The sequence below is a fragment of the Roseburia sp. AM23-20 genome (genome assembly GCF_003470905.1).
Taxonomy (GTDB): domain Bacteria; phylum Bacillota; class Clostridia; order Lachnospirales; family Lachnospiraceae; genus Roseburia; species Roseburia rectibacter.
The window spans coordinates 57,672-115,342 of record NZ_QRHS01000004.1 but is presented as its reverse complement, the minus strand read 5'-3'; the positions used below and the strand labels follow the sequence as shown (position 1 = coordinate 115,342).

The following is a 57,671-nucleotide window of genomic DNA, read 5'->3' as shown; positions in this document are numbered from 1 at the left end:
ATCCTTGGATTTATGGCGACGATCTATGTCTCAGGTGAGCGTGTTTATATTACCCTGTATTTTATATTGTTGTTTGTGACAATGTTTTGCATTTACCGTATGGAAGATGCTGTGGAAGAAAAATTAAAGCAGACAGGTGGAAAGCTGGCGGTGACACTGCTTGCATTGATCTGCCTTATAAATATTGGATTTGTAACCCTATCCTGTTAAGGATAGGGTTTTCTGTCATTGTTAAGGACAGGGTTTTCTGTCACCATATTTTTTTGTTGACAAAACATAGTATTCATATTAATATAGTAGGAAATAAGAAAACAAAAATATACAATACTTCAGATAAAAGACAGAACAGAAAAGGATAGTGTGAAAAATACATTTTTCACAAGCAAGGGAGATTACTATGAAAGAAATATTATGCTTTGGAGATTCCAATACTTATGGTTTGATTCCTGGAACGAAAAAACGTTACGATAGAGATACAAGATGGACGGGACTGATCGAGCAGGAGCTGTATGGGAAAGGCTACCGCATCATTGAGGAAGGATTGTGCGGCAGGACAACGGTTTTTGAGGATGAGCTGCGTGAGGGAAGAAAAGGAGCTGCATTGCTGCCAACTCTTTTAGAGAGTCATGCACCGGTGGATCGTGTCGTTTTGATGCTTGGAACGAATGACTGCAAGACATTTTACAATGCCTCAGCAGAGGTGATCGGTCTTGGTGTGGAACGTCTGGTGGAGCAGATACGTAAGGCAGATCAGAATATCCGGATCTTATTGATCTCCCCGATACAGCTTGGGGAAGGTGTCTGGGAGCCGGGGTATGATCCGGAGTTTAATGAAAAGTCCGTGGAGGTATCGAAGGGACTGAAAGCAGTTTATCAGAAAGTTGCAGAAAAATATGACTGCGATTTCCTTGCAGCATCCGATGTGGCAGAGCCGAGTAAAGAGGACAGAGAACATCTGAATAAGGAAGGTCACAAAAAGCTGGCGGAGGCAGTGCTTGGAGTGCTGGCGGCGTAGTAAGATCGTCGGACATTCCGCAGGAGACGAATATGGAATCTTTGGTATGGATTTAGGCATGGGAGCACGCACGGCGCAGGCATGTGAGGAAAAGTTAAACAGTATGGACGGAGCATCATAACAGATCGGATAAAATGACAGGTAAGAAGTTTGATTTGGATGATTTTTAGACAGAATGAAACGAAATGTTATATATTGATAAAAATATAACAAAGAGGCTCTGAATAAAGAAACGGAATTATGCATTATATATAAAACAAAACGAATAAAACTGTAAAACACAAACAAAAATGATAAAAAGCATCAAGAAAGTATTGCATTGCATTGTGCATTATGATATGATGCAGTCAGTTCAATAAGAGAGCTATGACAGGAGAGCGAATAGAACGGCCGATGAAGCCGTTGGTATTGTCGCTCTTTTTTATGTTATATTAAAACTGCAATGTAAAAACGTCATGAGGTGACCATTAGTTGTATACATATGAATTAGGAAAAAGGTGTCTGGGAAGGGGAAAGCATGAATCAGAATTTTTATGAAGCAGTAGTGGATAATCCCATCATTGCAGCGGTAAAAAATATGGAAGATGTGACAGAATGCTGTAAGCATGATGATATCAGAGTCATATTTATTTTATTTGGAGATGTCTGTTCTATTGGATCAATTGTAAAGACGATCAGGGATGCAGGTAAGATTGCAATGGTGCATATGGATCTCATCAGTGGTTTAAGTCCAAAGGAGATTGCAGTTGAATTTATTAAAGAACAGACCAAAGCGGATGGAATTATTTCCACGAAGCCGTCACTGATCAAAAAAGCAAAAGAAATGTCTATGTATACAGTACTTCGTGTATTTTTACTGGATTCGATGGCATTTGAAAATATCAGGCAGCAACAGCACATGATAAAACCAGATTTTATCGAGGTACTTCCGGGAGTAATGCCAAAGATCATTGCACAGATCAGTCATTCGGTAAAAGTACCCATTATTGCGGGAGGGCTGATCACAGATAAAGAAGACGTGATGGGAGCATTGTCAGCGGGTGCGATGGCGGTATCATCCACAAACCATAAAGTCTGGAATATGTAGGGTAAAAAATAATATATTTCAATAGAAAAAAGAACAATCAATTTTACGAATATTTATAATGCTCTGGGGGGAGCAGTTTAAATATTAAATAAAGCCAAAAGAAAGAGGAGGAAAAAGTATGGCAAAATATGTAATGGCACTGGATGCTGGAACCACAAGCAACAGATGTATCCTGTTCAACGAGAAAGGTGAGATGTGCAGCGTGGCACAGAGGGAATTTACACAGTACTTCCCACAGCCGGGCTGGGTGGAACATGATGCAGATGAAATCTGGGCAAGTATGCTCGGTGTTGCAGTTGAGGCGATGAACATGATCAATGCGACAGCAGAGGATATTGCAGCAATCGGTATTACCAACCAGAGAGAGACAACGATCGTCTGGGATAAGGAAACAGGAGAGCCGATCCATCATGCGATCGTATGGCAGTGCCGCAGAACTTCAGAATATTGCGATACCTTAAAAGAAAAAGGACTTACCGATAAATTCAGGGAAAAAACAGGTCTTGTCATTGATGCATATTTTTCAGGCACGAAGGTAAAATGGCTGCTTGACAATGTACCGGGTGCAAGAGAGAGAGCCGAAAAAGGTGAATTATTATTCGGAACGGTAGAAACCTGGCTGATCTGGAAACTGACAAAAGGCGCTGTTCATGTGACCGATTATTCCAATGCATCCAGAACAATGTTATTTAATATCAACACTCTTCAGTGGGATGATGAGATTTTAGCAGAGTTAAATATTCCAAAATGTATGCTGCCGGAGCCAAAACCGTCAAGCTGTATTTACGGGGAGGCAGATCCTTCTTACCTTGGTGGACCGATCCCGATCGCAGGTGCTGCCGGAGACCAGCAGTCAGCATTGTTTGGTCAGACCTGTTTTAACGCAGGAGAGGCAAAGAATACATATGGAACCGGATGTTTCCTTTTAATGAACACAGGCGAAAAACCGGTATTTTCCAAGAATGGTCTGGTAACTACGATTGCATGGGGACTGGATGGAAAAGTTAATTACGCACTGGAAGGCTCTATTTTCGTGGCGGGGGCTGCGATCCAGTGGTTAAGAGATGAATTAAGAGTCATTGATTCTGCACCTGATTCGGAATACATGGCAAAGAAAGTAAAAGATACGAACGGCTGTTATGTAGTTCCGGCATTTACCGGTCTTGGTGCACCTCACTGGGATCAGTATGCAAGAGGTACGATCGTAGGTATTACCCGTGGCGTCAATAAATATCACATTATCCGTGCAACATTGGAATCTCTGGCATATCAGGTGAATGATGTTCTGGTTGCCATGAAAGCAGATTCCGGAATTGATCTTACCGCTTTGAAAGTTGACGGTGGAGCAAGTGCTAATGATTTCCTGATGCAGACACAGGCGAACATTATTGATGCGCCGGTAAATCGTCCGCAATGTGTAGAGACAACAGCGATGGGCGCTGCATATCTTGCTGGTCTGGCAGTCGGTTACTGGTCAAGTAAAGAGGATGTTATTAAAAACTGGGCAATCGACAAGACATTTGAGCCGCAGATCGATGCCGCAAAGAGAGAAGAAATGATCAAAGGCTGGAACAAAGCAGTCAAATATGCATACGGCTGGGCAAAGGAAGATTAAAAAGAAGGTTTTGTATAGGGAAGGTAAAGATTGTAATGTATTGGTAAAGTTAATTGAATAAGGGGGGATAGTATGTTACCATATATAGCAGAGTTTTTGGGAACTATGATTCTGATCATCTTAGGTGATGGAGTTGTTGCAAACGTAAATCTCAACAAATCTGGCATGAAGGGTGGAGGAACTGTCCAGATCACATTTGCATGGGGACTTGCGGTTATGCTGCCGGCATTTATTTTCGGAGCAGCATCGGGAGCATCGTTTAATCCGGCGCTGACGTTAGCACTTGCAGTTGACGGAAGTTTTGACTGGGCAATGGTTCCGGGATATATCATTGCACAGTTTGCAGGAGCGTTTGTTGGAGCGGTGATCGTATATCTTTTGTTTAAAGGACAGTTTGATGCAACAGAGGATCAGGCGACAAAACTTGGGGTGTTCTGTACAGCGCCTTCTATTCCGAACATGGGACAGAATATTTTCAGTGAGGCAGTTGGAACGTTTATCCTTGTATTTGCGATCAAAGGTATGGCAAATGTGCCGGGACTTACCGATGGACTTGGAAAGTTTCTTGTATTTGGAATCATTGTATCGATCGGTATGTCACTTGGTGGACTGACCGGATATGCGATCAATCCGGCAAGAGATATCGGACCGCGTCTTGCACATGCCGTTCTTCCGATTAAGGGAAAAGGAACATCCAACTGGGGATATGCAGTTGTTCCGCTGGTGGGACCGGTGATCGGAGCAATTGTTGCAGTACTGCTATATGGAGCAATTCCATGGTAGACCGTATGTTTGTCATGCGATAAGTAACTTTATATGACAATTTTATATTTATGACAGTAGATGTGCATGTGGAACCTGCAATCTATTGTTGAGGGGCAAGAGAGAAGAGAGCCTGACAGGATAATCGCAACAGCATGGGTGCGCTTACTTGTCAGGCTTTTTTATTCATAGGAGATTACATCTTATGAATGAAAAAGCCCTCCGGGTTAGATACCAGAAGAACAAAGTAAAAAAAGGAGAGATGGAAAATGTATGACGTAATTATCATCGGAGCCGGTGTATCCGGCGCAGCAGCGGCGAGAGAATTGTCGCGTTATAATGCAAAAGTATGTGTGATAGAGAAAGAGGAAGATGTCTGCTGCGGCACATCCAAGGCAAACAGTGCAATCGTACATGCGGGATATGATGCAAAAGAAGGTTCCCTGATGGCAAAATTAAATGTACGGGGAAATGCCTTGATGGAGCAGCTTTCCAAAGATCTTGATTTTCCGTTTAAGCGGATAGGTTCTCTGGTTGTCTGCAAGGACGAGGAGGATATGCCAAATCTGAAGGCGCTTTATGACCGCGGTGTGGCAAACGGTGTGCCGGGACTGCGCATTTTATTGAAAGAGGAAGTACATGAAATGGAGCCAAATCTTTCGGATGATATCTATGCGGCTTTATATGCGCCGAGTGCCGGGATTGTCTGCCCATTTCATTTAAATATAGCACTGGCTGAGAATGCAAATGCAAACGGTGTGGAATTTAAGTTTGATACGGAAGTAACAGATCTGAAAAAAACAGGAGAGATCTGGGAGGTCCATACGAATCAGGGCGTGTTTGAAACAAAATATGTCGTCAATGCGGCAGGTGTTTATGCGGATAAATTTCACAATATGGTCAGTGAAAAGAAAATCCATATTACACCAAGACGCGGCGATTACTGCCTGCTTGACAAGAGTGCCGGAAACCATGTGAGCCACACGATCTTTGCACTTCCAGGTAAATATGGAAAAGGTATTCTGATCACGCCGACGGTACATGGAAACCTGTTATTAGGACCTACTGCGATTGATATTGAGGACAAAGAAGGAACGAACACGACAAGAGAAGGCTTAGATCAGGTTATCGCCGGGGCGAATCTGAATGTAAAAAATATTCCGATGCGTCAGGTTATCACTTCTTTTGCCGGACTTCGTGCACATGAAGATGGTCATGAGTTTATCATTGAAGAGGCAGAAGATGCAAAAGGCTTTATCGACTGTGCCGGAATCGAGTCACCTGGGCTTACGAGCAGTCCGGCGATCGGAGAAATGGTTGCAGGTCTGTTAAAAGAAAAAATGCATTTGGAAGAAAAGAAAGATTTTATCGCAACGCGCAAAGGCATCTTAAATCCAAATACTTTAAGCAAAGAAGAAAGAGTGGCCTTAATAAAGGAAAAACCGGAGTATGGCAATATTATCTGCCGCTGTGAGATGATCACCGAGGGAGAAATTATCGATGCCATCAGACGCCCGCTCGGTGCAAAATCACTAGATGGTGTCAAACGCCGCACAAGAGCCGGAATGGGACGCTGTCAGGCGGGATTCTGCTCGCCGAGAACAATGGAGATCTTAGCAAGAGAGCGCGGTGTGAGTCAGTCTGAGATCACAAAATCAGGCGGAAATTCAAAAATTATTGTCGGAACCAACAAGGACAGATTGTAAGAGGGAGGAGCCAGAGCATGAAAACATATGATATCGTAATCATCGGAGGTGGACCGGCAGGGCTTGCGGCTGCTGTTTCTGCAAAAAATAACGGAATTGATGACATATTGATTTTAGAGAGAGACAAAGAATTAGGCGGTATTTTAAACCAGTGTATCCACAATGGTTTTGGTCTGCATACATTTAAGGAAGAACTGACAGGTCCGGAATATGCGGGAAGATTTATCTCGCAGGTAAAGGAACTTGGAATTGAATATAAATTAAATACCATGGTCATGGATATCAGCCATGAAAAAGTAGTTACTGCAATGAACCGCGAAGACGGTCTGTTTGAAATTCAGGCAAAAGCAGTTATTCTTGCAATGGGATGCCGCGAGAGACCCCGTGGAGCGTTAAATATTCCGGGATACAGACCGGCAGGAATTTATTCTGCAGGAACGGCACAGCGTCTGGTAAACATCGAAGGGTTTATGCCTGGACGCGAAGTTGTCATTTTGGGTTCCGGCGATATCGGCCTGATCATGGCAAGAAGAATGACACTTGAGGGCGCAAAGGTTAAGGTTGTGGCAGAATTAATGCCATATTCCGGTGGGCTGAAACGTAATATCGTACAGTGCTTAGATGACTATGGAATCCCGTTAAAGTTAAGCCACACGGTTGTGGATATTAAGGGAAAAGAACGTGTAGAGGGAATCACGTTGGCTGAGGTTGACAGCAAGGGAAAACCGATCCCAGGAACTGAGGAGGAATATAGCTGCGATACACTTTTACTTTCTGTCGGACTGATCCCGGAAAATGAGATTTCCAAAGGTATGGGGGTTGACATGAACCCGGTTACATCAGGACCAAAAGTAAATGAGAGTCTTGAAACGAATATTCCGGGTGTGTTTGCCTGCGGAAATGTACTGCATGTACATGATCTTGTGGATTTTGTATCTGAAGAGGCAAAGACAGCCGGAAAAAATGCAGCAGTTTATGTGAAAGCAGATGGCGTGAAGGCAGCAAGAGATAACGACATTGTTTTAAATCCGATCGAGGGTGTCCGGTATACGGTGCCGGGAACCATCAATGTTGCTAATATGGATGAGCAGATCACAGTCCGTTTCCGTGTGGGCGGTGTATACAAGAACTGTTACGTCAGCGCTTATTTTGATGATGAGAGAGTCATCCACAGAAAACGTCCGGTCGTGGCACCGGGAGAAATGGAAGAGATCAAACTGACAAAAGAGCAGCTTTTGCAGTACCCGGATCTAAAGACGATCACAGTCAAGATCGAGCAGGAATAAAATGGAGGTATATCAATGGAAGAGAAAAATTTAATCTGTATCGGTTGTCCGATGGGCTGTCCGCTGACTGTAAAAATGGAGAACGGTGAAGTTGTCAGTGTTACAGGGAATACCTGTAAGCGCGGTGATATCTATGCGAGGAAGGAAGTGACAAATCCAACCAGAATCGTTACCTCTACAGTAAGGATCACCGGCGGAAGCGAAGCAATGGTTTCTGTAAAGACAAAAGAAGATATTCCGAAAGGAAAAATATTTGACTGTGTCAAAGCATTGAAAAATGTTGAGGTTGCTGCTCCGGTGCACATCGGGGATGTGCTTGTGAAAGATGTTGCAGGGACAGGTGTAGATGTGATCGCAACGAAAAATGTGGAGTAAGTGCCGAAAAAATAAAAAATACATGATAGGAATTGATTTTTAAACTGGAGGGGCAAAACAGATACCTGAAATGATCTGTTCTGCCCCAACATCATGTTATTATAAAATACAAAAAGTGAGACTTGACTCAGGATATGATGTGTCTAATTGCTTTCTACAGCATCAAAAAGGTTGCTGTCGTTCCAATCAGGGTGAAGCTGGCATAACTGGTAGATATGATTTACAAAATCAGCATCCTCATCCAGCATGTTGATGCAGCTTTCAGCAGGAATATTTTTTTGGTACATCGTGTGAATGACGTGTATACGATATTGGCATTTTCCATCTTCATAGCTGTCCCTGCGTTCCATTTTGATATACTCTTCCATATCAAATTCTTCCAGTAACATTCCAACTACCTCCGATCTGTGTTTTATGAGGAAATCACGGAGAATATTATCATGAATACAATCCTGTACCGTGAAATCAATTGCCTGTTCTAAAGAAATTCCTTCCAAAATCTTTGAATAGATTCTGCTGATCAAAATAGAGTATTCCTCTAACGTTCTGCACCGAAGCATCAGTTCTTTATTGTGTCCGTAATTAATATTATAGACTTTTGCGGTACATTCCAGGCAAGGGAGTTTTGCTGTATCATCTGAATTATTTGTCAGTTCAAATGCGTCTGAAAGATGCAGCTCTGTATAATCAGCATCATTTTCCAAAAGAGCTATTCCGTTGTAGAAAATAACAAATTGAGGAGAAGGTATTTTAAGCTGTTTTTTCCCGTATATATTTAAGTTGTGCTGTTTGATGTAACTTTCATATTGTTTACCAAAATAAATCAACCCGCGAAGCGGCATATTTGGATTTAAGGTACTCTGATGCTCATACAGATTTAGTGTTCCACGAACGATGAAAGATACATCATTTTTGTAGCCAAGATAAATTACATCATCAATGGTGTAAACAGTAAGTTCCTTTTCGTCTGAGTAACCAGTGTTGTTCAGCGCGTTATATAATTCAAGCAGGACAGAACGCTCACTGAAAATTTTACGGAATAACGCATCCCGGTATTTCTTTTGTACAAAAACCCGTTTTGTATGATGGATTTTTCGTGTGTTTTTCCCCATATCATATTCTCCTTTGATTATAAAAAAATAAAATGGTTTTCACAATACTTTTCTGAAATAGCTGGCGAATTGCCGGGACATAAAAGACTGATATTCAGAAAATGAATTTCACAGAAATGAAATTTGAATTGCGATAAATGTAGAGTAACATGGGAAAGTTGAAACGGCAAGTGTTAGAAAAAAGTTTGTGTATAATCACCATAAAACCGGATGCTTAAAAAATGTTATAAGAGATTTGCATTTTTTAAACATCCGGTTTTATTTTTAACAATCAATCATTTTATGGTCAGCTTTTTATTTGCTATAAAATACTGATGTAGGATTGGATACATAAACAGTTGTGGAACAATTTTTCTTTCCGACTTTGCAGACCGGCTTAACACTGATGTAATACATGGTATTTTTTTTCAACTTTTTCTTTTTAAATTTTTTCAGGGTGTAGCTGGTGTTTTTACTTTTAACGGCGCCTGCTTTTGTAAAAGTTTTCGTATCGTAGCTTGTGGAAACGTATATTTCATATGCGGAAGCACCGGAAACTTTTGACCAGTTGATCTTTATTCCTGAGCCGGACTGTTTTGCAGTAATCTTTTTAGGCGAGGTGCCAAAAGTAATGACGGTACTCCATGGACTGTAAACTTTTTGCTTAGTGCCTGCAAGTGTGACATAGGAACGGACTCTTGCTGAATAAAAAGTGCCTGCTTTGATTTTTTTTGAATTGGTATATGTTCCAAGGTAACTGTAAAATTTTGTTTCGTTTACAATCGGTTTTTTAAATTTTTTGGAATCAGAAACTTTTGTTATCTGCAACTGAAATGCTTTGGCACCATTAATGCCTTTCCATTCAAAGCTGGCATCTCCGGGATAAGCAGTTGTCACTTTAAAATCACGTATTTTCTTTGGAAGTGTTGTGGCATAGGTTTCTGTGTAAGTATTAGAAACAACTGTAAAGTCAGAATTGCTGTTTAAGGCATAAACGCAGATTGCATAAGAGCCATCTTCTTTTAAGTTTTTGATCGTACAGGAATTTGTACTTGTGGTAAGTTCCTTGGAAAGATCAGAAAGACCACTTGGATAATATACAACTTTATATCCGGATGCACCGGAAACGGCTGCCCATTTAAAGGACAGGGATGCAGCGGTTGCTTTGGTTCCTGTAATTTTTGCTGTTTTATCGCTGATCCGTGCAACAACTTTTAAGGTGTCAGACCAGTTTCCAATATCACAGAGATTTTTATCGTCCGTATAGAAATAGTCGGCAGGAGCAGTGTAGGCGCAGACACGCGCATAAAAAACAGATTTGCCGGACGGTCTCCATTTTTATAACCATATTTGGTGGCAGTGATATCTATTTCCGGAAAATCCTGAGTCAGGTTAAGCAGTTCATTGATGCAGGCAATGTTATCGTCGGTGAGTATATGTGTCAGGGCAGAATGCCGCAGTCTGTCCGGGAACGCTACCTGAAAATGAAGGAGGCTCCCGATCATCCGCAGAATCTGGATGTATTGATCCAGAATTTTGACTGTGCATTGTCTCACCCTGATGCCAATGACCTGGAAAAACTGAAAGAAGCCGTTATGAATTCATCTTTCTGATAAGGCCATAAAATAAGGCAGCCCCACATAACTGAGTCTGCCTTACCTTCTTTACTTAACGTTGATGCCTCTGGCATATTGTTGTAGAAACTGTTCTTTTCCACATGGTCTGCCCAAATAATATCCCTGCAGATAATCAACCTTCATTTCTTTCATTTTCAAGAGCCATTCCTTTTCCTCGATGCCTTCTGCGCATATCCTGACGTTAATGCTATGTACCATCGGGATGATATTTTTATATAATTCATAATCCCTGGCACTGTTCATCGCCTTGGCAGTAAAATCCCTATCCATTTTCACATAACTCGGATTCATATCACGTATACAATGAAGATTCGAATATCCTGTTCCAAAATCATCGATCACGAAGGGGATCCCGTTCGTGTCCAAGCTCTTACGGAATTTGCAGAATGCTGGTGTCATATCCATAAATCCGCTTTCTGTCATTTCAACGCATAAACATTCCGGCTTTAAAGTGTACTTTTGAATCACATCCAGAATATCCCGCTCTACATTGCCCTGCAGGATCTGAACATAGGATACATTTACATTCATCCGGAAGTCCGGAATATATTTCTGCATTTCACAGCACATTGCTGCGGCTTCGTTCAAAATATATCTTCCGGCGGGAATAATCAATCCGGTCTCTTCCAACAATGGGATAAATTCCATCGGTGAAACAAGCTTCTGTCCTTCTTCCGTTATCATGGAAAAACGCATCAGCGCCTCTGCTCCAATGATCTGTTCCGACTGGCAGTCCACAATCGGCTGATAATTGACCTCAAAGCCTTCGTAATTGTTTACAATAGCATTACGAAGTGCTGCTATGATTCTTCCTTTTCGTAAAAAGACCTCATAGTCATCCTGGGCGAAAATATAGAATCCGTTTTTACCCATGCTTTTTGCCTGTTTCAGAGCAAATTCAAATTTTTTACGGCATTCTTCAGTCCCCTCACAAAATGTTGCTGCATCTATAACACCAATAGAAACGGAAAATACAGCTTCATAATTTTCGGCTACTATAAAATTATAAAGTTTATCTGTGATCTTTTCTTTCAGTGCCACAGCGTCTTCCGCAGAAGAAGCATCCAGATCCACGATCACATACTGATCCGCTACCAGATGGTAAATTCTCTGCTTGTCCGAAAGGCAATCCTTCATGCAGCCGGCTACGCTTTTCAGGATATAATTACCATAATCCGCTCCCCTGGAGCTATTGATCGCTCCGAAATCATCAATTCCTACATGCATCAAAAAGCCCTTGGAAATAGGTGCCTTTTGTGAACACAGGTAAGTAAGGAATTCCGGACCACCAAGCAGTCCTGTGACATTATCAGCTCTTCTCTTGTTGCCGGTCTCGTTCAGACATCCGACCAGATACTCTGCCTTTCCCTGCGGATCATTGATCACAATACCACGGCAGTTGATCCAGACCGGCATACCTTCTTTATCAAGCCACCTGTAATGAAGATTATGTACCTTTTCTCTTCCTTCGCATATATTCGCAAGATGCTTTGTAAGCATCCTGCGGTCTTCCTCATACACTACCTTCATAACTTCATTTGCAGCATCTGTCAGAAGATTTTTCGACATATTAAACCGTTTCACAGCTGACTGTGAAATCTCAAAGGTATTATTCTGCAGATCAAATATATACAGATAATCATCCGTACATTCTGTAATAATCTCAAATAAGATTTCTGCTGTCTGCTCTCCAAACACATTAAATATATCATTAATCACAACAAGTACCTTCCTTTTGACAACTTCACCCTATCCCTGCCATTTTTCTAGAATAACTTAAAGATATTCACGCGGTCATGCATCTTGGCTGCTCCCTCTGCCAGATTAATACTGATCGCAGTATTCTCTTCTGATGATGCCGCATTGCCCTGTACCACACCGGACAGCTGTTCAATTCCCTGACCGATCTGTTCCAAGGACTCTGCCTGGGAGTTGGCTTTCTCCATGGTGTTCTGTGCAAGCTCTGCAAAGGACTCCATATCTGCAATGATCTGATTGAATGCGTCTGCTGTTGTTCTTGTGATCGTATTTCCCTTTTCAATTTCCACTAAGGTCTTATCGATCAGATCTCTCGTATTTACAGCAGACTTTGCACTGTCTGCTGCCAGCTTGCCGATCTGATCCGCAACCACTGCAAAGCCTCTTCCTGCTTCTCCTGCTCTGGCAGCTTCTATGGAAGCATTCAGGGATAACAGATTGGTCTGGGATGCAATAGTCTCGATATCGGTGATAATATTACCGATCTCTTTGGAGATTTCTGTAATGTGCTCCATTTCCGTGAGCAGCTCATTCATTTTTTCTTTTTCTTCGTTCGCTTTGTTTGCAGAAGCTTTTACACGTGCTGATGCGCTCTGCGTTTCTTTCGCTGTATCTGCAGCCAGATCCACGACAGTGTCAATGGTGGCATTCAATTCCTCGATGACTCCTGCCTGCTCTGTTGCACCGTTCGCCAAGGATTTTGATGCATTTTCCACCTCGGATGAATTCGATGATACCTGTTCTGCCAGATCGCTGATCTCGGTCAGGGTACTGTTAAAGCGCTTCAGAATATACAGCAGTGATGTCTTCAATTCTGAGAAATCTCCCAGGAAATCTGTAATCTCATCACCATTTCTGGTCAGGTCACCCTGCGCGATTGCCTTAACCTCCGCGGAGATCTCCCTGACATAATCTGCCAGAATACCCATGGCTTCTTTCAGATTCCTGATGGTATCGCCAAACTCATCCTCAGACTCATAGGTAAGCATTTCTACGTTAGACAGTTCACCCTTACGCAGACTGGCAACCGCTGCTTCTATCTGTTCTACCGGCTCTGTAATGGAATTGGTAATGATGCTTCCGATCAGTGTCGTCACTACAGCAATCGCAAGACCCGCTGCCACGATCACAACAAATATGATTATGGTGCATACCTTGGCCATGGTATTTGCCCGATCTAATTCTACCTGGAACTCATCACGCAATGAAGTTAATTTCTCAGTAAAAGACTTATATTCTTCATACACCTCTCCGGTCATCAGCTTCGCTGCCTCCTGCTGTTTCCCCTCACGGCTTAACTTCAAAATTTCATCGGAAGCAGCCCTATATTTTTCCCATGCAGCGCTTGCCACTTCATAATCATCCCGTCCTTTTTGAGCATCGCTGTCTGCAGACATTATTGCATCCAGCTTCGCATCGGTATCCTGAATCTGGCTCTCCAGCTTCTGGATTTCTTCTTCGCAGGAGTTCATGACTGCTGCATCTGATTCTACCAGATGCTGATACTGTTTGATTCTGTATTTCGCAGTCATTGTCTCTAAATCCTGCAGATATTCCAATGACGGAGACCAGACCTCCGTGATCTTCTCTATATTTGAACGGATCACTAATGTCGAGATCAGCGCCACCAACACTAAAAATAATGTCATAACAAGCACTGTCATTCGATATACTTTTAATTTTCCTGCAACCTTTAAGTTAACTATACGCTTTTTGATCTTTTCCATGATGGTTTGCCTTCCTTTGTAAATTATTGATCTTTTATAACATTTATTTGTCCATAGACGATTAAAAGATAGCATACTTTATTGGAATAATCCATAAAAAAAATAAATTATTTTCTGCTAAATATTAGTGACTCAAACTCCGCACTTGAATAAGTGCCTATGCACCTTGAAAATCCAATAATACCTGGCACAAATATAGCATGAAACCGTCTGGTTTTGATATCATTGAGTTGCTCAAAATCAATCAAGCTGCAAATGTAGACAAAAGGACCATTGGATACAAACGCAGGAAACTGTCCATGGAAAAAGGAACCTCCGCCATGCTTTCGCTTTTGGAAGCTGCTAAAGAGGCGGTAATCCCTACGGAATATGTTCTCTTTGACAGCTGGTTTTCCTCTCCAGGTACGCTTCGTGCTGTAAAAGAGATTGGATATGATGTAATCGGCATGGTTAAGAAAACTCCAAAGATGTTCTTATGGATCAATTAAAGGTACTTTGATATCGTAATATGGAAGTAAAATGCTTCCCGGCATACTTTCCAATGCCGGAATTTGAGCGGGTAAACTGGTATTGCGTGATCGCACAAAAAGGGTCAGGCGCTTGACTTTTTACACATTCCATGCTAGATTGAAAATAATCGTAAAAAAATAAAACACCATGAAAAAGAGAGTACATCTGTTGGAACTTTACAGAGAAGTTTCTATAATTCCGGGAAAGGTGATGTGAGTCAGGTACTTTAATAAGAAAACCTGTATCACAGAAAATGAAAGGTCGAACCGGAATGAGGCTGAGAGGAAACGGGCGGACATAGATGGAAGATGGCTTTGGAGTGGCAGGACTGAACTGTTTTAGAAAATGACAGATAAGTCCCGACAGGTCCGCCTGTTACAGCGGGAGATATTACAGCAGACAAGCACTCGTACAGAGTTTCGGTGCAGTCAGTGAGATATCAGAATGAGGCTGGCATTTTATGCCGGTAAATGGGAGTGGTACCACGGGATAACGTCTCGTCTTCTTTTTAGAGGACGGGACTTTTTTGTTATAATCCGCATCCATAAGCAAATTATTTAAGAAAGAAGGAAATACACATGAGCAGCAAAGGAAAATTTTATATGACAACAGCGATTGCCTACACATCAGGCAAGCCACACATTGGAAATACCTACGAGATCGTACTTGCAGATGCAATTGCAAGATTTCGCCGTCAGGAAGGCTATGATGTTTACTTCCAGACCGGAACAGACGAGCATGGTCAGAAGATCCAGGAGAAAGCCGAGAAAGCTGGTATCACTCCGAAGGAATATGTAGACAACGTTGCCGGAGAAGTAAAACGTATCTGGGATCTGATGAACACTTCTTATGATAATTTTGTCCGTACAACGGATGAAGATCATGAGAAACAGGTAAAAAAGATCTTCAAAAAATTATATGATAAAGGTGACATCTACAAAGGTTCCTACGAGGGACTTTACTGTACACCGTGTGAATCTTTCTGGACAGAGTCACAGCTTGTAGACGGCAAATGCCCGGACTGCGGACGTGAGGTCCAGCCGGCAAAAGAGGAAGCATATTTCTTTAAAATGAGCAAATATGCTGACAAGCTCATCGATTACATTAATGAGCATCCGGAATTTATCCAGCCGGTTTCCAGAAAAAATGAGATGATGAACAACTTCCTGCTTCCGGGATTACAGGATCTTTGTGTATCCAGAACCTCATTTTCCTGGGGTATTCCGGTTGATTTTGATCCGAAACATGTTGTGTATGTTTGGTTAGACGCGCTGACAAACTATATCACAAAGATCGGATATGACGCAGATGGCAATTCCAGTGAGCTGTTCAACAAAAACTGGCCTGCAGACTTACATCTGATCGGAAAAGATATCATCCGTTTCCATACGATCTACTGGCCGATCTTTTTGATGGCACTGGATCTGCCGCTGCCAAAACAGGTATTTGGACATCCGTGGCTTTTACAGGGTGGCGAGAAGATGAGTAAATCCAAAGGAAATGTGATCTACGCAGATGATATGGCTGATTTATTCGGTGTGGATGCGACACGTTACTTTGTACTGCACGAGATGCCGTTTGAAAATGACGGAATCATTACCTGGGATCTTGTCATTGAGCGTTACAACTCTGACCTTGCAAATATTCTTGGAAACCTTGTAAACCGTACGATCTCCATGAGCAACAAGTATTTTGACGGTGTAGTAAAGAGTACAGGTGTGGCTGAGGAAGTTGATGCAGATTTAAAGGCAGTTGTAACATCTACAAGGGATAAAGTTGCAGAGAAAATGAAAAACCTGCGTGTTGCAGATGCAATCACGGAGGTATTTAACTTATTCCGCCGCTGCAATAAATATATCGATGAGACAGCACCATGGGTACTTGCAAAGGACGAGGCAACAAAAGACCGTCTGGCAGAAGTTCTTTACAATCTGGTAGAATCCATCACCATCGGAGCATGTCTGTTAAAGAGCTTTTTACCGGAGACAGCAGACCGTATCTTAGCGCAGCTTAGCACAGGTATGCGTGAATATGATGATCTCGATAAATTCGGACTTTATGAGAATGGAAATAAAGTAACGGAAAAACCGGAAATCCTTTTTGCACGTCAGGATGCAAAAGAGATCATGCCAAAGATCGATGCGATCCGTGAAGCACAGAAAGCAGAGTTTGAGGCAGAGCAGAGAGCACTTGGTGAATTGCCAGAGACAACAGAGGAAGCAGGCGAAGCAATCGATATCGAGGCAAAACCGGAGATCGAGTATGATGACTTCATGAAAATGCAGTTCCAGGTCGGAGAGATCATTTCCTGTGAAGCAGTGCCGAAGTCAAAGAAATTATTATGCTCCCAGGTAAAGGTCGGAAGCCAGGTAAAACAGATTGTTTCCGGTATCCGTAAATATTACACACCGGAAGAGATGGTCGGCAAAAAAGTCATGGTACTTGTAAACTTAAAACCAGCAAAACTTGCCGGAGTTTTATCGGAAGGAATGTTATTATGCGCAGAGGATGCAGAGGGCAATCTTGCGCTGATGACACCGGAAAAAGCAATGCCGAGTGGAGCAGAGATCTGCTAACATATTGTAAAATAAAAATCTGTCATGACAGTTGTGATAAATCTGTGCTGTTGTGCCGGATTTGTGAGGGAAAAAGAGATAGTGTATGCGCTATCTCTTTTTCGGTATCACACAGGGAGGAACAAAAGAGTGAGAAAAAAAATACAGGAGATATTTCAAAGAAACCTGCCATTTGTGCTGGTGTTTATGGTGGCACTTATCTGGCATCTGGTCATTAAAATTTCTGCCGGTGATGATGTTGTCTATTTTCAGACGCTGATGGATGGAAGAAGTATCTGGGAAATTTTAGCGCACCGCTATGCGACATGGTCTTCAAGAATGGCAATCGAATTTGTTCTTATACCACTGGTACAGGTTTCGTGGCTGTGGAAAATTCTGGATATTATTATTTATACACTGATTCCTGTATTGTTATACCGCTTATTAAATAATTACACGGAATATATTGATGAAAATGTAAGCTGGTCAGATAAAGATTCAGACAGGGAAGAATCTAAGAGTATATTAAAATGGCTTGTCTGTGCGTTTATGCTGCTTTACCCATTTTCGGATATGGTATCAGCTGGCTGGATCGCAACGACGGTCAACTATCTGTGGCCGCTTTTTGGAATCTTATATATCGCCCTGATTTTACAGAAACTGGCACAAAATAAGTTTCTGCACTGGTATGAGGGCGCAGCAGGGATGATCTGTTGTATTTTTTGCAGCAGTCAGGAACAGGTGGCAGCAATTTTACTGGTTATGATTTTTCTTGCGTTACTTTATAACTGGCACAGAAAAAAAGCGGGGAGTCTGTGGATTTACGGATATTTTGCCATTGATCTGATTTCACTTTTTACGATTTTGTGCTGTCCGGGAAATAGTATCCGCAGCATGCAGGAAGTCGAAGGGCGTATGCCGGAATTTGCACATTTTTCCATTTGGGAAAAGATTTATATGGGAGTTGTAAATATAGAACGCATTTTTATTGCGCAGGTTAACAGTATTTTTCTGATCGTCTCGGTTATACTGGCAGTACTGGTCGGACTGAAAACGAAAAATATGATAAAAACATTGCTGTCATCTGTTCCTGTATTTTGTATTCTTGGATATGCACTGATCCGCACCGGGCATCCGTGGTATGAAAAAATATTTATTATACCGGAACAGACAGCAGGGTGGAATTTTAAAGATCCGGTGAACTGGCTTCCGGTGTTATTTTTGATTGTGACGATGGCGGGGATGTCCTATGCACTGTTTTGTCTGATGAGAGAGAAGCTGGAAATATATCTTTATACACTTGTGATGCTTGGTGTGGGACTGGCATCCGGCATCGTCATGGGATTTTCTCCGACAATCTATGCATCGGCAGACAGACCATATATTTATCTGTATTTTATTCTGATGGTAACGTGTCTTTTTTGTATCCGGCAGATGTATGGGCAGATCAGAAAAGAAATTCCTGTACTGGTTCAGAAGATTTCAATGGTTGTGCTTGGAATATTTTGCATGGTCAATATCGCAGAAACACTTTGGATGTGTCATATTATGTAAAAGAAACAGATGGATAAGGTAATCATTTTATACAGTTTTGCCGATGTTAAAAATATATGAACGGTTTCATTTTCATGACGGGCATGTTTAAATTGATCCATATAATGTTTGTTTACAGAATGCACGATTTATCTGCAAAGAGGTATTCTGGGATTCCTGTCATGATTTCAGGGAGGAATATGAGCTATGGGATTTTCGGTAAATAGTGCTGGGAGCACCAGTGGAGCTATGGCAATGGCTGGAACATTGACCATTAAAAATGCGAATAAAGATGCACGTGCGCGTATTGATTATGTCTGTGGAAAGAGTAAAAGCAGCACAAAGAAAAAAGTAAATTATAATTACAGGGAAGTTTCGAATCAGCTTTTGCGTGCGAAGAAGCCGCAGGGCGCAGCAAATGCGCTGACAAAGGCAAAGAGCAGACTTGCCACTTTGCAGCGGTGTGCAGCAACCGGGGAATATGACAGCAAGGAGATATCTGCAGCAGTTGCGCATGCGAAAAGAATGGTAGAGTGCGCACAGTTAAAAGTCCGCCACTTAAAGCAGGAAGAAATCGAAAACAATAAATATAAACGCGAGAACCGGGCGGATAATATGCAGAAAAAAGGTGAGATCAGGCGCCGGGCTGCAAATAAAGAGCGTGAGTTGAAAGAAAAGATTGCGATTGAAGAAATACAGAATGTACAAAAGGAAAAGGCAAAGCGTGTTGAAATACGGCAGAAGCGCAATAATCACAGACGTCAGGAGCAGAGTAAGATCAGCGAAGCGGATATGAAATATATAAAAGCACAGATGGAAAACCACAACACATCTGATATATCTCCTGATTCCGGCGTGATCGTGAGCCTGTCTGCCGAATCTGCAAATCTGCAGATGACAGAGGCACAGATCAAGATGCAGGCACAGCAGGATGCGGAGTTAGAGACAGATCTGACATTGACGGATGCTGCCGGTGCATTGCCGCAGGGGATGTCTGCTTCTTATACCGGTGATCCATCGGGAAGCGCATCTGCCACAAGGCAGGGAATGACAGAGAATATTAATATTATAAAGTGTATCCTGTAGGAAAAAATGATTGACATATAAGAAAAAAGGAGAAACACAATTATGATATTTGAGACACATGCACATTATGATGATGAACGGTTTGAAGAGGACAGAGAGGAATTGATCACATCCATGCCAGAACGTGGCGTTGGAACGATCATCAATGTCGGTGCATCGATCGAATCCACCAAAACAACACTTGCGCTGTCAGAGCGGTATGAATTTGTTTATGCGGCAGTCGGAGTGCATCCAAGTGATATCAGTGGTCTGAATGAGGAAACATTTGCATGGCTGAAAGAGCAGACCAAAAGAGAAAAAGTGGTTGCAGTTGGAGAAATCGGGCTTGATTATTACTGGGATAAGGAGCCGGAAATACAAAAACAGCAGCGATACTGGTTTGCTGAGCAGATGAAGTTAGCGAGGGAAGCATCACTTCCTGTAATCATTCATTCGAGGGATGCGGCAGCAGATACCATGGAAGTGATGAAATCTGTATATGCGGAGGAAATTCCGGGAGTCATCCACTGTTATTCTTATTCGAAGGAGATGGCACAGGAATTTATAAAAATGGGATATTATATCGGTGTCGGAGGTGTTGTGACTTTTAAAAATGCCAAAAAGTTAAAGGAAACCGTACAGGAAATCCCGCTGGAACGAATCCTTTTAGAAACCGACTGTCCATATATGGCACCGGAGCCGCATCGCGGAGAGAGGAATGATTCATCCTATATCCCGTTTGTGATCGCCAAGATTGCAGAACTAAAAGGAATCACACCGGAAGAAGTGGAGCAGGTGACCAGGGCGAATGCAGAACGGTTATTTCGTATAATGTAATTTATGTTCTGTACATGATAAAAAGTCTATGTTATCATAGCACCATAAACTGGTTGCGTAAAAGAGCGTAATCACAAACCTAAAAGAGTTATAGGAAGAAGGGAAAAAGATGATATACAATCAAAATTACATAGGAGAGATTATTTGAGGTGGTAAATTTCGTTGCAACCACGCACCCTATGGGTTAAAAGAGATGCAGGAGCCGCGACGCCTGCCAAATAATCTCTTTCATCTATAAAGAGAGGCTCTGTTTATGGTAACAGGGCTTTATTTTTTACCAAGTTCGGGGGTATCATTCCAGAAGCGCTTCGGGATATTCTGCGCTTGGAGTCCTGGATTGATCCGTGCCTGGATGGCGATGTGGTCGAAAAAGGTCTGCCACAGCTTCTGGTATTTGGTCTCTCTGTCGGAGGTATGTTTTAAAAGCTCCTGATCTATACCGGAAGCGTCCACTAACATAAAATTCTTTCCGGCGGCGTGAACTGCGGCAAGCTGGCGGTTCTCGTCATATATCATAAAATTCTCCTGCGGGAGACGATCGGTAAAGTGCTCTGCCAATATCGGCAGGGCATTATTTTTGGGGTGAATCGTGGAAAACAGTACACCATTTTCCAGTTCTGAAAAACGAAGAAAACCGAGCAGGTGATGTGCCTCATTTGCTGTGGCACGGGACAGAATAAACAGGCGGTGGACATAAGGATTGGCAAGGTCACAAATGGCGCGTGCTCCGGCGGATGTATTCAGACCAAGTACAAGAGTATGGTAGATGGCGTCCGCTTTGTCTAAGTTATTCTTTTTCTCCGGAACAATGGAAAGAATCGCATTTAAAATGGTATCGTAAAATTCACTGCCAAGTCTGCGCTGTATGGTGCGAGCGACTTTCGATGCTTTATCAGAGGAAGTTACCACATGGATATACTCACAAAATAGTTGATAATTGTCCGGTTCATGACACAGAATGTGGATATCATCGTGGGTGCAGGTGCTTTTTGGGGCACTGGAAGAACTATCAGCCGATGTGCTGCGGGCAGAATATTTTTTGTTTTCTTTTACCTTAAAATCCCATGCATCATAGATGCCGGATAAGATTCCATTGGGGGAATCTTCACAGATAAATGTGTACATATTATAAAATCCTCGTTATAGAAAGCCATTAATGCATCAGATTATTGATCATTAAGATGATGTTACAGCGAAATAGCAGGTTTTAATTTGCCAGCCGCTAAATTATGAATCGCTGTAGGTTCCGTCATCAGGAGAATAAACTGAGCTGCTGGTATCCAGCTTCACGTATTTCACGTGGAATCTGGGTGCGGTCTGCGATCAGGCTGCGGCAGATATAGTCCTCATCTAACTTTGTAGGGTACATCATGTGACCGGAACAGGTAATAAAGTATAGTGCACGTTTTAGTACGACACCGATCTTTTTCAGATCAGAGAAATCGAGCTTATTCATACGTCTTGCCTTTACGATGCGCGAGGCAGACTTTGCACCGATGCCGGGAACACGCAGAAGTGTACGATAATCTGCACGGTTGATCTCTACCGGAAAACATTCTAAATGGCGGAGCGCCCAGTCACATTTGGGGTCCAGATAAATATTAAAATCAGGCCGGTCTTCTGTTAGTAATTCATCTACTTTAAAATCATAATAGCGCAGCAGCCAGTCTGCCTGATAAAGCCGATGTTCCCGTAAAAGAGGCGGACCACCCGGCAAAACCGGCAGATTTGAATTGTGGTTGACATTGACAAAGGCAGAGTAGAACACTCTCTTTAAGTCAAATTTCTGATAAAGCGTTTCGGCAACACGCATAATCTCATAATCGTGTTCCGGAGTAGCGCCAATGATCATCTGGGTGCTCTGTCCGGCTGGAACAAAACGTGGTGCTTTGCGGTAAATGGCAAGCTCGTCTTTATTTTCCGTGATACGGTTCTGAATCTGGCGCATTGGTTTCAAAATAGTGGTTCTGGATTTATAGGGAGCCAACTTCTTTAAGCTGTCAGCAGTCGGAAGCTCTAAGTTGATACTCATGCGGTCGGCAAGAAATCCTGCTTTTTCTACAAGCACAGGATCTGCACCCGGGATAGCCTTGACATGGATATAGCCGTTAAAATGATAGACATTGCGCAGCCGGTAGAGCGTCTGGTAGATCAGATCCATCGTGTAATTTGGGCTGACCATGATGCCGGAGCTTAAGAAAAGTCCCTCAATATAGTTACGCCGGTAAAATTCCATTGTCAGTTCACAGACTTCGTCGGGGGTAAAAGAAGCCCGTTTCACGTCAGAGTTACAATTATTCTGACAGTAGGTGCAGTTGAAAATGCATTCATTGGTAAAAAGTATTTTGAGCAGAGAAATACAGCGTCCATCTGCAGAAAAAGTATGACAGATTCCGCATGCAAGGGAATTTCCCATACCGCTGCCATTGCCGCTGCGGTCTACTCCGCTTGAAGTGCAGGCTACATCGTACTTTGCAGCGTCGGTAAGTATGGCAAGTTTTTCCATAAGAGACATATTTTGCTGAATGTTCATGTTGATCTTCATCTCCATCCTTAAGGTCTTTGTCAAAAATATGATTGTAAGTTATGATCCGGTATTTGCATCAAATATTACGAAACATGTACTGCAAAACAAATGATGGTTTGTTGGGATATGAGTTCCCCGGCGAAGGGTGGTTCCGGGGGATTTCGATTGGCAAATTGCATCAAGCCGGGACTGTTTTGTTCCGTTGTCCGAAAATAAGGCAATCGATTTCACTCTGATTATTATCAGAGTGAAATTAGTCTGCCTGATTTAGTGTTTCTCGGAGTGACGTGTGCGTCTTAAACGCCCCGTCCGGGGGCATTAAGACTTGTGCTGCCGTCCGTGGCAGCACAACACTGTGTTACGAACAGGCAGACTAAGATTGCCTAATTTTCTCCCAAAGTCACAAAACGAATCCCGGCTTGATGCGATTTGCCAGCCGCAAGGTTGTGAACCACCCTTTGCCGGGGAACTCATTTTACAACCTTGGGGGTGCGTAAATTTTGGTAACATTCATTTCAAAAATGTCGCAAAATCTCGATGCAATCTGTTATACTTATGCTTTTAACCATACATACTTGGAATAGTAATCTGCATTATTAGTCTGTTAATTTATGAAATGATTAGTGTAATGCAACAGAGCAGATGAAAATTCAGACAAGTCATTAGGCTGAATATCAATGATACAGCACCTTAGGATTTTAAGCATATTTCCATTCGTGCGAATATCAAAAATCCGCACCTACGCCCCCGATTTTGAGATGAATCGCCCGCCCCAATGGTGTTCATAACCTGAAGTCTGGCATCTTGCGCAAGATGCCACTCACAAGCCTGCGATACACCATTTGGACGGGCGACTCATATCATCAACAAACAAGAACTAATGTTCGATAAAATTAATATAACATATGACAGATTTATTTGCAACAGAAAAATCGAAAATATGTTCGATAAAATATGCGAAAACAAAAGTGTAAGATTGAAAATTTACGAAAACATAACGAAACAGCATGCATTTTATTGAAAATACAGTCGAATATGGTAAAATTGAGTAAATGGGAGGAATTTTTACAGAGGGGGAATTTTGTATGAAATCAATAAAAACCAAGATCATTGTAACTGTAATACTTTGTTCGCTGGTATCAACTTTTATCTGTGGGGCGATCAGTATTGTTAATTCAGTCAGCACTTCTTATGAAGACTCACAGCGGGAGATGCAGCTTAAGTGTGTGAGCCAGAGCAGTGAACTTGATACCATGATGCAGAATGTTTCACAGTCAGTGGAGATGGTATACAGCATTGCAGTTGCCAAACTGGAACATGCAGCATCTTTCCGGACAAGCAAGGATTATGTGGATACTTATACAAAGCAGATGCTTCCTATCCTGATGCAGTCAGCACAGAACACAAAGGGAGCACTTACAGCGTATATCCGTTATAATCCTGAATTTACGGAACCAACAAGCGGGCTTTTCCTTACAAGGAACAACAGTGACAGTGAATTTGAGAGTGTGACGCCAACGGACTTTTCCATGTATGATCCGAGTGATGTGGAGCATGTCGGATGGTATTATATTCCGGTACAGAATGGAAAAGAAACCTGGATGGAACCATATCTGAATTCTAACATTGGAGTATATATGATCTCATACGTTATTCCGATCGAGGTAGACGGCGAGTCTATTGGTATCATTGGAATGGATATTGATTTCAGTGAATTTACAAATACGATTGATTCTTTAAGTATATTTGACAGTGGATATGGATTACTTGTCAATGAATCTGGTAAGGTCATGTATCACAAAGATCTTGAGATTGGAAGTAATCTTGCGGATGCAGACAGCGGACTGCAGTCAGTAGTGGATGCGCTTGGAAATGAGCAGACGGAGGAGACTGCCGTTTCCTATACTTATCAGGGAAAAGATAAGGTCATGTATTATAAGACATTGGAAAATGGCATGAAATTTGTCCTTACGGCACCAAAAACTGAACTGCAGGAAAAATCCAGACAGCTTGCAAAACAGATATTCGGAGGAGCTGCTTTTGCAATGATACTTACCATAATTATCGGTACAGTACTCGGATTTACAATCACAAAGCCGATCACCCAGATCGACGGTATCGTAAAACAGACGGCTGAATTTGAGTTTGCGAGCAATCCGGCAAACCAGCACCTTTATAAAAGAAAAGATGAAACCGGAAGAATGGCGATATCACTTCACAACATGCGCAAGAATCTGCGTCAAATGGTAGCAAATATCCGTCATGTATACACAGATCTGAAAAATACGACAGAACAGCTTTCTGATACAACGAAACGTGTGCGTGAGATGAGCAGCGTCAACACAGATACGACGCAGGAACTTGCAGCAGCAATGGAAGAGACAGCGGCGACGATGGAGACGGTCAACACCACGGTCAGTGACATCAAAGAGCGCGCAACGGATATTGAGCGGTATTCAAAGGAGGGACGGGAGTCTTCTGTTGAGGTAAAGGCACGTGCAGATCAGCTTAAGTTAAAGACACAGGCTGCAAGCGAAAAAACGGTTCAGATGTACGAAAATGTACAGCAGAAAACAGAAGCTGCCATGGAGCAGGCAAAAGCAGTAGAAAAGATCAACCAGTTTACACAGGCAATCCTTGAAATTTCAAGTCAGACGAATCTGCTGGCATTAAATGCCTCGATCGAGGCGGCAAGAGCCGGAGAGGCAGGAAAGGGATTCGCAGTTGTTGCAGGAGAGATCGGTAAACTGGCAACCCAGTCATCCACGACTGTCGGCAGTATTAATGAGATCATAGCTGAGGTCAATGAGGCTGTGGCGAATATGACAGGATGCTTAAAAGAGAGCACAGATTTCTTAGAGCAGACGGTGCTTAAAGATTATGAGGATTTTATGGGAGTTGCAGACCAGTATACAAAGGATGCGACGGTGTTCGATGATGACATGTCTGCCATCAGCGGACAGATCAATACACTGTTAAAATCTATTGTTGAAATCGCGGATGCCATGCAGGGTGTCAGCTCGACGGTTTCCGAGGCGGCTGACGGTGTGGCGGATATCGCACAGAAAACACTTGAGGTTTCCGGAATTGTGCAGGGAAATGAAAAGCTCGTGGATAATAACCGTGAGAATATTGTCCGTTTGAACAGCGTCATTGAAATGTTCCACGATGAAAAATAAATCTTTGCCTTATATATGATTTTTGTATATAATGAGAGACAGGGTGTCAGAGACGGACAGACCGTGATGGCATCCTGTTTGCATATTTATGACAATAGGTCTGCCCCTGGAATGCGCAGTCTATTGTATACAATATTTTATGCACAGAAATGGAGAATAGTGTGAAAAATAAGAATTTTCACACGCAGGAATGGAGAATAACATGGATAACGATATTTTTTCACAGTTCCCGGACAGGGAAACATTTGACAAATACTGGAATGAGAATTATGTTCCTGTTACATACGAGGATGTGGCAGTGGTATTTCGCGATTTTGTAAAATCTGCAGAGGGACATATTTATCTTTCTGATTATGAGGAGAAAGGCTGTATTTCCAAGGAAGATTTCAAGGATAATCTTTCTCAGGAGGCGCAGTTTGCTTTTCAGGATGGACTGACGGAAGTATTTTATGATAAAAATCCGGAGCTTTATGAAACGGCATTTGCACTTTTTGAGGAGGCACAGATGACCGGTCAGGGAGATGCAAGTGTGGCACAGACTTTTCATGAGACATTTAACGGGTTGTATACAGAGTTTTTAGATACGCTGTTTGAGGAAATGTTAAGTAACCGGAAAGATTGAAAGGAGTTTTATGGCTACATTAGGGATTCCGCAGAATACGATTGCGGTCTTACAGAAATATCATTTTAATTTTCAGAAGAAATTCGGACAGAATTTTCTGATCGATCCGCATGTGTTAGAGAAGATCGTTGAAGCAGCAGGAGTGACAAAAGAAGATTTTGTCCTTGAGATCGGTCCGGGTATCGGTACGATGACGCAGTATCTGTGTGAAAATGCCAGGGAAGTGGTTGCGGTAGAAATCGATACCAATCTGATCCCGATCTTAGAGGATACACTGAGTGCTTATGATAATGTGACGGTGATCAATCAGGATATTTTAAAACTGGATATCGCAAAACTTGCGATGGAAAGAAATGATGGAAAACCGATCAAGGTTGTGGCAAATCTTCCATATTATATTACAACGCCGATCATCATGGGACTTTTTGAGAGCCATGTGCCGATCGACAGTATTACGGTTATGGTGCAGAAAGAAGTTGCAGACCGTATGCAGGTAGGACCGGGAACAAAAGATTACGGTGCATTGTCTTTGGCTGTGCAGTTTTATGCAAAACCGGAGATTGTTGCGAATGTTCCTCCAAACTGTTTTATGCCAAGACCAAATGTCGGCAGTGCGGTGATCCGTCTGACCAGACACGAAGAAGTACCGGTGCAGGTGGATGATGAAAAACTGATGTTTAGCATTATCCGCGCATCTTTCAATCAGAGAAGAAAAACACTTGCGAATGGATTGTCAAATGCGCCTCAGGTACATCTTTCCAAGGAAGAGATACAGCAGTGCATCGCAGAGCTTGGTGAACCGCTTACGATCCGGGGGGAGGCACTTACATTAGAGCAGTTTGCTACACTTTCCAATATCATTGGAAGCAGACAGAAAAAATAAAATAGCATCAAAAAGGAGAAGATTATGGACGAAAATCAGAACATGAACAATGGACAGCAGACTTATGGGAACCAGCAGTATAACAATGGACAGCAGACCTATGGGAACCAGCAGTATAACAATGGACAGCAGACCTATGGGGACCAGCAGTATAACAATGGACAGCAGATGTATGGAAATCCGCAGTACAACCAGAATACCTGGGCACCGCAGGAACAGCATGGACCGGTTTCAGATATTTTCTGTTATCTGTTACTGATCATAATGCCATTGCGGGAGATCATCAGCATGGTTTCTGCCTCATCCATATTTCAGTCGATGACATATGAAAGCATTATGGATGGCAGCTATATGAATGTGATGTACAGTGGAAATTATGTTATATTTTCCCTGCTCAGTTATGCATTGCTTGCAGCATTTATTATTTTTGTGGTAATCGATATTGTAAAGATCAATAAGCAGAATTACAAAATACTTGGACTGATCTTGTTTGCAATCTTTTTAAAACCGGGATATTATGTGTGGCGTGCACATCTTCTGAAACGAAAAATGGCGTTTCCGATCGTGTACACAGTACTGTATTCTTTACTCATCATAGCTGAGATCGGATTTTCCATGATGCAGGCATTTGGTCTTGTAATGAATATGATGTAAAAAATCTGAATGAGAAGTCTCTCTGTTTCATATATTAAATGGACAGGGAGATTTTTTTATGGGAAGACGAAGAAAAAAACGTACAAATTCCTGGTTTACAGGAATCTGTCTGATACTGTTATTGCCGGTTTTTATCACGACACTGATGCAGAGAATGCGGTTGGAAAATCTTATATATGGAAAAGATGGAGTGCAGGAAGTCTTTACTACAGCCGATAGTGAAAAAAATATGGAGGGAGAAATCCGGCAGCATCTGGAAAACAGGAAGAGTCTATTAGCGGAACAGACAGAGACGACAGACGATGGCAGGAAAGAAGAGGATGACGCAGTTGAGATAAAGATTTTACAGATTGTGGCACAGGAAATTGGTGTCGATAAGCCGCCGGAAACAATAAAGGCACAGTGTGTGATCGCCAGAACGAATCTGTATGATGCAATGCAGGCAGGTACAAAGGAGCCGGAGAAAATGACACCGGAGCGCCAGCAGGAATTATGGGGAGAAAATTATGATAAAAATTATCAAAAACTAAAATCCTGCGTGGAGGCAACGGCGGGGGAGGTGCTTTTATATGATGGAACTTACATATATGCAGCGTATCACGCAATTAGCAGCGGACGGACACGCAACATGTCAGAACTATATGAAGATGCAGACATGCCATATCTGGTTATGTCAGAATGTCATGCAGATACCACTGCGGAAGGTTATCTTTCTGTGTTTTATTATGAAAAAGAGGAGTTTCTGGAGAAATGCCGGGCAGCGTATCCTGATGCAGAACTGACAGAACCGGGACAGATTGAGATCAAAAGCCGTGATGCAGCAGAATATGTGACAAAAATCAATGTTGCCGGAGAGACATATGATGGAGAACAGTTCCGTCATGCTTTAGAGCTTCCATCGGCGTGTTTTTCAATCACAGAAATGGATGGTCATGTACGTATCGTGGCAAAGGGAATGGGGCACGGATTTGGCTTAAGTCAGAATACAGCAGAAGAACTCGCAAAAGAAGGGTATGCTTACCGGGAGATACTTGAATATTTTTATAAAGGAGCCGTGATCGGGCAGGCTGGGGATTTATAGACAGGAAATAAAAAACAATCGTATAAACCATCCGGAATGTGGAAACACTATGGTTAAAAATAAATAATGGATGGTGAGAAATAATGAAAAAGAAAGGTTTTTTTGGGTACAGACAATATGTAATTGCAGGATTGCTGATCGCTTTAGCAGCGGTTGGAACGACCGCCCTATACAGCAGCAGACAGGAAGAAAAACGGGAGCAGATGGAAGAAGAACTTGCGAGAGAAATGCAGAAGCAGTCAGATGACATTGCAGCGCAGGAAGATTCGGAGCAGTCTGCAGAAGCATCCGCTCTGGTTCCACCCAGACAGTCTTATGATGAGATGGAGAATGAATTAGACGACCCTGCAGTGACAGCAGAAATCGCAGAGGAAGATGATACAGCAGAAACAGAAGAGTCAGAAGAGACGGAGCAGCAGACCGTTCAGACCGCAAATACGGCACAGTCACTTCATTTTTCCGAGGAACTGCTCTGGCCGATGGAAGGTAATGTCGTCATTAATTACAGTATGGATTCCACAGTTTATTTTCCGACACTGGATCAGTATAAGTATAATCCGGCAGTGATCATCGCAGGAGAAGTCAACGGTAAAGTCTATGCCGTTGCAAAAGGGCAGATCAAGAGTATTAAAAATGATGAGGTAACAGGCTGTACGGTTACAGTTGATCTGGGTGATGGTTATGAGGCAGTTTACGGTCAGTTAAAAGAACTGAATTTTGCAGAGGGAGATTATGTGGAGGCTGGACATGTATTAGGTTATATCGGTGAGCCGACAAAATACTTTACCGTAGAGGGAAGCAATCTGTATTTTGAGCTTGATAAAGATGGAATACCGGTTGATCCGATCGCATATTTCGAATAAAAGAATCAAATAAAACAAAAAGCATTCTTCCTTGAATAAGACACAGTTCTATTTTATAATAAAAGATAGTATTCTTTTTATAGGAGAAAATCTTAGAAAAAATGCCTGGTGTGGAAGGAGAGGAGGCAGTGCACATGGAATATGACGGATATGATGAAGTTGTCCGTGCATGGATACAGGGAGTGTACGACAGCCGGGGAAACGATGCGAAACGGACATTGAAGTTTTGTTATGATATCGAACAGTATGCATTGAAAAAAAACGATGCAAAATTGCTTGGATTTGCATACTACTACAGTGCAGAGACCTATTATCTGTTAAATGAAAGTGAAAAGTTCTTTTTCTGCATTACCAAAGGCGTATCTTATCTGAATGAATCCAATCAGTGGAAGCTAGTGGCGCGTGCATATAATCTGATGGCAATTACAGCGATCAATCGGGGAAATGAGCCAATTGCGCTTGATTATTATCTGACCGGATTAAATTTCTGCACAAAATATCAGTTAAAAGAAGAGGAAACCATGATAGATATTAATCTTGGAAATTTATATCTATCATGTGGACAATATTTAGAAGCACAGAGATATTTTGAACATTGCGGACAGCATGTAAAAAAATATGTGAATGATGACAGAAACAATCGTCTGATCACCTGTGTTTATATTGGCATGGGAACAGGTTTTTTGTTCCGTGACATGCCGGATCGGGCAGCACATTATGTGGAGCTTATTTCTGACGAGTGCGCAGGTCGGATTGATGGCATAGAACTCCTTAGTTTTCGCTGTTTTAAGGCACGTGTATGTCATGCGACTGGAAAGGCAGAGGCACGTGATGAATGTATCCGGTTAATCTGTGAGGAGATCAATACAGATATTCCGATCATGGATATTTTCGGAGATCTTTATGAAATCAGCCAGCTGCTGCTTGATATAGGAAATGATGATGCTTTTTTGCGGGTTATGGGAATCTTAGAGCCATTGACGTGGCAGTCAAAGATTGTTAATCTGCAGAGACAGATCATTTCCTTAAAGATCAAGTTTTACCGTATGCATAAAAATAATGATGCATATTTAGAGGCAGCAGGGCAGTATTATGAGTTGTCTGAGGTCATGGAAAAAGAAAAGCAGGCGATGATCGCAAATATGCTTGATGTCCGTGAATCTTTAGAGCGTGCAAATAAAAAAAGACGCGAGATCGAAGAAGCAAATATCAGACTTCAGGAAAAATCAGAAACGGATGCACTGACACGTTTAGCAAACAGATTCCGTCTGAATGATTATTTAGACAACGCATTTGAACGGGCACAGTCGGATCAGACAGCACTTGCGATGGAGATTTTGGATATTGATTATTTTAAGCAGTATAATGATAATTACGGACATCAGGCAGGGGATGAGTGCATTAAGCGGATTGCCGGACAGCTTGAGATGATGCAGAATGACAGGATTTTCTGTGCAAGGTATGGTGGGGATGAGTTTATTATCCTTTACCAGAACATGACAGAAGAAGAAGTCAGACATGCGGCAGAAGGGTTGAGACAGAGGATTATGGATCTTGCGATCCGGCATGCATATTCGCAGGCAATGTCTATTGTGACGATCTCCCAGGGAATCTGTTATGATATTCCGAAAGATGATACAAAAAGCTGGGACTTTTTACATGCGGCGGATGCAATGCTTTATCATGTTAAGAAAAAATCCAGAAATGATCTTGCAATGGGACATTTAGCGGATGCAAGCGATAAATAAAACAGGAAACATTTCTGAAAATGCGGCATAGAATATAACAGATACAAACAAAAATCCGCAATCGAGTTTTTCACACGGAAAACCGGAAGTAAAAATTGATGCAGTAGAATGGATAAGATACAGGATTGTCGATTGCTTTTAAATAGGAAGTAATACCCGGACCAGAGGCCTTGTGACAGATTCTGCCAGATGTCGTGGTTTGGGGTACATAATTCCCGAAAATCCGCGGTTGAAATGAACGTTGAACCGGGGAATTTCTTGACAAAAGTACGGGCACCGTGTTATCATTCAGACTGTTGCGCTTATGGGGGCTGTTGATCAGCCCCTTGTTTTACGCGCGCCTATGGCGCACGTTTCTATAGAAAGGAAATATATGGAAACAGTTAGATTCGACCAGTTAGATTTATATCCGCAGGTATTGCGTGCAATAGCAGAAATGGGATTTGAAGAGGCAACACCGATACAGAGTCAGGCAATTCCAGTTGTGATGTCCGGTGTAGACGTCATTGGACAGGCACAGACAGGAACAGGAAAGACAGCATCATTTGGAATCCCGGTACTGCATAAAGTAGATCCGAATAATAAAAAAACACAGGTTATCATCTTATCACCTACAAGAGAACTTGCAATTCAGGTGGCAGATGAGATCCGTAAACTTGCAAAATATATGCATGGAGTGAAAATCCTTCCGGTATACGGCGGACAGGAGATCAGCCGTCAGATCAAAGCGTTGAAGGGTGGAGCACAGATTATTATCGGTACACCGGGACGTGTCATGGATCATCTGCGAAGAAAAACGATCCGCTGTGAGGCAGTGAATACGATCGTACTTGACGAAGCGGATGAAATGTTAAACATGGGATTCCGTGAGGACCTTGAAACAATTTTGGAGTATATTCCGGAAGAAGGCAGACAGACAGTATTATTTTCTGCTACCATGCCAAAGCCAATCTTGGATATTACCAAAAAATATCAGCATGACGCGGTGACGATCAAAGTAGTAAAAAAAGAGCTGACCGTTCCAAATATCGAGCAGTATTATTATGACGTAAAGAGAAAAGACAAGATCGAAGTTTTAACCAGACTCCTTGATTATTATAATCCGAAACTTTCCCTTGTGTTTTGTAATACAAAACGTATGGTGGATGAACTTACCGAGGAATTGCAGGGACGCGGATATTTTGCTGAGGGACTGCACGGAGATATGAAGCAGACACAGCGAGATCGTGTAATGCGCGGTTTCCGTACCGGAAAGACAGAAATACTGATCGCTACTGATGTTGCAGCGAGAGGCATCGATGTAGATGATGTGGAAGCGGTATTTAATTATGATATTCCGCAGGATGATGAATATTATGTACACCGTATCGGAAGAACAGGACGTGCCGGAAGAACAGGACGTGCATTTACTTTCGTCAAAGGAAAAGAAGTATACAAATTAAAAGATATCATGCGTTACTGCAAGACCAAGATCGTTGCAATGCCGATCCCGTCCACGGATGATGTGGCACAGATCAAGGCTGAGAAGGTCATGGAAGAAATCGGAAGAATTATCGACGAGGAAAATTTGAAAGATACGATCGATATCATCGAAAAGCAGATCAATGAATCCGATTATACCGCAATGGATATTGCAGCGGCATTTTTAAAACAGGCACTTGGTCAGATCAATCTTGATAATGACAGAGATGATTCTTTTGAATTTGATAATACCGGAGCGGAAGAGGGCATGGTGCGTCTGTTTATCAATATTGGTAAAAAAGACCGCGTAAAACCAGGCGATATCTTAGGTGCTGTTGCAGGTGAGTCCGGCATGCCGGGTAAACTTGTCGGAGCGATCGATATGTATGATAAATATACATTCGTGGAAGTGCCGAGAGAATATGGCAAAGAAGTTTTAGAAGCTATGAAAAATGCAAAGATCAAGGGTCGTTCCGTTAATATGGAGCCGGCAAACCAGAAATAAAAAGTTTAAGTCCATGAGTGAAAATATTTCCGGTCAAAAAAATCCCGTGGGAAATGATTTTATAAATCAGTTTCTCACGGGATTTTTTTGTTATAGGGTTGTGAACCACTTTTTTACACCCGAAACTTCGTAGAAGATTACTGCCCAATTTTACTTACGATCGTGCGGTTGATCTTTACTAAGAAGAAGGCAGTTGCACACACAGATACCAGCTCGGCGATCGGAAATGCCCACCATACCAGATTGACATTGCCGGACTGTGCTAACAGGTATGCTGCCGGGAGCAGGATCACTAACTGTCTTGCAATGGATATGCACATACTGTAGACTGCTTTTCCAAGTGCCTGAAAAATACTGCTGCAGGAGATTCCAAAGCCGGCAAGCAGGAAACTTAAACTGATGATACGCAGCGCAGGGACACCGATGGAAAGCATTGTGTCGGAAGCCTGAAACATGGAGAGAAGCTGCTTTGGAAAGAGCTGGAATAAAAGCAGGCCGACTGCCATGATGCTGACTGCGTAGGCAACGCAGTGTTTTAAAGTTTTTGTGACACGCTCTTTGTTTCCGGCACCGTAGTTGTATGCCATAACCGGGATGACACCGTTGTTTAAACCAAAAGCCGGCATAAATACGAAGCTCTGCAGTTTAAAGTAAACGCCGAACACCGCGGTTGCAGTGGAGGAAAACGCGATCAGGATACGGTTCATACCGTAGTTCATCACGGAACCGATCGCCTGCATTACAATAGAAGGAACACCGATCACATAAATCTGTCCGATAATATTTTTGTCCGGGCGGAAATGGTGCAGGTCAATCTGTACTTCCTTATTTTTTGTGTGGTTTAAAACAACTGCCAAAATACCGGCAATCATCTGTCCGATGACGGTTGCAGCAGCAGCACCGGAAATGCCCATTTTCGGGAGACCAAACAGACCAAAGATGAGAACCGGATCGAGAGCGATATTGATGATCGCACCGACACCCTGTGTATACATGGTATAAATGGTTTTTCCGGTTGCCTGCAGCATACGCTCAAACATAAGCTGCGTAAAAATACCGAAAGAAAGACAGCAGCAGATCGTCAGATACTGTTTTCCGTAAACAATGATTTCTTCAATATCTGTCTGGCTGCGGAAAAACGGCTCTGCGAAAAACAGACCGATGATCAAAAAGAGCAGATAGCTGACAACAATTAAAAATACAGCGTTTTCTGCGATCTTATTCACTTTTTCTGTATCCTTTTCTCCTAAGGAGCGGGCTAAAAGTGCATTGACACCGACGGCGGTTCCGACACCGACAGCGATCATAAGGTTCTGGATCGGGAAAGCCATAGATACGGCAGTCAGTGCATTTTCACTGATCATGGCAACAAAAATACTGTCAACAATATTGTAGAGTGCCTGCACAAGCATGGAGATCATGATCGGCAGGGACATTGAGATAATAAGTTTGTCAATCGGCATGACGCCCATTTTATTTTCTTCCATATAAAAAGCTCCTTTGTAAAAATTTCCATAATTTACTCCCGGAAAATAAAAAACTTCCGGGAGTGCTACTTTCCTATATTATCATTCCTTTTACGGGAACACAAGCGGTAACTTCATCAAATCTTAATGTTTTGACTGATTGGAAATTCATAATTATTCCGTTACAATAAGAGCATGATCATAAAGAGACAGGTTTATGTAAAAATCTATCAGAAACCTGCGGAAAAGGGGACAACATGTACAGTATACTGGTGTGCGATGATGAAAAAGATATTGTTTCGGCATTAAAAATCTATCTGATGGCAGATGGCTATCAGGTATTTGAGGCATATAACGGAAAAGAAGTGCTTGAGGTGTTAAAGTCGCATGACATCCATCTGGTACTGATGGATATCATGATGCCTGAGATGGATGGAATCTCTGCCATGGTAAAAATCCGGGAAACAAGCAATGTTCCGGTGATCTTACTGACGGCAAAAAGTGAAGATACAGACAAAGTTTTAGGACTCACGGTCGGAGCGGATGATTATATCACAAAACCATTTAATCCGGTGGAAGTTCAGGCACGTGTGAAATCACAGCTCAGACGCTATATGCAGCTCGGAGGCGGAGCCATCAGAAAAGATGTTCTCTCGATCGGCGGGATCGAACTTGACGACCGCAGCAAAGAGGTGTCGCTTGATGGCGAAAAAATCTCGCTGACGCGCACGGAATACGATATTTTAAAACTTCTGATGGAGCATCCCGGAGAGGTGTTTTCCCCGAATCAGATTTACGAGCAGGTATGGCAGGACAATCCATACGGAACAGAGAATACCGTAGCAGTACATATCAGACATCTGCGGGAAAAAGTAGAATATAATCCGGCAGAGCCGCGGTATCTGAAAGTTGTGTGGGGACGTGGTTATAAAATGGAAGGACAGGTGTAAAAAGTGGAAAAGTGGAAAGGTTCGATCATGGCAAAGATCATTGCCTGGATCGTGCTGAGTGCAAGTGCACTTTGTTTTATATTTGGTGCGGCAGGCTCAGTTTTTATGATAGAGGAAGGTGTTTATAACAATTCAAAAGATGATATAAGAAAGCAGTGGTTTGAACAGGTATCCTTTCAATATGGGTTGTCTGCAATCGATGATCTAAGGAGAGAGCGGACAGAAGGTATGGATACAAGTCCGTATTTTAAATATGGAATTATCAAGGCAGAGAGCTTGGACGGAATCGACTTAAACGATGAGAAATCGTATGCAGTCCGCAATTTTTCCGATAAGATAAGCATAGATGATGTATATACGAACAGTGTGGAGCTGTCGGATGAGGATCAGATCGTTTATACAAATGGAAATTTCCTGACCGGCGGCGGTGTGGAACTCATGTATTCCGGGGATAATTCATATGTCAGCATTTATGCGGACCGGATCTGTTATGATGAAGCGAAAGGCATTTTTGTATATCTGGCAGGAAATGAGTATTACCCGGTGCAGCAGATCGAGGTGGAATCAGAAAAATCCGGCAATCTGATTTTTACTTATGATGCAGAGAAAAAAATGTACCGGAATGAGCAGACACAGACAACAGACAGCGGGTTTATGACAGATGGGACAGGAGAGTATGATATAGCAGAATCTACAGAATCCTCCATCACGGATGTGGCAGGTGAGTATGTTTCTGCAGAGTCAACGGAAGAAACAATTACGGATGTAAAGGAAAACGAAAAAGTTGCAGCAGAATCCACAGAAGAACCGATTAAAATGGATGTGCTGGATCAGGAATATATCACATTTGATATGCTTGATGGCACACAGTGGGATGTGAAAAACTGGGATTATCTGCTGTTAGACGGTGTTCGTGGGATATCCATGGATGAGATTGACCGGGTAGATTCCTCTGAAAAAAACGCGGAAAATGCAGATATTTCTTATACAACATATGGTGATTATTATCTGGATGGTAATTATACACTCTGGGTAAATATGGGGCAGAAGACACCGAAAATCACTTATCAGTTGATCGTACTTCTTCCGCAAAATGTGGGAACAGACAAGAACAGCACAGACTGGTATGTACAGGCAAATACCCTGCTGGATTTTGTATACAGCATGCGCTATACAGCGCTGGTTGTGATGTTTTTCAGTTTTATCATCGGAGTTGCAGCGTTTGTATTTCTGATGTGCGCAGCGGGACACCGTAAGGGGACAGACAAGATTGTTACGACCGTCTGGGATCACATGTGGTTTGATGTTTTTGCAGTACTTATTGTGCTGGCAGAGGTATTTATATTTTACGTGGCATTTATGTTTCTGGCAAATATAGATATTATGTATCTGCCATTTATCCTGTTTGTGACTGCGATTGCAAGTCTTTGTATGGGATGGCTGCTGTTACTGTTTTTATTGAGTTTTGCAGTGCGGGTAAAACTTGGAAAATGGTGGAGACATACTCTGTGTTACCAGATCTGCAGCAAAATCAGAAAATTTTTTCATATGATATGGGAAAATATTGGATTTTTATGGAAAGTGATTTTAGTCATGCTGGTGCTTGCGTTTCTTGAAGGAATTGCAGTGCTCATGTTTTTGAATACAGGCATTGCTTTCTTTCTCTGGCTGGTGGAAAAACTGATTTTATATCCACTCATTCTGTGGTACTGCGTACAGTTAAATCAGTTAAAAACCGGAACGGAAAAAATTGCAGGCGGCGAGCCGGGCTATCAGATCGGTACAAAGCATATGACCGGTATATTTAAGGAACAGGGAGAGCAGATCAATCACATCAGTGATGGCATGACGCATGCGATCGAGGAGAGGATGAAGAGTGAACGGTTTAAGACAGAACTGATCACAAATGTTTCCCACGATATCAAGACACCGCTGACATCTATCATCAATTACGTTGATCTGTTGGAAAAAGAAGATCTGCACAACGAGACAGCGCAGGAATATTTAGAGGTATTAGATCGTCAGTCGGGACGTTTAAAGAAATTGATCGAGGATCTGATCGAGGCATCAAAGGCATCTACCGGAAACCTTCCGGTACATTTGGAAAAGTTGGAAGCCGGAATATTTATGACGCAGACCGTCGGGGAATTTGAGGAAAAGACAAAAGCTGCAGGACTTGATCTTGTGATCGAAAAGCCGGATACACCAGTCTATATTATGGCAGACAGCAGACATTTCTGGCGTGTTATCGATAATCTGATGAATAATATCTGCAAATATGCCCAGAACGGAACGCGTGTCTACATCAACCTTGAGGTAAAAGAGGCACAGGTGTCCATCACCTTCCGCAATACTTCAAAATACCCGCTCAATATCAGCAGCGAAGAACTGATGGAGCGTTTTGTGAGAGGCGATGAATCCAGAAATACGGAAGGAAGCGGACTTGGACTTTCCATTGCAAACAGTCTGATGGATCTTATGGGTGGCACATTCCGTCTGTATGTGGATGGAGATCTGTTTAAGGTTGTGCTCGGATTTGCCGAGGCAAAAGAGAAAAAAGATGAAATCTAATTACCAGAAAGCATGGATGTCCGGAGGGCACCATGCTTTTTGTCTTGAACTTTGTTATTTGACGTTAGCATTTGTAGATTTTGCTGTTAAAATCAGATTGTGAAAAGGAATACCGGAGGGTATAAAGCTGACGTTAGATAACGATACTTTTGAAAACACTGGAAAATCAAGGTTTTTCGAGCGACGGACAAGCCGGGTATTGTACTAAAAACTGAATACGACGCAAAAGCGGCGTTTCCCACTCTCTACACAGGGAGAACAGGAACGCCGCTTTTTTCATGCCCTTTGTTACGCAGTAGGGGCAGAAAAAGCCTTGCTACAAGCGGCTTTCCGGGCGCGTATCTGGCGCGGCAAGGGATTTATACCTTATCCCCCGAAACCGCGCTTCTACTGCGTAACAAATCCACAGCAAAAGGAGTGATTTACTATGGCAGTTTTCAGAGTGGAACGGAACAAGGGCTACACCGTAATGAGCAACCACCACCTACGCAACAAGGAGCTTTCCTTAAAGGCAAAAGGGCTGTTGTCGCAAATGCTGTCACTCCCCGAAGATTGGGACTACACCTTGAAAGGCTTATCCCTTATCAACCGGGAGAAGATAGACGCTATCCGCGAAGCCATTAAGGAGCTTGAACGCGCCGGGTATATCGTTCGGTCAAGGGAGCGCGACGAGAAAGGACGCTTGCGGGGCGCGGACTATGTGATATTCGAGCAGCCGCAGCCGCCTACGCCGGATTTACCTACATTGGAAAATCCAACATTGGATAATCCAACGCAGGAAAAACCAACATTGGAAAAACCTACGTTGGAAAATCCAACGCAATTAAATAAAGATATACAAAGAACTGACTTACCAAAAAAAGAAAAATCAAATACAGATTTATCAAGTACCCATTCCATTCCTATCCTTTCCCCTAACCCCTCTCCTTGCAGAGAAGCGGCTACGCCGCCGGAACGGAAAGGAACGGAAGCGGCAGCACAGAGCGCAGTTGATATATACCGGGAAATCATCAAGGACAATATCGACTACCACATTCTCAAACAGGACATGAAGTTTGACGGGGACAGGCTGGACGAGATTGTAGACCTCATGCTTGAAACCGTATGCACCGCCAGAAAGCGGGTACGGATTGCGGGGGACGACTACCCGGCAGAGCTTGTGAAATCTAAGTTTATGAAACTGGACGGCGAGCATATCCGCTTTGTGCTTGACTGTATGCGGGAGAACACAACGAAAATCCGCAACATCAAGCAATATCTGAAAGCAGCCCTTTTCAACGCCCCGTCCACTATCGGCAATTATTACACTTCCCTTGTCGCCCATGACATGGCAAGCGGCGCACTGTCACCGAAGAAGCCGCAGTACGGCGACCCGGACTATTATTCATTCAAACCGGGCGAAAGCCTGTAAAACAACAAAAGGAGGATTTTATTATGGCACAGAAAATGACAGGAGCATTGGTATTTGACGAGCGCACCGACCGTTACGACATTCGCTTTGACTTAAACAGCTACTACGGGGGCTTGCATTGCGGTGAGTGCTTTGACGTATTCGTGCGGGGCAAGTGGAAGCCGACCCGGATTGAGTACGGCGACAACTGGTATCTTGTGGGTATCAGAGCCGAGGACTTGAACGGGCTGCGGGTGCGTATCTGACCGCCGCCCCATAAAGAAACGCGAAAGGAGGACGCGAGGAATTGCAGGACGAAGTAAACGAAAAGACCATAGCCCTTTACATCAAGACCGGGAAGCTGACCGCCCAGACGCTCCAAAAGGCAATGAAAGCCATACTGTCAAAGGGCAAAAAGCAGCTTGCAAAACCGCCACAGGGAAAGCAGAGCTTAAAGCAGCTTATGAAGCAGAACGCGGGCGTTTCCAACATTGAGATTACCGAGGGCAATATCAAAGCCTTTGAGAGTACGGCGAAAAAGTACGGTATCGACTTTGCGCTGAAAAAGGACGCAACGGAAAGCCCGCCCCGCTATCTGGTTTTTTTCAAGGGGCGGGACGCGGACGTGCTGACCGCAGCCTTTAAGGAGTTTTCCGCAAAGAAGCTGACACAGGAGAAAAAGCCCTCTATCCGAAAGCTGCTCTCTACGCTCAAAGAAGCCGCACAGGGCAAGAACGCGGAACGGGCAAAGGTCAAGAACAAGGACAGGGAGGTATCGCTATGAAGCCGGAAATCAAGAAGCTGCTTATCCTAAATCTCCCGTATCTGCTCTTTGTCTGGCTCTTTGATAAAGTGGGCGCGGCTGTCCGTCTATCCCCCGGCGCGGACGCAAGCGCAAAGCTGCTACATCTTGGGGACGGTTTTACCACCGCCTTTTCCAGTATCGCGCCGAGCTTCCACCCGGCAGACTTACTTATCGGCATTGCGGGGGCGGTCATTGTCCGGCTGATTATCTACACCAAAGGCAAGAACGCGAAGAAATACCGCCGCGGGACAGAATACGGTTCGGCGCGTTGGGGCGGGGCTGACGACATAAAGCCGTACACAGACCCGGTATTTGAGAACAATATCCCCTTAACGCAGACGGAACGGCTCACCATGAACAGCCGCCCGAAGCAGCCGAAATACGCAAGAAACAAAAATATTCTTGTAATCGGCGGTTCCGGCAGCGGCAAGACCCGGTTCTTTGTGAAACCGTCGCTCATGCAATGTACGTCAAAGGATTTTCCAACGTCGTATATCGTCACTGACCCGAAAGGAACACTGATTTTGGAAACCGGGAAAATGTTGCAGCGGTACAAATACCGTATCAAAGTGCTAAATACGATTAACTTCAAAAAATCCATGAAATACAATCCCTTTGCCTATCTGCGGAGCGAAAAGGACATTTTGAAATTAGTCAATACCATTATCGCCAACACCAAAGGCGACGGGGAAAAATCCGGCGAGGATTTCTGGGTGAAAGCGGAAAAGCTCTACTACACCGCACTAATCGGCTATATCTGGTATGAAGCCCCAGAGGACGAGAAGAACTTCACGACGCTGCTTGAAATGATAAATGCGTCGGAAGCCCGCGAGGACGACGAGGATTTCCAGAACCCGGTTGACCTCATGTTTGAACGTCTGGAAGAAAAAGACCCGGAACATTTTGCAGTCAAGCAGTACAAAAAATACAAACTGGCGGCGGGTGATATATGCTCTAAGTGACTTCTTAATCATGATTTTGTCATGGTTAGTGAAGCAATCACTTAGAGCATTTTTGTTTCAGGAGGTACAGCCATGAGAAATGAAAAAATTACCCCACTGTACGAGCGCCTGAGCCGGGACGATGAGTTACAGGGCGAGAGCAATTCCATATCCAACCAAAAGCAGATGTTAGAGGATTTTGCCCGCCGGAACGGGCTGCCCAACCCTACGCACTTTACCGATGATGGTATCTCCGGCACCCGTTTTGACCGCCCCGGATTTCTGGCGATGATGGAGGAAGTCGAGGCCGGACGGGTGGAGGCCATTGTTATCAAAGACATGAGCCGCCTGGGGCGCGATTATCTGAAAGTCGGCCAGGTCATGGAGATTTTGCGGCAGCGCGGCGTCCGGCTGATCGCCATCAACGACGGTGTGGACAGTCTGAAAGGCGATGACGATTTTACGCCCTTCCGTAACATTATGAATGAATTTTACGCCCGTGATACCAGCCGGAAAATCCGCTCTGTGTTTAAGTCAAAAGGCATGAGTGGCAAGCACCTGACCGGCACTGTGATTTACGGCTACTTATGGGACGAAAAACGGGAGCATTGGCTGGTAGATGAGGAAGCTGCCGAAGTGGTACGCCGTATATTCTCCCTCACGCTGGAGGGATATGGGCCTTACCAGATCGCCTGCAAATTATCCACAGACCGGATTGAAATTCCTGTCGTACACCTTGCCCGCTTCAACGAGGGTGTGAACCGTTCAAAGCCGATCAAAGACCCATATGGATGGGGATCATCTACCATCGTGAACATTTTGAAAAAACGAGAGTATTTAGGGCATACCATCAATTTCAAGACCCGCAAGCACTTTAAGGACAAGAAAAGCCACTATGTTTCTGAGGACGAATGGACGATCTTTGAGAATACCCATGAAGCCATTATCGACCAGCAGACCTTTGATTTGGCGCAGAAAATCCGCAGCAATGTACGGCGTTATCCAAACGGCTGGGGCGAAGCGGCTCCCCTCACAGGCTTGCTCTATTGTGCCGATTGCGGCGGCAAGATGTATGTCCACCGCACCAACAATGGCAAGCGGGTTTCTCAATATACCTGTTCCAATTATACCAAAGTTCCGTGTGGGACACTATGCCCTACACAACACCGTATCAATGAGAGTGCTGTCCTGACATTGGTTTCCGACACGCTCCGGGCTATCGCTGAATATTCGAGAAATGACCGGACGGAATTTATTCACACTGTTCAGGAGACGCAGGTTGCTCAACAGAGTGCCGATATATCGAAAAAGCGCAGGCGTCTGGCTGCTGCCCAAAAGAGAGCCGGAGAACTGGAAAAACTGATTTGCAAAATCTATGAGGACAACGCCCTCGGCAAGCTGCCGGATGCACGATATAAGGCGCTTGATGCACAGTATGCCAAAGAGCAGGATGCACTTGAGATTGAAATTGCGGAGTTGGAAAAGGCTGTTACCGGCTATGAGCAGAGCCAGAAATCAGCGGAGAAATTTATAGCCCTGATTGATAAGTACGAGAATTTTGACACGCTGACAAACACCATGCTCAACGAGTTTGTAGAGAAAATCCTTGTCCACGAACGCGCCCGAAAAGGCAGCCAGGACACTACGCAGGAGGTTGAAATCTACTTCAATTTTGTGGGCCGGTATATCCCGCCCGCCTTGCAGCCGGTTCCACTGACCCCGGAAGAACAAGAAGAACTGCGGAAGAAGGAGGAACGCAAGGACAGGCTTCACCAGAACTACTTACGCCGCAAGGCCAACGGCAAGCAGAAGGAATGGGAAAAACGCTACAACGCCAAACGCAAGGCCCAGGTGGAGGCAGCAAAGGCCACAATCCGGGCCGAGGACATGGAGAAGGGCATTTTTACCACCGTCAGCCAGTTACCCAGGCAGGAGCCGCGCAAGGCCACCGTATCGGCCAGTGCCACAGTTTAACCATTACAGTGCAAAGGAGAATGAACATGAGCGAATTGACTTACACCCGCTGCGGAGATTACTACATCCCTGATCTGAAACTTTCCGAGCAGCCGGAGGCCCCCATCGGCAAGTATGGCCGTATGCGGCAACGCTACCTGAAGGAACACCGGCCCGGCCTTTATAGCAGCTTGATTTTGAGCGAAAAGCTGTACCCGCACCTGTTGGAGATTGATCGGGCGGCGCGGGAGCGGATGGACGCCATGCTGCCCCGCATGATGGAGGCGGCGGGCGTCACCGAGGAACTGAAAGCCCGTGACCCCATGCGCTGGGTGGGGCTGATGAACACATTAACGGCACAGATTGAGGAAATTTTACTCAGGGAACTGATTTGCAGCTGAATGGGAGGTGTGGGAAATGCTGACCTTTGAAAAGGTTCTGGAAGTGTTTCAGGCATATCTGGATGATGACCCTCTGTATGAGGTGGTTCAGACCAGCCACGGTTATACATTGATGGCATGGGAACCCCACCGGAATGACTGGTATAGCGCCGAGATACAGAAAACCCCAGAGGATTTACGGAACGCTTTGCTGGGTACATACGCCAACTTTCTGGAAGATAAAATTACCGGAAACGAGCGTGAACTGACTGTGACAGAAACCAGAGAAATCCAGCAGAGGTGTCAGGAACTTTTGGAAAAGTGCCGGGAACCTTGATATAGAAATGCCAGAAGGAGGCCGCGATTATGCGTCCTCCTTCTGCTTCGCAGTCTGTTCCATTTTGAGCGCCCCGTCTATGGCACCTTCGATAATCGGCAGGTATTCTTCAGGGCAGAGTTTCAGCTTGTGGCTGACCCGTTGCCGCTGTTCGCTTTCTTCCCGCATGATCTCCGGGTTAAAATACCGTTCCACGGGAAGTCCGCAGATCTTAATCAATTGGATCATCACAGGCAGGCTCGGAATTGCACCTTGATTCTCAATGTTGGCAAGATACCGCCATTCAATCCCAACCATTTCCGCCAATGTTTTTCGTGCCAGACGCTTTGCCTCTCGTGCGGCTTTGACATCTGCGCCGAAGGTTTCAAAACCGGGACAATCTTCAACTTTCGCCATATAATATCACCCTGTTACATTGTATAATTCATACTTCGCCTGTGGAATGTCACTGTATGCAGGTTAGTTGAAGTTTATAATTCATATCCCGTTTCTTGCATTGTTCGAAAAAGAGAACTATAATGTACTCTGTGGAGGTGCGAAATGGACTATATGACATTGAAAGAGGCCGCCGAAAAGTGGGGCGTGACACCTCGTAGTGCAAATTATTATTGCGCTGGTGGGCGTATCCCTGGCGCTGTGAATATGGCTGGTGTTTGGCTGATCCCAAAGGACGCGGAAAAGCCGACTGATAGACGCAGAAAGGAGTTTCAACATGAATAATGTTTTAATTATCGAAGATGATAAAGAAATTTGCGTTATGATAAAAGACCATCTGGAAAAGTACAATTATCAAGTCTTCTTCACACTTACTGGTGCAAATGCGATTGAACGTATAAAAGAATTATCCCCAGATTTAATTATTTTAGATTTAATGCTTCCTTTTATCAGTGGAGATGAGTTAATTAGAAATATCAGAAAATTTTCAGACGTACCTGTAATTGTTGTTTCTGCAAAAAGTTTAACATTCAACAAAGTCGAACTGCTACGCTTGGGTGCTGATGACTATTTAACAAAGCCGTTTGATTTGGACGAATTACTAGCGCGAATTGAACGCAATTTGCTAAGAAGTCAAAAAGATACTCCCAATCTTTGTTTGACCTTTGGAGAACTTTCCATTAATACATCTTCAAAGATAGTTACTGTTGCAGACGAAATTATTGTGCTTACAGCAAAAGAGTATCAACTTGTAGAACTACTGGCGAAATATCCTGATAAAGTTTTTTCTAAGCAAAATCTTTATGAAAGTATTTGGCAAGAACCATTTGCAAGGGATAATGATGTCATTAACACACATATAAGTAACTTACGAAAAAAATTAAAGGGCGAAGGCTGCCGAATTAAGACCATATGGGGCTTGGGTTACCGATTTGCAAAGTGAGCTTTAGATAATCTTTAGCTTTACCTTTAGATTATTCAAGGAATTGTCTGCGATACTAAATAACAAGAAAGGAGCTGTGAAAAAATGAACGTAACAGTTTTTGAAGCTATCAACATCACAAAAAAGTATCGCAATACACTAGCCCTAAATCAAGTATCTATGTCTGTAATGCAAGGAGATATTTATGGGTTTATCGGAGAAAACGGTGCCGGTAAAACAACAATGATTCGTTTACTAACCGGACTGGCAGAACCTACTACTGGCAAAATTGCTTTATTCGGTGAAAGCAATAAGAAACTTGCAAAGCAGCGTGAGCGCATTGGCTGTATTATTGAGAGCCCTTCTCTTTATCTTGATATGACAGCCTATGAAAATTTGGAGGTACAACGTTTGCAACGCGGTATTCCAGGAAAAGGTTGCATTGATAATGCTTTAGCATTAGTTGGTTTGAAAGATACCGGAAAGAAAAATGCAAAAGATTTCTCTTTGGGTATGCGGCAGAGACTAGCTCTCGCAATCGCTTTGCTTGGGAATCCTGAATTTCTCGTACTAGATGAACCAATTAACGGACTAGACCCTACTGGAATTATCGAATTAAGAAACTTACTCAAAAGACTAAATAAAGAACGTGGAATCACTATTTTGATTTCAAGTCACATTCTCACGGAACTTCATCAATTAGCAAATAGATATGGTATCTTACATGAGGGGAAACTTTTACAGGAAATTACCGCTACAGAGTTAGACAAACGCTGCAAAAAGCATCTGTTGTTGCAAGTGAATGATGTAGCTGCTGCTAGTGTTTTATTGGAAAGCAAACTGAATACTTCAAATTTTTCTGTTATGCCAGACAAAAGTATTCATCTATATGATTATGTTGAAAATGCCGGAAAAGTATCAGCGTTGCTAAGTGCAAATAACATTACGATTTATCAGTTAGCACAATCTGGAGATAGTCTTGAAACTTATTACACTAATTTGATAGGAGGGTGCCAAAATGATTAACCATTTTAAAGCTGAATTTTATAAATTGCGTCACTCAAAGATATTGATAACTATATTAGGCGTATGTGCGGCGGTTATAATGGTCTCTTTTGCACTTGGTGACATGACTTTTTTTGGAGCCGGAGATGGAACAGAAAGTGTAATCGGATTTCAAGCTAAGTGTTATCTATCTAGTGAAATACCAACGTTTCAAACTGTTGCCCGCTCATCTCTTGCATATACAGCCTTTTTCTGGATTATTGGCATTTTATTTGCAACCATATTTTTTACAAAAGAATATAATACGGGTACAATCAAATTATCTGTTGCATACGGCACTAAACGAACTATTCTCTACTACACCAAAGCGATTACAATATTGGTGGTGTCTCTGATAACGTATCTGATTTTTGTAGCTACATTTTTCGTTATTGAAATCATACAATCCGGTTACATTCCAACTGCGAGTGAAGTAATAAACCTTTTGGGATGGGCTCTTGCTTGCGGAACGGTTTTATTAGCATTAGAAAGCATTTCTATTTTTTTATGTGTCGTTATTCAAAATACAGGGATTGTAACAGGGATTTGCTGCTTATATGTATTCAGTGGAGCGTCTGTTTACTTAATGCTATGGAGTGATATGGAGACGGTTTCAATACCCTTAAAATTTTTTGTATATGGAAATCCTATGTACTATTGGATGAATTTCAGCTCTTGTCGCACAATGGGTATTATTGAGCATTTACCATTCTATTTCATAGGGTGCATTTCTCTTTTGATTGTTGGCGGTCTTATTATGATTAGAAAAGAAATCAAGTAAAAGGGAGGTAGAATATGGGTTGGGCGATTATGTTTCTTGTTCTGATAGCATTGGTCATTATCCTTTCAATTTCTTTAATTAACTGGAAAATACAGATATATAAAGTAATCGTCCAACTAAATGCTATTCTGAATAGAAAAACGAAAAAGTTAGTTACAGTGTCTTTATCTGATAGGCGGTTAGAGCATTTGGTTGAAATCATAAATCAGATTGTATCAAAAGATAATATTTATCTGGGCGAAATTCAAAAAAAGGAGAATGAATTAAAAGAGAATATTTCTTGCCTTTCTCATGATTTACGGACACCACTAACTTCCATTCGCGGATATTTGCAACTTCTATCAAGTGCGCCTGATGAAAAAAGAGCGGAATATATTTCAGCATTATCCGGAAAAGCATTGAGATTAGAACGTCTCATAGATGACTTTTATCAAATCTCTCTTTTAGAAGCAGGACAATATCCATTTTACTATGAAAAGGTTGAGCTATGCTCATTGCTTACTGAAATCCTGCTAGACAATTATTCGATTTTCAGCGTTAATGGAATTGAACCCCAAATAGAAATACCTAATATGGACATCTATCTTAATGCTGACAGAAAGGCGTGTATTCGCATTATACAAAATCTTATATTCAATGCGGTAACATCCACTACAAATAATGTTGTAATTCAACTAATTAATATCGCAGATTCTGTACAACTCTGTATTAAAAATCCTGTTGCATCTATTCCTACAGAAGAATATTCAAAACTGTTGGAACGCTTTTATGTAGCAGATGTTTCAAGAAGTAATGGTACGTCTGGACAAGGACTTTACATTGTGAAAAAGCTATTACTTATGATGAATTGTACAAATCCAATAATTGAAATACATGACCATAATTTTATGATTACGATTGATTTTTCGCCCTTACTCATAAAGAAATAATCTGCCGGACGACGGCAAAAGAAAAAAAGCCGTCGCAAAGCAGAGGTATTTTCACGCGCCATTTCTAAATTACGGCGGCTTTGATTTTCAGAGCCGCCGCTTCTTTTTGCCTATCGGCAAGTCTACGACGACCCTAACACCGTGTAAATCCACGGCGGCATATAGGAGGATTGCCGCCGTGTCTATGCTTGCCTTTTTTCACAGTACCCATGACCTGCACCAGCTAAAAAAAGCCTGTTCCCAGCAGCGGAGCAATGCGGTCAGAAGTATGCACTATACCATGTAACTAAACAGCAAAATATACTCTATTACGCTCGTATGGCTTTATGCCGTCCGGGCGCTTTTTTGTCCCTGTGGAGCCGGAACATCGGGTCAGCATGGCCCGAACTTTATCCCCGGTGCCGCTCCCCGCCGCCCCATGCAGATTTACCCAAAAAATCTGAATGGAGGAAAGGCAGATGGAAGTTACCATCAATTATAACGGACAAGCTGTGGCCGTGGAGGTCACGCTGGAAGTCTATGAATTTCTTGACCAGGCCGATCATAAAACGGAGAATCTGTTCCATGAACAGCGGCGGCATTGGGATGGCCGGGAGTTTGACGAGTACATCATTACCACCGAGGGTGTAGGGGTCTACGGCGAAACGCCGGAGGAATACCTTTGCCGCATGGAAACGCTGCATGAGCTGATGGCTGTTCTGGACACCTGTACCGAGGCCCAGCGCCGCCGGTTCCTGCTCTATGCGCTTGACGGGCTGAGCCTTGCAGAGATCGGTGTGCTGTGCGGCTGCTCCAAAGTGGCTGTTTATCAAAGTGTGGAGGCGGTCAGAAAAAAATTTATAAATTTCTTTGAGAACAGGCTTAACGAATGACCTGTTTTCTGGCTACCAAGTGAAAGGGATTATTTCCCTTATCTCAGCGAGGGGCGGACAGCGGACGAGCTGTCCGCCTCTCCGATTTTCAGGAGGTAAGCCTATGAAAACAATCAATCTGCGGTGGATGTATCCCCACTACCGGCATGACGAGTTTGTGGATGTTACGGACGAGGTATGGGCAGCGATGTATCAGGCCAAGCGGGAGATGGAGAACTATGAGCGTCGGAAAGTCTACCACCGCGCCTACTACTCTCTGGACGCATACAGCTGGCTGGAAAATTACGCACTGGAACACAGCAGATCGCCGGAAGATATTTTGCTGGAACGAGAAGAAATGACCACCCGCCTATACCTGATTGCAGCTCTGCCGGTGGCTCTGGCTCATGCCACTCCGACACAGGCCCGCCGTGTTCACGCCTACTACATTGCTGGTATCAAGCAGCCGGAAATCTCTCGGATAGAGGGCGTCCACAGCAGCAAGGTCAGCGTTGCCATCCACCGGGGGCTGCGGAATATGCGCCGCTGCTATGATGACCTTTTTCAAACAGAGTGAGGGCGTGCCTATGCAGACCATCAATCTCAAACAATATTATCCATTTTGCAAAGAGGACATTTTTGTGGAGGTGTCCGATGAGATCGTCGAAACGTTTCTTCTGGACAAGAGAGCCGAGGCCACCAGAGATCGCAGGATGTTCCGGTATAAGGCGTTTTATTCCCTCGATTGTAACGATGGAATCGAAAATGCCGCCATCGGCTGGGCGCAGCCATCGCCGGAGGACTACCTGATAGAAAAAGAAGAATTAGCCGAATACGAAGAACTGATACGGCGATTGTATGAAGCCATTTCCTCCCTGCCGCCTATGCAGGCTCGCCGTGTTCACGCCCGCTATATTCTGGATATGAAAGTGAAAGATATTGCCGCAATGGAGGGTATCACGCCATCACAGGCGGGAAAATCCATCCATGCCGCACTGCGGAGGCTGCGCCGGTACTTTGCTCGACAGAAATGGACGGTCAATCTATGAGTATTTTCAAAGAAAAGAGGTGCCTGACATGAACGAAAAAATTACAGCCCACCCCCAAAAAGAAGAACGGGAGAAAGTCCTGAAGGAGATTCGGCAGCTTGAAAACCGAAAGAAGATTTTGGAGAACAAGCAGCGGAATGAAGAACGCAGGGTTCGCACCCGCCGCCTGATTGAGCGTGGGGCCGTTTTGGAGGGCATTTTCCCTCTGGCCCCCGACCTTCCCGGCGTAGAGGTCAAAGCGTTCCTGATTGCCCTGTCCCATCTTCCGGGGGCGGAAGAACTGGCCGCAAAACTGCCGAAATCCGGGGACAAGCCGTAAGTCCCTTGTTTACAAGGGCGCACTTATACACCGTTGCCGGTGTCGTGCGCCCTGCCGGGGGCTGTTGCGCTCTCCGAGCGCGATGGGGCGCTACACTCCCCAAACCCCTTGTGCGCCCCGCGCAGCCAGACACCCGCTTCGCGTCTGTCCGGCTCCACGGAGCCTGAATACCCCTTACCGAAAGGAGGTGCCACCCATAGATTTCTGTCATATCCCCGTCAGCATTATCAAGCGCAGCGCAGGCCGTTCCGCTGTTGCCGCAGCCGCCTACCGCAGCGGAACAAAGCTGACGAATGAATGGGACGGCCTTACCCACGATTACACCCGCAAGGGCGGCGTTGTCCATGCGGAGATCATGCTGCCCGCCCACGCCCCGCCGGAATTTGCAGACCGCTCCACCCTTTGGAACAGTGTGGAGCAGATCGAGAAAGCCAGGGACAGCCAGCTTGCCCGCGAGATCGAAGCAGCCCTGCCCCGTGAACTGTCCGGTGAACAGCAGCTTGCCCTTGTGCGCGCCTATGTGAAGGACAACTTTGTAGACAAAGGAATGTGCGCCGACTTTGCTATCCATGACAAGGGAACCGGCAACCCTCATGTCCATATCATGCTGACGCTCCGGCCTCTGAAAGAAAATGGGCAGTGGGGCGCAAAGTGCCGCAAGGCATACGATCTGGACGAGAATGGACAGCGTATCCCGGATGGGAAAGGCGGCTGGAAAAATCATCGTGAGGATACAACCGATTGGAACGATAAAGGAAATGTGGAGATTTGGCGGGCAGCGTGGGCGGCCTACACCAATCGGGCGCTGGAATCTGCCGGCAGACCGGAACGCATTGACCATCGCAGCTACAAGCGGCAGGGCATTGATAAGATTCCCTCTGTCCATCTGGGGCCAGCCGCCAGCCAAATGGAAAAGCGCGGCATCCGCACCGACAAGAGCGAAGTAAACCGGCAGATCGCCGCCGACAACAAGCTGCTCAAGGAAATCAAGGCCCGCATTACCCGCCTTTACAACTGGTCTAAGGCCGAAGCCGAAAAGCCGGAGGGCCAGCAGCCCAGCATGATTGACTTGTGGGAGGCCCAACAGCAGCTCAAGCAGCCTGACACCCGCACCGGCAAAATCCGAGCTTTGCAGGAGAGCGCCGCCCTGTTCAGCTTTTTGCAGGCAAACGGCATCCAGTCCATGCAGCAGCTCCATGAAAAAATAGCAGATATGAACACCCGCTACTATGACCTGCGGGGAAAAATCGTCAAGGCCGAGCGCCGGATCGCCACCCTTACCGAGCGCGGGGAGATGTGGGAACAGTACAACCAGTACAAGTCCATCCACAAGCAGCTTGCCAAAGTAAAGCCGGAAAAACGGGAACAGTTTGAACAGCGCCACAGCCGGGAACTGATTCTGTATGACGCAGCGACCCGGTATCTGAAAGAACTGAAAGACAGCGGCGAGGCAATCACCCCAAAGGCATGGCAGCGGGAAATTGACCAGCTGGCCGCTGGAAAGCAGACGGACACGCTTGCCATGAAATCCATGCGGGAGGATTTGAAAGCAGTGGAACGGCTCCGCAAAACCGCCGAGCAGCTGTCCAGACAGGAACAGGACAAGTCTCACGACCGGGAGCCGGAGCGGTAAGGGCTACCGCGTTTCACGACATACTTTTGCACACAGAAAAACCGCCGTACAGGTTTCCCCATACGGCGGCAGACTGTTTATTTGCCGAACAAGTCGCTGTGTGTGCCGGTGCGGGCCAGCGTCAGCACCAGCACATCATCCTCGATACGGTAAATGAGCAGCCAGTCCGGGAGAATATGACATTCCCGATGGCCTGCCCAATCGCCGGACAGGTCATGGTCACGGTTTTTATCTGGCAGCGGTTCGCCCATTGCCAGCAACGCTACGACCTGCTCCAGCAGCTCGATCTTCAAGCCACGCTTGATGGCTCGTTTGTAGTCCTTTTTGAAACTGGTCGTGTACTTGACGGTATATTTGGTTTCTTTCATCTTTTCAGGTCAGCAAACAACTCGTCAAGGTCATTATAGCCCTTTACAGACGGGTCTTTTGCAATCCTTTCCGCTTCCAGCATGGCAGCAACCGTTTCTTTGTTCGGCTGTTCCAGCCTTACTTCAAAGGGAATGCCGCCTTCACGAAGCGACTGGCGCACAAAGATGTTAAACGCCGTAGTCAGGTTCATGCCAAGTTCAGTAAACAGTGCGTCCGCCTGTGCTTTCAAATCTGCGTCCATGCGGATACTGATGTTTGTGGTATTTCCAGCCATACGATCAACCCCTTTCTGCTGGCAATTATAGTATATGCCTTTTGCACGAAGAAAACAATACTTTGCACGAATATTTAATAATAAATTCATTCAAGGAGGTTACCTGCTTTGTGAGAGAAATCATTTATGAAGAACGACAAGACTGAACCTATCCCCGTCATGGATTACCGCCAGTACCGCAGAGCGCGGAGGCTGGTGCATGAGTGCTGCAACTACATCGACGGAAATTGTATCGCCCTGGACGATGGGGAGGAATGTGTCTGTGTCCAGTCTATTTCCTACTCCCTGTTGTGCAGGTGGTTTCGGACGGCGGTATTGCCGCAGGATAAGGAACTGGAAACGGCGCTGTTCCACCGGCTGAATGCGAAGAAATGCGCCGTATGCGGGGCGCTGTTTACCCCCGGTTCTAACAGGGCCAAATACTGCCCGGAATGTTCCACTCGCATGAAGCGGATCAACGCCGCAAAGCGCAAGCGGAAACAACGGGAGAAATGTCACGCTTTAGGGGCTGAAAAACCCTTGTAAATCAAGGCTTTTTTCGATGGTGTCAAAGGCAGGCTGATAGATTTATCCTCCGACCCCTAAAACGGCCATAAAATGCGTACAGAATCCCAAGAGAAACCCCAAGGAGGAACCCTATGTCAGACAACCGAAAATATTATTACCTGAAACTCAAAGAAAACTATTTTGACGATGATTCCATCGTGCTGCTGGAAAGTATGCAGGATGGTGTGCTGTATTCCAACATTCTGCTCAAGCTGTATCTGAAATCGCTGAAACATGGCGGACGGCTTCAACTTGACGAGGACATTCCTTACACGGCGCAGATGATCGCCACCATTACCCGCCAGCAGATCGGCACTGTGGAGAGAGCCTTGCAGATCTTTTTGAAGCTGGGTCTTGTGGAAGTGCTGGACAGCGGCACATTCTACATGAGCAACATCGAACTTTTAATCGGCCAGTCCTCTACCGAGGCCGAGCGAAAGCGGGCTGCAAGACTCCAAAACAAGGCTCTTTCTGCGCCTCGGACAAACGGCGGACATTTGTCCGACATTCATCCACCAGAGATAGAGATAGAGATAGAGTTAGAGAAAGAGATAGAGATAAAGAGAGAGATAGAGAAGGGACACCCCGCCCACACCTATGGCCGTTACCAGAATGTTTTCCTGACGGATGAAGAACTGGCAGACTTGCAGGCCAGCTTTCCCACTGTATGGGGCCAGTACATCGAAAAGCTGTCCGAGTACATGGCTTCTACCGGCAAGCGTTATCAGAGCCATGCAGCGACCATCCGGCGCTGGGCCAGTGAGGACGCGAAAAAGGCGGCCCCGCCCACCCGCAACCGGGATTACAGCGTAAAGGAGGATGAAACTGTATGATTGAGATTACCGCAGAAATCCGGGCGCTGATCGACAAGGCAGCCGTCGGTATGGAACTGGCCGGGGACGAGTACATAGACCCGGCAGACGGGCTCATTCACTGTAAGAAATGCGGCGGCCAGAGGCAGACCGTTGTGCCATGCTTCGGGAAATCCGGCTACTTTATGCCGCGCTGCATCTGCCAGTGCCAGCGGGAGGCTGAGGAGCAGCGCAAGGCTGCTGAAGAACGGCAGCGCCGCATGGAGCGTATCAAACGCCGAAAGGCACAGGGCTTGCAAGACCGTTATCTGTACGACTACACATTTTCCAATGACAACGGCCAAAATCCCCTGATGGGCAAGGCCCGCGCCTATGTGGAGAACTGGAAGGAGGCATACAGGAACAACACCGGCCTGCTGTTGTTTGGGGATGTGGGAACCGGCAAGTCCTTTTTCGCCGGTTGTATCGCCAACGCCCTGCTTGACCGGGATGTGCCGGTGCTGATGACGAACTTTCCCACCATCCTGAACCGCCTGACGGGGATGTTCTCTGAGGACAGGGCCGACTTTATCGCCAGCTTTGACGAGTACGACCTGCTTATCATTGACGATTTGGGTGTGGAGCGCAGTACCGAGTATGCGATGGAGCAGATGTTTTTTGTCATTGACAGCCGCTACCGCAGCCGCAGACCCATGATAATCACCACCAACCTGAAGCTGGCCGAACTCAAGAACCCGCCCGACCTGGCCCACGCCCGTATCTATGACCGTATTCTGGAACGGTGTGCGCCGATTCTCTTTGACGGGAAGAATTTCCGGGAAGAAAATGCCGGTGCTACCCGACAGGCAGCAAAAGACATTGTAAACAGTAAGCACGATTGATTTTTTACCGAGCGGCACAGACCCGTTCGGAGAAAGGAGCGCCATGAACAAAGAACCCCGTACTATGCAGTCGGCAGACGCCGCTACTGCGTCCAGAGCGCCGGAAAACACGCCGGCGATGGTAAAGAAAATCGGAAAGACAACCTACAAGGTTCATGTCCATTTCAGCAATACCAGCACAGAAACCATGAGCGATAAAATCAAGCGTATGCTCAAAAATGAAATTCAGCAGATGTGACAGACTGATAAACGAAGCCGTCTTGTGCTAAACTGATGATGGTACGCACCAAAATTTTTGTCAAGGAGGACACGAAAATGCTTTACACAGAAAAAGAGAAACATGAAATTGAGCGAGTAAAGGAAGTCTTTGCGGAACATCTGCGGCAAAGCCCTGATTTTGAACTGCTCTGGTCGGACAAGGTGGGCTATGTCTGGCTGACGATTGGCGTAAATCCAGTCTATGTGGATACCGGTATCAGAATCGAATCAGCCGCCGATCTCTGCGGCAGGTGTTTGGACGATGTAGCTTCGGATGTTCTATATATGACGGGCAACGATCACGCGCTGGAAGCAGCCGATCCGCTGGAATTGGCCGAAATCAAGCGGCGCTGGGAGCCATATATCAACCAGCTGCCAGACTATGCGTATCTCTGCAAAGACCTGCTGAACGGAAAAATGTAATCTATCAAACGAGGTGTCAGGAGCCATACGGTGCTTCTGGCACCTTTTTTGTGGATTTTTTGTGAATTTGATGAAAAAGTCCTTGACAATTTGTCTCTGGCAAGACCGCAAAAAGCATACTTATCTCATGCGGCGCGAGGTTAGCCCCATTCGACATTAAGGAGCTGCGGGAGCTTATGGAAACCGACGAAATGGAGCTTGACACCATAGGTGACAGAAAGACCGCCCTTTTCGTGATTATCAGCGACACCGACGACACCTTTAACTTTGTCGTGAGTATTCTCTACACACAGCTATTCAACCTCTTGTGCGACAAAGCAGATGATGAATACGGCGGGCGGCTTCCCGTCCATGTACGGTGCTTACTTGATGAATTTGCGAATATCGGGCAAATCCCCAAATTTGAGAAACTAATCGCAACCATACGGAGCCGGGAAATCTCCGCGTCAATCATCTTGCAGAGCCAGTCACAGCTAAAGGCAATCTACAAGGACAACGCCGATACCATAGTCGGCAACTGCGACACCACGCTTTTCTTGGGCGGCAAGGAAAAAACCACGCTCAAAGAAATATCGGAGATTTTAGGCAAGGAAACGATAGACAGCTTCAACACTTCCGAAACAAGGGGGCGGGAGCTTTCGCATGGGCTGAACTATCAGAAATTGGGAAAGCAGCTTATGACGGAAGATGAAATCGCAGTCATGGACGGAGGGAAATGTATCTTGCAGCTACGCGGGGTGCGCCCGTTCTTTTCGGACAAATTCGACATAACGAAACACCCGAAATACAAGTACCTATCCGACGCAGACCCGAAGAACGCCTTTGACATGGAAAAGCACCTTAAACGCCGCCCCGCCATTGTCAAGCCCGACGAGGTTTTTGACTATTACGAGATTGACGCAGCAGACTTACAGGAGGACGCAGACCATGAGGAAACGTAGCGCAGAGGAAAAACAAAAGCAGCTTGAACGGTTTTTAATGAATGTTGCGGAAGCCGCCGACGCTGCATTATGGGAGTATTGGCGGGAAAAGGAAGCGGAACACCGCCGTTTTGCAACGGAGTATGTCACGCGCCGGGGGCTTATCCCTCAACAGTGACAGCATGGCAGACCGCCGGGGAGGGGGGGACAGGGGAAGCTACACTTCCCCTACGCTGCCTTGCGGCAGCTACCCCTTTGTGAACTTGCGGGAAGCGAACACCTTGCTATGCAAGCTATTCACTTCCCGCAAGTCTGAATAATACCCGTCCGGCAGCACAGCGGGACACCGA

General features: G+C 44.4%; 56 protein-coding genes and 4 pseudogenes (1 of these 60 only partly in view). 49 read left to right on the top strand and 11 right to left on the bottom strand.

What is annotated here, in order from left to right; genetic code table 11:
• From DW650_RS05485 to DW650_RS05445, 9 genes are all read left to right on the top strand, one after another.
• Nucleotides 1–210, top strand: partial view of a hypothetical protein gene (locus DW650_RS05485; protein ID WP_118209270.1) — the final stretch only. Its footprint begins 1,185 nt before the window's first position; the window shows 210 of its 1,395 coding nt (coding positions 1,186–1,395); its start codon lies beyond the left edge, outside the window; its stop codon occupies nt 208–210.
• A 187-nt stretch (nt 211–397) separates the two neighbouring features.
• Nucleotides 398–1,015: an SGNH/GDSL hydrolase family protein gene (locus DW650_RS05480; RefSeq protein WP_117920835.1), complete on the top strand. Its 618-nt coding sequence runs from the start codon at nt 398–400 to the stop codon at nt 1,013–1,015.
• Nucleotides 996–1,136 (top strand): hypothetical protein, encoded by a 141-nt coding sequence (locus DW650_RS05475; RefSeq protein ID WP_241070815.1) that lies wholly within the window; start codon nt 996–998, stop codon nt 1,134–1,136. Before DW650_RS05480 ends, DW650_RS05475 begins: the two co-directional genes overlap by 20 nt.
• A gap of 396 nt (nt 1,137–1,532) precedes the next feature.
• Nucleotides 1,533–2,102 carry a glycerol-3-phosphate responsive antiterminator gene (locus DW650_RS05470; RefSeq protein ID WP_118209269.1) on the top strand — a complete coding sequence of 190 codons (570 nt, stop codon included), beginning with the start codon at nt 1,533–1,535 and terminating at the stop codon, nt 2,100–2,102.
• A 118-nt stretch (nt 2,103–2,220) separates the two neighbouring features.
• Nucleotides 2,221–3,717 (top strand): glycerol kinase GlpK, encoded by a 1,497-nt coding sequence (gene glpK / locus DW650_RS05465; protein WP_015519905.1) that lies wholly within the window; start codon nt 2,221–2,223, stop codon nt 3,715–3,717.
• Between the two features lie 72 nt (nt 3,718–3,789).
• Complete coding sequence (locus DW650_RS05460; RefSeq protein ID WP_006857092.1) at nt 3,790–4,500, top strand: MIP/aquaporin family protein; 711 nt, start codon at nt 3,790–3,792, stop codon at nt 4,498–4,500.
• Between the two features lie 248 nt (nt 4,501–4,748).
• Entirely contained in the window at nt 4,749–6,185 is a 1,437-nt protein-coding gene (locus DW650_RS05455; RefSeq protein WP_118209268.1) for an NAD(P)/FAD-dependent oxidoreductase, read from the top strand.
• Nucleotides 6,186–6,202: 17 nt separating this feature from the next.
• Entirely contained in the window at nt 6,203–7,471 is a 1,269-nt protein-coding gene (locus tag DW650_RS05450) for an NAD(P)/FAD-dependent oxidoreductase (RefSeq protein ID WP_118209267.1), read from the top strand.
• Nucleotides 7,472–7,486: 15 nt separating this feature from the next.
• On the top strand, nt 7,487–7,846 hold the full coding sequence (locus DW650_RS05445) for a DUF1667 domain-containing protein (RefSeq protein ID WP_006857089.1): 360 nt from the start codon (nt 7,487–7,489) through the stop codon (nt 7,844–7,846).
• 143 nt (nt 7,847–7,989) lie between these two features.
• Here the strand turns inward: DW650_RS05445 and DW650_RS05440 are convergent, their stop codons facing one another.
• From DW650_RS05440 to DW650_RS20750, 3 genes and pseudogenes are all read right to left on the bottom strand, one after another.
• Nucleotides 7,990–8,958 (bottom strand): hypothetical protein, encoded by a 969-nt coding sequence (locus DW650_RS05440; RefSeq protein ID WP_118209266.1) that lies wholly within the window; start codon nt 8,956–8,958, stop codon nt 7,990–7,992.
• Between the two features lie 294 nt (nt 8,959–9,252).
• Nucleotides 9,253–9,834: a GH85 family endohexosaminidase C-terminal domain-containing protein gene (locus tag DW650_RS19980; protein ID WP_243102860.1), complete on the bottom strand. Its 582-nt coding sequence runs from the start codon at nt 9,832–9,834 to the stop codon at nt 9,253–9,255.
• 90 nt (nt 9,835–9,924) lie between these two features.
• Nucleotides 9,925–10,116: pseudogene (locus DW650_RS20750) on the bottom strand (fibronectin type III domain-containing protein); the annotation flags it as partial.
• A gap of 137 nt (nt 10,117–10,253) precedes the next feature.
• Between DW650_RS20750 and DW650_RS05430 the strand changes: the two are divergent.
• Nucleotides 10,254–10,550 carry a flavodoxin family protein gene (locus tag DW650_RS05430; RefSeq protein WP_442969714.1) on the top strand — a complete coding sequence of 99 codons (297 nt, stop codon included), beginning with the start codon at nt 10,254–10,256 and terminating at the stop codon, nt 10,548–10,550.
• 51 nt (nt 10,551–10,601) lie between these two features.
• Here DW650_RS05430 and DW650_RS05425 read toward each other — a convergent pair whose 3' ends face one another.
• Nucleotides 10,602–12,293 carry an EAL domain-containing protein gene (locus DW650_RS05425; RefSeq protein WP_117920830.1) on the bottom strand — a complete coding sequence of 564 codons (1,692 nt, stop codon included), beginning with the start codon at nt 12,291–12,293 and terminating at the stop codon, nt 10,602–10,604.
• A 47-nt stretch (nt 12,294–12,340) separates the two neighbouring features.
• A complete protein-coding gene (locus DW650_RS05420) occupies nt 12,341–14,059 on the bottom strand; it encodes a methyl-accepting chemotaxis protein (RefSeq protein ID WP_117920829.1) in 1,719 nt (572 codons plus the stop codon).
• A gap of 248 nt (nt 14,060–14,307) precedes the next feature.
• Here DW650_RS05420 and DW650_RS05415 point away from each other — a divergent pair.
• The 5 genes and pseudogenes from DW650_RS05415 to DW650_RS05395 form a co-directional block, all read left to right on the top strand.
• Nucleotides 14,308–14,544, top strand: a pseudogene (locus tag DW650_RS05415) (IS4 family transposase); the annotation flags it as partial.
• Between the two features lie 603 nt (nt 14,545–15,147).
• A complete protein-coding gene (gene metG, locus DW650_RS05410; protein ID WP_118209265.1) occupies nt 15,148–17,145 on the top strand; it encodes a methionine--tRNA ligase in 1,998 nt (665 codons plus the stop codon).
• A gap of 129 nt (nt 17,146–17,274) precedes the next feature.
• On the top strand, nt 17,275–18,678 hold the full coding sequence (locus DW650_RS05405; protein WP_118209264.1) for a DUF6056 family protein: 1,404 nt from the start codon (nt 17,275–17,277) through the stop codon (nt 18,676–18,678).
• Nucleotides 18,679–18,864: 186 nt separating this feature from the next.
• Nucleotides 18,865–19,743: a hypothetical protein gene (locus DW650_RS05400; protein WP_118209263.1), complete on the top strand. Its 879-nt coding sequence runs from the start codon at nt 18,865–18,867 to the stop codon at nt 19,741–19,743.
• Between the two features lie 42 nt (nt 19,744–19,785).
• A complete protein-coding gene (locus DW650_RS05395) occupies nt 19,786–20,559 on the top strand; it encodes a TatD family hydrolase (RefSeq protein WP_118209262.1) in 774 nt (257 codons plus the stop codon).
• A gap of 267 nt (nt 20,560–20,826) precedes the next feature.
• Here the strand turns inward: DW650_RS05395 and DW650_RS05390 are convergent, their stop codons facing one another.
• The gene (locus DW650_RS05390) at nt 20,827–21,684 is read right to left on the bottom strand and encodes a TIGR03915 family putative DNA repair protein (RefSeq protein ID WP_118209261.1); all 858 of its coding nucleotides are present in this window, start codon (nt 21,682–21,684) and stop codon (nt 20,827–20,829) included.
• A 127-nt stretch (nt 21,685–21,811) separates the two neighbouring features.
• On the bottom strand, nt 21,812–23,092 hold the full coding sequence (locus tag DW650_RS05385) for a putative DNA modification/repair radical SAM protein (protein ID WP_199654202.1): 1,281 nt from the start codon (nt 23,090–23,092) through the stop codon (nt 21,812–21,814).
• 1,079 nt (nt 23,093–24,171) lie between these two features.
• On the opposite strand from DW650_RS05385, the gene DW650_RS05380 reads away from it, so the two are divergent.
• From DW650_RS05380 to DW650_RS05345, 8 genes are all read left to right on the top strand, one after another.
• Nucleotides 24,172–26,265 (top strand): methyl-accepting chemotaxis protein, encoded by a 2,094-nt coding sequence (locus DW650_RS05380; RefSeq protein WP_118209259.1) that lies wholly within the window; start codon nt 24,172–24,174, stop codon nt 26,263–26,265.
• A gap of 202 nt (nt 26,266–26,467) precedes the next feature.
• The gene (locus tag DW650_RS05375; RefSeq protein ID WP_243102859.1) at nt 26,468–26,887 is read left to right on the top strand and encodes a serine/threonine protein phosphatase; all 420 of its coding nucleotides are present in this window, start codon (nt 26,468–26,470) and stop codon (nt 26,885–26,887) included.
• A gap of 10 nt (nt 26,888–26,897) precedes the next feature.
• Complete coding sequence (gene rsmA / locus DW650_RS05370; RefSeq protein WP_117920820.1) at nt 26,898–27,770, top strand: 16S rRNA (adenine(1518)-N(6)/adenine(1519)-N(6))-dimethyltransferase RsmA; 873 nt, start codon at nt 26,898–26,900, stop codon at nt 27,768–27,770.
• Nucleotides 27,771–27,794: 24 nt separating this feature from the next.
• Nucleotides 27,795–28,424, top strand: a complete 630-nt coding sequence (locus DW650_RS05365; RefSeq protein WP_118209257.1) for a hypothetical protein — start codon at nt 27,795–27,797, stop codon at nt 28,422–28,424.
• A gap of 58 nt (nt 28,425–28,482) precedes the next feature.
• Nucleotides 28,483–29,505 carry a SpoIID/LytB domain-containing protein gene (locus DW650_RS05360; protein ID WP_118209256.1) on the top strand — a complete coding sequence of 341 codons (1,023 nt, stop codon included), beginning with the start codon at nt 28,483–28,485 and terminating at the stop codon, nt 29,503–29,505.
• 83 nt (nt 29,506–29,588) lie between these two features.
• On the top strand, nt 29,589–30,368 hold the full coding sequence (locus DW650_RS05355; RefSeq protein WP_118209255.1) for a M23 family metallopeptidase: 780 nt from the start codon (nt 29,589–29,591) through the stop codon (nt 30,366–30,368).
• Between the two features lie 134 nt (nt 30,369–30,502).
• A complete protein-coding gene (locus DW650_RS05350) occupies nt 30,503–32,116 on the top strand; it encodes a GGDEF domain-containing protein (RefSeq protein ID WP_118209301.1) in 1,614 nt (537 codons plus the stop codon).
• Between the two features lie 373 nt (nt 32,117–32,489).
• Entirely contained in the window at nt 32,490–34,082 is a 1,593-nt protein-coding gene (locus DW650_RS05345) for a DEAD/DEAH box helicase (protein WP_118209254.1), read from the top strand.
• 137 nt (nt 34,083–34,219) lie between these two features.
• Here DW650_RS05345 and DW650_RS05340 read toward each other — a convergent pair whose 3' ends face one another.
• Nucleotides 34,220–35,569: an MATE family efflux transporter gene (locus DW650_RS05340; protein WP_118209253.1), complete on the bottom strand. Its 1,350-nt coding sequence runs from the start codon at nt 35,567–35,569 to the stop codon at nt 34,220–34,222.
• A 236-nt stretch (nt 35,570–35,805) separates the two neighbouring features.
• Between DW650_RS05340 and DW650_RS05335 the strand changes: the two genes are divergently transcribed.
• From DW650_RS05335 to DW650_RS05300, 9 genes and pseudogenes are all read left to right on the top strand, one after another.
• The gene (locus DW650_RS05335; protein WP_118209252.1) at nt 35,806–36,498 is read left to right on the top strand and encodes a response regulator transcription factor; all 693 of its coding nucleotides are present in this window, start codon (nt 35,806–35,808) and stop codon (nt 36,496–36,498) included.
• Between the two features lie 3 nt (nt 36,499–36,501).
• Nucleotides 36,502–39,069, top strand: a complete 2,568-nt coding sequence (locus tag DW650_RS05330) for a sensor histidine kinase (protein WP_147403006.1) — start codon at nt 36,502–36,504, stop codon at nt 39,067–39,069.
• Between the two features lie 427 nt (nt 39,070–39,496).
• Nucleotides 39,497–40,480 (top strand): DUF6017 domain-containing protein, encoded by a 984-nt coding sequence (locus DW650_RS05325; RefSeq protein ID WP_002569163.1) that lies wholly within the window; start codon nt 39,497–39,499, stop codon nt 40,478–40,480.
• A 23-nt stretch (nt 40,481–40,503) separates the two neighbouring features.
• Complete coding sequence (locus DW650_RS05320; protein WP_002569164.1) at nt 40,504–40,725, top strand: DUF5348 domain-containing protein; 222 nt, start codon at nt 40,504–40,506, stop codon at nt 40,723–40,725.
• Nucleotides 40,726–40,766: 41 nt separating this feature from the next.
• Nucleotides 40,767–41,243, top strand: coding sequence for a PcfB family protein (locus DW650_RS05315; protein WP_002569165.1), 477 nt, complete (start codon nt 40,767–40,769; stop codon nt 41,241–41,243).
• Nucleotides 41,240–42,208 (top strand): annotated as a pseudogene (locus DW650_RS19975) (type IV secretory system conjugative DNA transfer family protein); the annotation flags it as partial. The gene DW650_RS05315 and the pseudogene DW650_RS19975, both read left to right, overlap by 4 nt.
• Nucleotides 42,209–42,298: 90 nt before the next feature.
• A complete protein-coding gene (locus tag DW650_RS19970) occupies nt 42,299–44,179 on the top strand; it encodes a recombinase family protein (RefSeq protein WP_118505233.1) in 1,881 nt (626 codons plus the stop codon).
• A gap of 26 nt (nt 44,180–44,205) precedes the next feature.
• A complete protein-coding gene (locus DW650_RS05305; protein WP_117949861.1) occupies nt 44,206–44,559 on the top strand; it encodes a TnpV protein in 354 nt (117 codons plus the stop codon).
• A gap of 16 nt (nt 44,560–44,575) precedes the next feature.
• Nucleotides 44,576–44,875: a hypothetical protein gene (locus DW650_RS05300; protein WP_117949863.1), complete on the top strand. Its 300-nt coding sequence runs from the start codon at nt 44,576–44,578 to the stop codon at nt 44,873–44,875.
• 27 nt (nt 44,876–44,902) lie between these two features.
• On the opposite strand, the gene DW650_RS05295 is transcribed toward DW650_RS05300, so the two are convergent.
• Nucleotides 44,903–45,271: a helix-turn-helix transcriptional regulator gene (locus tag DW650_RS05295; protein ID WP_002596316.1), complete on the bottom strand. Its 369-nt coding sequence runs from the start codon at nt 45,269–45,271 to the stop codon at nt 44,903–44,905.
• 144 nt (nt 45,272–45,415) lie between these two features.
• Here DW650_RS05295 and DW650_RS05290 point away from each other — a divergent pair, with 144 nt between their 5' ends.
• From DW650_RS05290 to mobQ, 10 genes are all read left to right on the top strand, one after another.
• Nucleotides 45,416–45,595, top strand: a complete 180-nt coding sequence (locus tag DW650_RS05290) for a helix-turn-helix domain-containing protein (RefSeq protein ID WP_117949865.1) — start codon at nt 45,416–45,418, stop codon at nt 45,593–45,595.
• The gene (locus DW650_RS05285) at nt 45,588–46,253 is read left to right on the top strand and encodes a response regulator transcription factor (RefSeq protein ID WP_014081151.1); all 666 of its coding nucleotides are present in this window, start codon (nt 45,588–45,590) and stop codon (nt 46,251–46,253) included. Before DW650_RS05290 ends, DW650_RS05285 begins: the two co-directional genes overlap by 8 nt.
• 84 nt (nt 46,254–46,337) lie before the next feature.
• Nucleotides 46,338–47,258: an ATP-binding cassette domain-containing protein gene (locus DW650_RS05280; protein ID WP_118209250.1), complete on the top strand. Its 921-nt coding sequence runs from the start codon at nt 46,338–46,340 to the stop codon at nt 47,256–47,258.
• Complete coding sequence (locus tag DW650_RS05275) at nt 47,251–48,057, top strand: ABC transporter permease (protein ID WP_055057437.1); 807 nt, start codon at nt 47,251–47,253, stop codon at nt 48,055–48,057. The genes DW650_RS05280 and DW650_RS05275 overlap by 8 nt, the downstream gene beginning before the upstream one ends.
• A 14-nt stretch (nt 48,058–48,071) precedes the next feature.
• On the top strand, nt 48,072–48,986 hold the full coding sequence (locus DW650_RS05270) for a sensor histidine kinase (RefSeq protein ID WP_014081148.1): 915 nt from the start codon (nt 48,072–48,074) through the stop codon (nt 48,984–48,986).
• 458 nt (nt 48,987–49,444) lie between these two features.
• Nucleotides 49,445–49,858 (top strand): RNA polymerase sigma factor, encoded by a 414-nt coding sequence (locus DW650_RS05265; RefSeq protein ID WP_118012932.1) that lies wholly within the window; start codon nt 49,445–49,447, stop codon nt 49,856–49,858.
• 103 nt (nt 49,859–49,961) lie between these two features.
• On the top strand, nt 49,962–50,414 hold the full coding sequence (locus tag DW650_RS05260) for an RNA polymerase subunit sigma-24 (RefSeq protein ID WP_117949870.1): 453 nt from the start codon (nt 49,962–49,964) through the stop codon (nt 50,412–50,414).
• 10 nt (nt 50,415–50,424) lie between these two features.
• Nucleotides 50,425–50,886, top strand: coding sequence for an RNA polymerase sigma factor (locus tag DW650_RS05255; RefSeq protein ID WP_117949872.1), 462 nt, complete (start codon nt 50,425–50,427; stop codon nt 50,884–50,886).
• Nucleotides 50,887–50,914: 28 nt separating this feature from the next.
• Nucleotides 50,915–51,205 carry a DUF3847 domain-containing protein gene (locus DW650_RS05250; protein WP_110102431.1) on the top strand — a complete coding sequence of 97 codons (291 nt, stop codon included), beginning with the start codon at nt 50,915–50,917 and terminating at the stop codon, nt 51,203–51,205.
• A gap of 187 nt (nt 51,206–51,392) precedes the next feature.
• Entirely contained in the window at nt 51,393–52,838 is a 1,446-nt protein-coding gene (mobQ, locus tag DW650_RS05245; RefSeq protein WP_117949874.1) for a MobQ family relaxase, read from the top strand.
• Nucleotides 52,839–52,915: 77 nt separating this feature from the next.
• Here mobQ and DW650_RS05240 read toward each other — a convergent pair whose 3' ends face one another.
• Together DW650_RS05240 and DW650_RS05235 are read right to left on the bottom strand one after the other, a co-directional pair.
• Nucleotides 52,916–53,206 (bottom strand): type II toxin-antitoxin system YafQ family toxin, encoded by a 291-nt coding sequence (locus tag DW650_RS05240; protein ID WP_118012927.1) that lies wholly within the window; start codon nt 53,204–53,206, stop codon nt 52,916–52,918.
• Nucleotides 53,203–53,481, bottom strand: coding sequence for a type II toxin-antitoxin system RelB/DinJ family antitoxin (locus DW650_RS05235; RefSeq protein WP_005924829.1), 279 nt, complete (start codon nt 53,479–53,481; stop codon nt 53,203–53,205). The genes DW650_RS05240 and DW650_RS05235 overlap by 4 nt, the downstream gene beginning before the upstream one ends.
• A 126-nt stretch (nt 53,482–53,607) precedes the next feature.
• Between DW650_RS05235 and DW650_RS05230 the strand changes: the two genes are divergently transcribed.
• From DW650_RS05230 to DW650_RS19705, 7 genes and pseudogenes are all read left to right on the top strand, one after another.
• On the top strand, nt 53,608–54,006 hold the full coding sequence (locus DW650_RS05230; RefSeq protein WP_118209249.1) for a cysteine-rich VLP domain-containing protein: 399 nt from the start codon (nt 53,608–53,610) through the stop codon (nt 54,004–54,006).
• 113 nt (nt 54,007–54,119) lie between these two features.
• Nucleotides 54,120–54,860 carry a phage replisome organizer N-terminal domain-containing protein gene (locus tag DW650_RS05225; RefSeq protein WP_118209248.1) on the top strand — a complete coding sequence of 247 codons (741 nt, stop codon included), beginning with the start codon at nt 54,120–54,122 and terminating at the stop codon, nt 54,858–54,860.
• Nucleotides 54,857–55,720: an ATP-binding protein gene (locus tag DW650_RS05220; RefSeq protein WP_118203689.1), complete on the top strand. Its 864-nt coding sequence runs from the start codon at nt 54,857–54,859 to the stop codon at nt 55,718–55,720. The genes DW650_RS05225 and DW650_RS05220 overlap by 4 nt, the downstream gene beginning before the upstream one ends.
• Before the next feature lie 64 nt (nt 55,721–55,784).
• Nucleotides 55,785–55,958 (top strand): transposon-encoded TnpW family protein, encoded by a 174-nt coding sequence (locus DW650_RS05215; RefSeq protein ID WP_442327062.1) that lies wholly within the window; start codon nt 55,785–55,787, stop codon nt 55,956–55,958.
• A gap of 35 nt (nt 55,959–55,993) precedes the next feature.
• Nucleotides 55,994–56,401 (top strand): hypothetical protein, encoded by a 408-nt coding sequence (locus DW650_RS05210; RefSeq protein WP_442326927.1) that lies wholly within the window; start codon nt 55,994–55,996, stop codon nt 56,399–56,401.
• 95 nt (nt 56,402–56,496) lie between these two features.
• Nucleotides 56,497–57,342, top strand: a pseudogene (locus DW650_RS05205) (VirD4-like conjugal transfer protein, CD1115 family); the annotation flags it as partial.
• Nucleotides 57,329–57,499: a hypothetical protein gene (locus DW650_RS19705; protein ID WP_002569167.1), complete on the top strand. Its 171-nt coding sequence runs from the start codon at nt 57,329–57,331 to the stop codon at nt 57,497–57,499. The pseudogene DW650_RS05205 and the gene DW650_RS19705, both read left to right, overlap by 14 nt.
• Nucleotides 57,500–57,671 lie beyond the last annotated feature (172 nt).

Excerpts from the sequence above, each read along its gene's own strand:
- DW650_RS05480 (WP_117920835.1), top strand. The coding sequence starts at position 398 with ATGAAAGAAATATTATGCTTTGGAGATTCCAATACTTATGGTTTGATT.
- DW650_RS05470 (WP_118209269.1), top strand. The coding sequence starts at position 1,533 with ATGAATCAGAATTTTTATGAAGCAGTAGTGGATAATCCCATCATTGCA.
- glpK (WP_015519905.1), top strand. The coding sequence starts at position 2,221 with ATGGCAAAATATGTAATGGCACTGGATGCTGGAACCACAAGCAACAGA.
- DW650_RS05460 (WP_006857092.1), top strand. The coding sequence starts at position 3,790 with ATGTTACCATATATAGCAGAGTTTTTGGGAACTATGATTCTGATCATC.
- DW650_RS05455 (WP_118209268.1), top strand. The coding sequence starts at position 4,749 with ATGTATGACGTAATTATCATCGGAGCCGGTGTATCCGGCGCAGCAGCG.
- DW650_RS05450 (WP_118209267.1), top strand. The coding sequence starts at position 6,203 with ATGAAAACATATGATATCGTAATCATCGGAGGTGGACCGGCAGGGCTT.
- DW650_RS05445 (WP_006857089.1), top strand. The coding sequence starts at position 7,487 with ATGGAAGAGAAAAATTTAATCTGTATCGGTTGTCCGATGGGCTGTCCG.
- DW650_RS05440 (WP_118209266.1), bottom strand. The coding sequence starts at position 8,958 with ATGGGGAAAAACACACGAAAAATCCATCATACAAAACGGGTTTTTGTA.
- DW650_RS05420 (WP_117920829.1), bottom strand. The coding sequence starts at position 14,059 with ATGGAAAAGATCAAAAAGCGTATAGTTAACTTAAAGGTTGCAGGAAAA.
- metG (WP_118209265.1), top strand. The coding sequence starts at position 15,148 with ATGAGCAGCAAAGGAAAATTTTATATGACAACAGCGATTGCCTACACA.
- DW650_RS05400 (WP_118209263.1), top strand. The coding sequence starts at position 18,865 with ATGGGATTTTCGGTAAATAGTGCTGGGAGCACCAGTGGAGCTATGGCA.
- DW650_RS05395 (WP_118209262.1), top strand. The coding sequence starts at position 19,786 with ATGATATTTGAGACACATGCACATTATGATGATGAACGGTTTGAAGAG.
- DW650_RS05390 (WP_118209261.1), bottom strand. The coding sequence starts at position 21,684 with ATGTACACATTTATCTGTGAAGATTCCCCCAATGGAATCTTATCCGGC.
- DW650_RS05385 (WP_199654202.1), bottom strand. The coding sequence starts at position 23,092 with ATGAACATTCAGCAAAATATGTCTCTTATGGAAAAACTTGCCATACTT.
- DW650_RS05380 (WP_118209259.1), top strand. The coding sequence starts at position 24,172 with ATGAAATCAATAAAAACCAAGATCATTGTAACTGTAATACTTTGTTCG.
- DW650_RS05375 (WP_243102859.1), top strand. The coding sequence starts at position 26,468 with ATGGATAACGATATTTTTTCACAGTTCCCGGACAGGGAAACATTTGAC.
- rsmA (WP_117920820.1), top strand. The coding sequence starts at position 26,898 with ATGGCTACATTAGGGATTCCGCAGAATACGATTGCGGTCTTACAGAAA.
- DW650_RS05365 (WP_118209257.1), top strand. The coding sequence starts at position 27,795 with ATGGACGAAAATCAGAACATGAACAATGGACAGCAGACTTATGGGAAC.
- DW650_RS05360 (WP_118209256.1), top strand. The coding sequence starts at position 28,483 with ATGGGAAGACGAAGAAAAAAACGTACAAATTCCTGGTTTACAGGAATC.
- DW650_RS05355 (WP_118209255.1), top strand. The coding sequence starts at position 29,589 with ATGAAAAAGAAAGGTTTTTTTGGGTACAGACAATATGTAATTGCAGGA.
- DW650_RS05350 (WP_118209301.1), top strand. The coding sequence starts at position 30,503 with ATGGAATATGACGGATATGATGAAGTTGTCCGTGCATGGATACAGGGA.
- DW650_RS05345 (WP_118209254.1), top strand. The coding sequence starts at position 32,490 with ATGGAAACAGTTAGATTCGACCAGTTAGATTTATATCCGCAGGTATTG.
- DW650_RS05340 (WP_118209253.1), bottom strand. The coding sequence starts at position 35,569 with ATGGAAGAAAATAAAATGGGCGTCATGCCGATTGACAAACTTATTATC.
- DW650_RS05335 (WP_118209252.1), top strand. The coding sequence starts at position 35,806 with ATGTACAGTATACTGGTGTGCGATGATGAAAAAGATATTGTTTCGGCA.
- DW650_RS05325 (WP_002569163.1), top strand. The coding sequence starts at position 39,497 with ATGGCAGTTTTCAGAGTGGAACGGAACAAGGGCTACACCGTAATGAGC.
- DW650_RS05320 (WP_002569164.1), top strand. The coding sequence starts at position 40,504 with ATGGCACAGAAAATGACAGGAGCATTGGTATTTGACGAGCGCACCGAC.
- DW650_RS19970 (WP_118505233.1), top strand. The coding sequence starts at position 42,299 with ATGAGAAATGAAAAAATTACCCCACTGTACGAGCGCCTGAGCCGGGAC.
- DW650_RS05305 (WP_117949861.1), top strand. The coding sequence starts at position 44,206 with ATGAGCGAATTGACTTACACCCGCTGCGGAGATTACTACATCCCTGAT.
- DW650_RS05300 (WP_117949863.1), top strand. The coding sequence starts at position 44,576 with ATGCTGACCTTTGAAAAGGTTCTGGAAGTGTTTCAGGCATATCTGGAT.
- DW650_RS05295 (WP_002596316.1), bottom strand. The coding sequence starts at position 45,271 with ATGGCGAAAGTTGAAGATTGTCCCGGTTTTGAAACCTTCGGCGCAGAT.
- DW650_RS05290 (WP_117949865.1), top strand. The coding sequence starts at position 45,416 with ATGGACTATATGACATTGAAAGAGGCCGCCGAAAAGTGGGGCGTGACA.
- DW650_RS05285 (WP_014081151.1), top strand. The coding sequence starts at position 45,588 with ATGAATAATGTTTTAATTATCGAAGATGATAAAGAAATTTGCGTTATG.
- DW650_RS05280 (WP_118209250.1), top strand. The coding sequence starts at position 46,338 with ATGAACGTAACAGTTTTTGAAGCTATCAACATCACAAAAAAGTATCGC.
- DW650_RS05275 (WP_055057437.1), top strand. The coding sequence starts at position 47,251 with ATGATTAACCATTTTAAAGCTGAATTTTATAAATTGCGTCACTCAAAG.
- DW650_RS05270 (WP_014081148.1), top strand. The coding sequence starts at position 48,072 with ATGGGTTGGGCGATTATGTTTCTTGTTCTGATAGCATTGGTCATTATC.
- DW650_RS05265 (WP_118012932.1), top strand. The coding sequence starts at position 49,445 with ATGGAAGTTACCATCAATTATAACGGACAAGCTGTGGCCGTGGAGGTC.
- DW650_RS05260 (WP_117949870.1), top strand. The coding sequence starts at position 49,962 with ATGAAAACAATCAATCTGCGGTGGATGTATCCCCACTACCGGCATGAC.
- DW650_RS05255 (WP_117949872.1), top strand. The coding sequence starts at position 50,425 with ATGCAGACCATCAATCTCAAACAATATTATCCATTTTGCAAAGAGGAC.
- DW650_RS05250 (WP_110102431.1), top strand. The coding sequence starts at position 50,915 with ATGAACGAAAAAATTACAGCCCACCCCCAAAAAGAAGAACGGGAGAAA.
- DW650_RS05240 (WP_118012927.1), bottom strand. The coding sequence starts at position 53,206 with ATGAAAGAAACCAAATATACCGTCAAGTACACGACCAGTTTCAAAAAG.
- DW650_RS05235 (WP_005924829.1), bottom strand. The coding sequence starts at position 53,481 with ATGGCTGGAAATACCACAAACATCAGTATCCGCATGGACGCAGATTTG.
- DW650_RS05230 (WP_118209249.1), top strand. The coding sequence starts at position 53,608 with ATGAAGAACGACAAGACTGAACCTATCCCCGTCATGGATTACCGCCAG.
- DW650_RS05225 (WP_118209248.1), top strand. The coding sequence starts at position 54,120 with ATGTCAGACAACCGAAAATATTATTACCTGAAACTCAAAGAAAACTAT.
- DW650_RS05220 (WP_118203689.1), top strand. The coding sequence starts at position 54,857 with ATGATTGAGATTACCGCAGAAATCCGGGCGCTGATCGACAAGGCAGCC.
- DW650_RS05215 (WP_442327062.1), top strand. The coding sequence starts at position 55,785 with ATGCAGTCGGCAGACGCCGCTACTGCGTCCAGAGCGCCGGAAAACACG.
- DW650_RS05210 (WP_442326927.1), top strand. The coding sequence starts at position 55,994 with ATGATGGTACGCACCAAAATTTTTGTCAAGGAGGACACGAAAATGCTT.
- DW650_RS19705 (WP_002569167.1), top strand. The coding sequence starts at position 57,329 with ATGAGGAAACGTAGCGCAGAGGAAAAACAAAAGCAGCTTGAACGGTTT.